The organism is Rhodococcus sp. Eu-32 (assembly GCF_003336925.1).
In the GTDB taxonomy this organism is placed as follows: domain Bacteria; phylum Actinomycetota; class Actinomycetes; order Mycobacteriales; family Mycobacteriaceae; genus Rhodococcoides; species Rhodococcoides kyotonensis_B.
In genome coordinates, this window is record NZ_QGNK01000016.1 from 1 (window position 1) to 53,316 (window position 53,316).

A 53,316-nucleotide genomic window follows, 5' to 3' on the forward strand; every position below is an offset into this window, starting at 1 on the left:
CGAAACGATCGCGGTACGCGTCGATGAACGCGATCATCTCGTCGTGGTCCGGTCGAGTTCCGAGGCGAAAAACGCGCTCGCCGATTTCAGTAGCTCGTTCGTTCGCTCGAGTTCGGCGACCCGCTTCTTCAGCCTGCGGATCTCGTTGTGCTCGTCGCTGCTGGCCCCCCGCCGTTCACCGGCATCGACCTGGGCCTTGCGTCGCCACCTGCGCAGCGTCTCTTCACCGATCTGCTGCTTCGAGGCGACCCGGCGAATCGCCTCGAACTCCGAGAGCTCGGCGTCGGATTCCAACACCGTCTCCACCATGCGCACTGCTCGCTGCCGGAACTCCGGCGGGTACTGACGTGGCATAGCTCCATCCTCCTACAAAGAACGGAACAAAACCTGGGGTACTTCAGATCGGTGCGGGGAGGGCTGCGGCTTCAGCTGGGGCTGGAGGTGGAGACGGCGGCGGGGTGGTCTGAGGCGACGTGCTCGTTGTGGTCGGCACCGCGCTTGCGGAAGTGTCTGCTGTCGGCGAGGTTTGTGAAGGGGAACAGGCGCCGAGGATGAGTGCGGCAACAACGCCGAAGACGGCGACCATGGTCTTGGTGTTCATAGGATGCTCTATTCGCAACGGGGGGCTCGAAGCCGATCCAGGTGACGAGTCGACGTTCGGGGTACTGTGGTGTCTATCGCTGAGACCCCACGGTTCGTTTCGTCGGCATGCCTGGACTTGCGGCCCTATAGTGCGTTTGTGAGAAATCCCTACCTATCCGGTGTCGGTTCATGGCGTGGGCTTGCTTTGGTGGCAGCGCTGATTCTGGTGATGGCGGTGTCGGCCGGATGTGGTTCGACGGGCGGCACTGCAGTCTCGAACTCGGAAGCTGAGACGAGGGTCGAGTCCAGTTCGACGTCGCCGGCGGCCCCCGAAGATCCGAACGCGTTGGGGTCGGAGGTCGCCTTCACAGGCGATGGTGTGTCCATCCGGGTCGCTGTCTTCGGGTTCGATCCGGTTGCGGCGACGCAAGCGCCGGCTCCGTCATCGGGAGGACATTGGGCGGCGGCCGACGTTCGTACGTGCGTGGATACCGCGTCAACGCCGGTCTTGGTGAGCTGGTCGGAGTGGTCGCTGTTCGATGAGGAGAGCGGTCGGTATCCGTCTGCGAATCTCACGTACGGCCAGTTCCCGACTCCGGAGTATCCGTTCACGTCGGAGACCGTCAACGCGGGCGACTGCGTGAGGGGTTGGGTGTTGTTCGGCGTTGCAGGTGATGCCGTGATCGATCGTGTCAGGTTCACGCCGAACGGCGAGGTGAACGCAACGTGGTCGACGGCGGGCTCTGTCGACATTCCGGACGCCGTGCAGGAGCCAGTCGTTATGCCCCAAGCAGTGCCCTCCCCAAAAGTCGAAGAGCCTGCCGAGCCGGTTTCCGTTGTGACAGTGGGCGAGCCTTGCTCGCAGACGAGCGCAGTGGGTGTGGATGAGTACACCGGTGAGAACATCGTGTGCGTCTACCTCGGCGCGGGCGGCGGTACCAAGTGGGTAGGCAGTGTGCCGATCGTTGGCGTCAATCAAGTAGGAACTGCTTGTGATTCATCCTCCGGCAATGCATCTCAGACTCCCGAAGGGCTTGCAGTCATGTGCGTCGGAGACGAATGGACGTACGGCCCATGAAGTACCACGCCTGCGTCGCAGCCTCGAATCCAGTTGCTATGTCAAGCGAAGCGTGATGTAGGAAGTTGCACCTCTTACGGGCGAAGCGGACTCTGAGAGAAGACTCGGGTCTCACTCAGCTGCCAATGCCTCATGCGGCGATCGGCGCGATGCATTCAGACAACCCACCTGTATGCAGGTCGAAAGACATTGCTTTGAATGGATTTCTAGAAGCCGCCTGGTCCGTTCGTTGGTCCGAGCAGGCCCTCGGGGAGGTCCCATTCCCAGCCGTAGTCGGAGCGAGGCAACTGGAGGAAGATGTTTTGGATGTCGGGCGCCACATCCATGGCATAGGAACCGACGTAGTTCGACGAAGGTGCGAGTTGGCCCGAGAATGCGTCGGTGTTCATTTCGTCGCAGTTCAGTCCGGCGGTCGTCACGAGGTCGGCATTGACGGTACCGTCGAGATTGGTGGCGCTCCATCTGCCGGCGGATAGCGCCCAGTCGAACAGACTGGATACGCGGCTATTTCTGGAGCCCGTTACCGCGGTCGAATATGACGGCGATGTGGTGACCGCAATGTCAAACAACAAGTAGACGCCATTATTTGGTTCGAATTCCAGAAGCCCGCACACGTATCTGACATTCTCCGATTGGTCAGCGTGAACGTGATCGCCGGCTCGCCGTTCGCGGCGTCGGCCACGCCTGCTGGCTCGCCGAAAGTTATCTCGCGCTCATCGACACGACCTCGATCACGCTTTCCACAACTTTGGGCAAAGCTTCGGGAGTCTCCGAAATGGCTTTGACAGAGACAGATTCGGTCCGACTTCGACAGGAAAGCTACGAGCGTGCCCAGACCGAAGTGGATCCTTCGCAATTGGGATGGTCGCCGGCTTAGTGCAGAGCGGTGCTCGGCGACAGCATCCGGGTGGCCCACGGGCTTGATCGACAGGAGACCCGCGGCGTAGTGGCGTCGACGGCGATGCGACGGTTCCGTAGGTCGGAGGAGAGCGCTGGAAGCGTCCCGTCACTGAAGTGCCGGCGACCTATGCCTGGTGGTTGGCAACTGTTGGTCGGGAGGCGAGTTCGGTGCGCAACGCGGTAACCTGTTCTATCAGTTCGGCGACTTGCTGTTGTGTGGCAGCCTGATTGGCTTCGTCCTGCTCTGCGACCTTCTGAACAAGCCATGATGCGAGTGTCGCGGTGACTACTCCGAGTAGGGCGATGCCCGCGACCATAGGGCCGACTGCGATGCAGCGGCCGGTCGCGGTGGTGGGGGTGTAGTCGCCGTAACCGACAGTAGTCACGGTGGGAACGGCCCACCAGAGTTCGTCGGGAAAGGTTTCGATGTTCGCGCCCGGTGTGCCGCGCTCGGCGTCGAGCATAGCCAGCGCGGCGACGAAGACGAGCAGCAGGGTGCCGCTGACGGCGTACGTCACGACGCGACCTCGCAGTGCGCCGCCGATGGAGCGTTGGAGAAGGCTCACCAGTGTGAGAAGCCGAAGCAGTCGCAGGGGCCGCAGGACCGGAAGGATGACGATCGCGAGTTCATGCAGGTGCAGTGCGAACCAGTGTGTTCGGCGTTGGGCGAGAGCAAGACGCGCGAGGTAGTCGACACCGAACAGCGTCCAGATCGCCAACACGGCGTGCTCGGTGAGTTGCGCTCCCGCACCGACCGGTTGCGAGAGCACGGTACAGGCGTAGATCGCGAGAAACGACAGCGCGGCGCCGGCGAGGGGCCATTCGGTGCTTCGCTCCCACCGTTCGTAAGTCATGAAAAGGCCCTTTACTGGTGAAACACGTTATGGCCGGGCCTAATACAGGCATCGCGCTGCACGCCGTCGCACTGGTCGTTCGATCGAATGAATATCGTTTCCCAGAGCCGCGGTCGTCGGCGTTCCTCGTTAGTCTGGCCTGTTCACAGGGAGTCCGACGAGGAGCGTGCATTCGTGAGTTCACCGATCCTGACCAAGGGCCAAAATATTCCGCTGTCGGCTGAGGTGACGGAACTCGACGTCATCGTGTCGTGGGTCGACCCGGAGCGCGATCTCGATGCGTCGGCGTTGCTCGTAAATGCGGCGAACCGAGTCCGGTCGGATGCGGATTTCGTCTTCTACAACCAACCCGAGTCAGCGGAGGCGTCCGTCCGGTATTTGGGCAGCAGCAGCACGGACGAGGGCAAGCAGGAGCGAGTGTTCGTGCACCTGGCGTCCGTGCCCGCCGAAGTCGAGAAAATCGTCATCGCGGGCAGCTCGAGCGAGCAGGAGCTCGGAGAGTTCGGCAAGCTGGCTTTCCAGGTCCGGGACCAATCAGGCTCGGTGCTCGGTGAATTCGCGACCGCAGATGCGTCGTCGGAACGGGCGTTGGTGTTTGGGGAGATCTACCGGCGAGACGGCGGATGGAAGCTACGGGCGGTCGGGCAGGGGTGGGAAGCGGGTTTGGCTGGGCTGGCGCAGGACTTCGGAGTCGATGTCGACGACAGTGACTCGAGCGAAGCGGTCGACGACGTTGTCGTAGTCGAGGTCCCCGACGCGCACGTCCAAGCCGTGACTCCGACAGGTGATGTCGTCGGTGTCGCGGTCGTCGACGTCGAACCGCCGAAAAGCGGTGTGCGGACCAAGAAACCGGTGGTGAAACGTGCTGCACTGCCGCAGTTCACTCTGGCGGGTGGTGACGGCTGGAACACCGCTCGGTTGTTCTCGGTATCGGGTGTCGGATCCGGCGAGGAGCAGGAGAAGCGCGCTACGTCGTCGCTGATTGCAACGATGCAAGCGGTCCGCCCGTTCGCCCGCGCGATTTGTTCTCGCGCCGGCGCTCCTGCAGGACCGTTCGAGGGCTACCTCGAAGTGCCTTTCGTGAAGGGCGAGGGCAAAGTCATTCCTGACGGGGTGTTTCGAGTGTCGCGGGCAGGCCACGTTTGGACGGCGTTGCTCGAAGTAAAGACCGGCACCGGGAAACTGCAGAAAGAGCAGCTCGAGAATTACCTCGATGTGGCGAGGCGGCAGAAGTATGAGGTCGTGCTCAGTCTGTCCAACGATATACCTGCGTCGACGGGTGAACTACCGGTCCAAGTCAACAAAACCTTGCTGAAGAAGGTTGCGCTGCGGCATATCTCGTGGTCCGAGGTCATTCATGAAGCGCGCATGTTGTTGTCGCACGGCGAACTCGCCGATCCGTTGCAGGTGTGGATTCTAAGCGAGTTCGTCAGATACTTGACGCACCCGAAGTCCGGTGCCACCGAGTTCGTCGACATGGGCAGGCATTGGGTTGCGGTCCGGGATTCGGTCACGGCTGGAACGTTGCGTAGTCGCGATGTAAAAGCGTTGGCGGTGGCGAACACATGGGCGTCGCTGTCGAGGCATCTTGCGTTGCGGATGACTGCGGAGTTGGGGGTGTCCGTCAAGCATCATCTGCCCAGGAAGTTCGCGACTGATCCGCAGGCACGCAACGAGTATTTGGTGGACAAACTAGCCACTGCTGGGTGTCTGTCTGCGACGTTGCGGGTTCCCGATGCGGCGGGTGATTTGACTGTGGATGCGGATCTGCGGACCAACAAGATTCAGTGCACCACCAGCATTGCGGCTCCGGAGGAGGGGACTGCGCTGCGGCGGACGAATTGGCTGCTGCGGCAGTTGAAGAACGCGCCGGCGGATATTCTCGTCGAGGCCGTCTTCAGTGATGTCGGCGAGGTCTCGTGTGAGAATCTCGCGACGGTGCGGGCGGACGCGAAGTCTTTGACCAGTGGGCGGGTCAGCACCTTGGAGCGGTTCACGCTGACGTCGTCGACCAAGATGGGCAGCAAACGCTCGGGTTCCGCGGCCGGGTTCATCGCCAGCGTCACCGAGGGTCTCGACGGCTTCTATCGGGACGTTCTTCAGCCGCTCAAGCCGTGGGTACCGTCGGCGCCCGAGGCTCCGTCGGAGGAGGACGAGCTGTAAGAGTGCCCGTCCGACGATCGGATAGCTTCGGTGACCTGCACGAAACTGGCGGTCGACGGTAGGGAGCGTCGCCAAAGTCAGCGCCATGGGTTGCTTTCGTGTAGTCGCTCAAGGTTTCTGGGTCCTTACCAACGGAATTTCGCATACTCGCACTCGGTGTTCGTCAGTGGCGCTCACGTGCAGCCCGGCACGCGGCACCCATGGAGTTACGAAACGAACTGGAGCGCAGGGGCCTTGCGTTCCGCATCGCCCGTGACACCGGACAATTTCGCGACGTTCTCGTAACCACCGGAGAAGGAGACCCACTACCGGTGTTCGTGTCGATCGCCGACGCCTTGTCGGCGGAGGACCCCCGTGCACTCAGTGACGGCCGCATCGAACGGCGTCGACGTTCCGAGACTCGACGGCTCGGGCGTCCTGCATCAGGGATCCGCACCAGCGATGCATGCTCGTGCTCATGGTGTGACGATCGAGAAAGAGGTGTCGGGTCGGGTGGTCAGGTCGGTAATTCGTTTGATGGTCGAAGTGTCGCCGTCCATGGTGGCCTCGGTGTCGTGGCCTGCGAGTAGGCCGAGTAGTTGCGGCTTCGTCAGCTTGACCGTGAGGTCGGCTGGGTCCGTTCGACGTGTCGGGTAGTGGATGAGGGCGCCGTTGTGCAGTTCCATTCGATAGATTTCATCGACGTCCGTGAAATGCCAACGGATCGAAATCGTTGTGTCCCAAGCTTTCGGGCCATCGATGCGGATGGCGATACTGTCGAACACCTGCGTGATGGTGAGAGCTCCCGCCATTCCAGCTGCGCTGACTTCCGCTGGGTGGTTCGATCCGTTCACCTCGTCCGCGCCGACGAGGAAGTTATTGCGCCAGGTTGCGCATTCGGAGCCGTATCCCAGGCGTGTCAGCACGCTCTCGAGTACCCCCTTGGCCTCAGCGTGGTCGGGCTCGGCGAACACCGCGTGGGCGGCGAGTTCGGCCGCGAAGCGAAGGTCGCCTTCATCGGCGAACTCCTTCGCTCGCGCCACCGCTACATCGATGCCTCCGAGCGCACGGACGTAGCGTGCGCCCGCCGCCTGCGGTGGGTGTTGCCATAGGTGCGCGGGGTTGCCGTCGTACCAGCCGATATAGCGCTGATAGATCGCTTTGACGTTGTGGCTGACCGATCCGTAGTACCCGTGGGTGTGCCATGCGGCGTCGAGTGCGGGCGGCATCGAGAAGTCTTCGGCTATCTCGGTTCCGACCAAACCATCGTTGAGTAGCCGCAATGTCTGATCGTGCAGGTAGGCGTACAGGTCTCGCTGCTCGGTGAGGAAAGTGACGAGCTCGGTGGTGCCCCAGGTCGGCCAGTGGTGCGAGGCGAACGCGACGTCGCAGTCGTAGGCGAACAGTTCTATTGCTTCGGCGAGGTATCTCGACCAGTTGCGTGCGTCGCGAACTTCCGCGCCTCGCAGTGTCAGCAGATTGTGCAGGTTGTGCGTGGCGTTCTCTGCAAGACACAGAGCTCGGTGGTCGGGGAAGCAGAAGTTCATCTCCGACGGCGCTTCGGTGCCGGGCGTGACCTGGAAGGTGATACGAACGCCATCGAGGGTTTCGGTTTGCCCGGTGTGCGTGATGTCCAGCGTAGGGGCGAGGAGGCCGACAGTTCCAGTCGATGTGCTGGGCCCGAGCCCAGCGCCCAGTGTTCCGGTTGCGCCCACCGGAAGTACGACTCCGGTGTGATACATCCCCCGGCGCAGCATGGCGTTCCCGGCATATACGTTTTCCGAGACTGCGTGCTCGAGAAAATGCTCTGGCGCCACGATCGGCACCGTGGTGTCGGCGTCGACGACGCCGAGCACACCACCGAAATGATCGATGTGCGAATGTGTGTAGATGACGGCGGTCACCGGGCGGTCTCCACGATGTCGGCGGTAGAGCGCGAGGCCTGCGGATGCACATTCGGCCGACACCAAGGGGTCGATGACGATGACACCGGTGTCACCTTCGACGAGGGTCATGTTGGACAGGTCGTAACCACGAATTTGGTAGATCCCGTTCGTGACCTCGAACAGTCCGTGGATGGCGGTGAGCTGCGCTTGCCGCCACAAGCTCGGATTGACGGTGTCGGGGCATTCTCCCGCCGTCGCGGTCTCGAAATTCGCAGCGTCGTAGACCAACCGGCCGTCTGGAGTGCGAACTCGAGCGGGGTCCAGAACGTCGATCAGACCACGGTTGGCGTTGGCGAAATCGGTGCGGTCGGCGAAAACGGCGGACATCGATCCTCCTCGGTGGACACAGGATTGCGAAGGTGTCGACCAACGGGCATCGATAACCCAATCCGGGTTGGCGGACGAGATGCTGCATGCCGTCGCGAATCGGTGACCGCGATCTGTTCTGACTGACAGCATGCACCCACACAGAGATGACGACCTCGCCCGTTACGGGTGAGTGTTGCGTGCTCGAGGTCTGCGGGCGGATAGGCGGCCCCGTTGCGAATCCAGGGAAGACGTTCCCCAGTGGATTTCGATTTACGGGCTACCGCGGCCGGCGTCGAAATGGCCGGATCGGTGTCACCGGATCGGCTGGGTGGTGGTCTTTCTTGGCCCGGTAGAGCGCGTCGTCCGCGCTCGACAGCAATTCCTCGACTGCGCATCCGGCGTGGTTCTGTGCGATACCGATGGAGATGGAGACGCCGATCTCGCCGCTGGCGGTGAAAATCGGCGCCGCTGAGGACCGGTGCATCCGGTCGGCCACATCGGTTGCAGCAGTGGCACTTCCGAGTTCCGTGCGCGGGAACAAGGCGACGACGAATTCGTCGCCACCGATGCGGCCGATCACCATCGACGAATCGCATTCCGCGGACAGACGTTGCGCGTTCGTGCGGAGCACGAGATCGCCGGTGATGTGCCCGTACGTGTCGTTGATGGTCTTGAAGTCGTCGACGTCGATGAACAACAACGCATCCGGGACCGACAGCTCGTCGGAGATTCGGGCGATCCGCTCGAACAGGGCGGCCCGATTCAGGACACCGGTGAGGTCGTCGAGCCGGGATCGGATGAGCAGTTCTCGGTAGGCCTCGATCGTGCTCGAATGCGCCCGCGTTTCCTCGGTTACATCGCGATAGCTGATGGCAACGACGTCGTCGACGCAGGTGGCGGTCACTTCCATCGTGGTGCCGGGAAGGTAGATCGACTCGGTGCGCAGCGTCACCTCCCCTTCGGTGCGGAGGACTTCTCGGTGCAGGTAATCGAGATAGGTGTCCTTCAACGCCGGTAGTACGTGGTGGATGTGGTGGCCAAGGACGTGGCTTCGGCGAACGCCCAGGTGCTTCTCGCTCTGCGCGTTGATGTAGCGGACGGTCATGTCACGGCCCAGAATGACGAACCCGAGCGTGACGTTGTCGAGCACGTGGGTGAGCAACGCTTCGCGACCCAACTCCGGGTCCAATTCCAGAACGACTCCGGTGAGCACGTCCGGGCCGCCCCAGGAGCCGGGTTCGATGGCGACGCTACGCGTGAGGATGTAGCGAATCTCGCCGTTGGGGCGGCGAATGCGGTAGACGCATTCGGCGCCGATGGAGGCCAACGCGTCCCGGTACAGGTCGGCGACGACGTCGTGATCGTCCGGGTGGACGCGCTCGGACCAGATCTCGAACGGTGGCCGGTCCCCGGTGTCGTCGAACAGCGCGGCGGCCCTGGCGTCCCAGGTCATTGTCCGGGTACCGACATGGAATCGGGTGATGCCGATCGTCGGACCGTCGGGGTCGATTTGCGACACACCCGGGGCGGCCGGTGTGATCTCGTCCATCGCTGTACCTCGTACCCATCACCCCGACCGGTAAGAATCCTCAGTGTGCACGTCGACACCGGTTCCGGGGTCGTTACAGGCGTCCTGACCGAAAAATATCCGGCTTGCCCGGCGTTTGGACCGGATCGGACGTCGTGTGTGGGATCGGCACGTCACATCCACGGCATGTCGGGGTCGAGCGGGTGGGAGATCACGCCGTCGTCGGGCTCGAGGGGATAGGCCGCGGCGTGGACGGGAGTGCTGGCGGGTCCCATGAGATCGACGCCGCCGGGCTGGGTGAGTGACGTGCCCGGCTCGTACAGTTCGATCTGTTCGGGTACGTCCCCGTCCGGGGCGTCGCAGGCCACCATGGGCCATGCATTCGCGCAACCGATGCGGTCGCGGACCTGCACCGTCTCCGGGATCTGCGGCGCGCCAGCATGCGCAGGTGTTGCTGCGGCAGTGGAACTTTGCGCGAATGCGACACCGAACCCGAGGGCGACGCCGATAGCGGTTGCGGCTGCGGTGCGGGTGGTGATCGTGGACATTGCGGGACTCCTGTAATCGGGGTGTGTTTCGGACGAGCTCTACTTTTGCCGGAAAGTCCGTGCCCGATAACACCCCCAAGGTGGACGTTCGTCGACCCGTGTGGGGGCGTCGAAGTAACCCTGGGTGCGGTTCCATGCCGCACACGTGCGTTCAGGGGCTGTACTCGAACGACACGCAGACGACAGGTGTCGAATCGGCCACGTCGAATCCGTGTGCGCGCGCGAAGTATCGACGGTGACTCTCTCGCCACTGCTCGATGTCCGCGTCGCCTTCGCCCTCGGATTGTGCGAACTCCCACGTGACTGCACCGAAGGTGGTCACCACGACTGCAGTGATCGTCAAGTAACCGATACCGCGACCACTGCTGTCGACGAGGACCATGCGTTCGCCGACATGTTCCAGTTCTTCGCCCTCGGCGTCGTACTCGGACCGCAGCCCCGCCGTGCCGCGTTTGAGTCCCTGCCGGATCAGCGACGTGAGCCCGTCGCGACTCGCACCCGGTGTTCCGATCTCCATGACGCGGAGACCGTCGATCCTCGGAAACATCTTGCTCCTTGCTCTGCGCGACAGTCGGGCTCGACCGACTGGACCATCGTGCAACAGTAGACGGACGTACGCAGTCATAATCGATGTGTGACTGCCGACCTTCCGAACTTCCGATTCAACCCTCGCGCATACGAACTCGGCTACTTCGTGAACGAATCGGGGAAGTGCGATGCGTGCGGCCGGGAACGCGAACTGAAGTACCGTGGCTCGTTCTACTGCGTCGACGAGGTCGACTACCTGTGCCCGTGGTGCGTCGCCGATGGAACCGCCGCGCGCACGTTCGGAGGTGAGTTCAACGACTGGATCGGGATCGAGGGGGTTCCGTCGTCGCCCGACGAACCGATCACCATCGACGTCGACGAATCGCGTGAAGTCTCCGAGCGGACACCGTCGTACCCGACGTGGCAGCAGGAGCAATGGAAGTCCCATTGTGGGCGTCCATGCGCGTTCGTGGGCGATGTCTGCGCTGACGACCTTCAGAACTACCTGCACGAACACGATTTCGCAGCTGACGTGAACGGCGGCACCGGCTACGACACGACGGTCGTCCGCTCCTTCCTCGAACGAGAGGGCGACCTGGCGGGGTACCTGTTCCGGTGCCTGTCTTGCGGTGCGCACCGCCTGCACGTCGACGCGAGCTGACCCGCGGTTTGCCTGTCGACCGATCGGGCACCCGAACAACATGACTGCATACACCGGATTCGACACCATGCCCATCGCCGGGACGTGGCGGGCGGGCAGCTACGGCGAGGTCTCCGACGACGTGAACCCCTATTCCGACGAGACCTTGACTTCCCTCCCGCTCGCGAACGCGGACGACGTCGACGACGCGTTTCGCGCTGCTGCCCGCGCCCAACGTGACTGGGCTGCCACGCTGCCGACCGAGCGGGCCGAGGTCTTCTTCCGTGCCGCCCAGGTGATGGATGCGCGCAAGGACGAGATCGTCGACTGGCTGGTCCGTGAAGCAGGAGGCATCAGGCCGCGGGCGGAGTGGGAATGGCTCGCCGTCCGCGCGGTGATGCTCGAAGCCGCGAGCTATCCGACGCGTTCCGCCGGACGCATTCTGCCCGCCGCGTTGATCGACGGAAAGGAAAACCGAGTCTACCGACAGCCGCTGGGCGTGGTCACCGTCATCAGCCCGTGGAACTTCCCGATGCAGCTGTCGAACCGTTCGGTCGCGCCTGCGCTCGCGCTCGGAAATGCCGTCGTCCTCAAACCCGCCAGCGATACCCCGGTGACCGGTGGGCTTCTCCTGGCCAAGATCCTGGAGGAGGCAGGACTTCCGAGCGGCGTGCTGTCGGTCGTCGTCGGAAAGAGCAGCGAGATCGGCGACGCCGTAGCGCAACATCCGACCACTCGACTCGTGTCGTTCACCGGGTCGACGCCGGTGGGCAAGGGGATTGCCGAGTCTGCCCCGCTGACGAAGATGTCTCTCGAACTCGGTGGCAACGGGCCACTTCTCGTCCTGGGCGACGCGGACCTCGAGGCGGCGGTGGACGCGGCGGTCTTCGGTTCCTTCTTTCATCAGGGCCAGGTGTGTATGGCGACGAACCGCATCATCGCGGTCGACAGCGTGCACGACGAGGTCGTGGACCGTCTGACCGATCGAGTGCGCGCGCTGACCGTCGGCGATCCGTCCGACCCGTCGACGCAGATCGGGCCGATCATCAACGATTCGCAGGTCGACTCGATACTGGACAAGATCTCGCGCGCCGAAGCCGATGGTGCGGAAGTGCGCGTGCGCGGCGAACGATCCGGACCGGCCCAGCGGGTTCTCGGGCCCCACCTCGTGCTCGGCACGAACGAGGTGGCGACCGCTGCGGAGGAGGTCTTCGGTCCGGTCGCGACCGTCATCCGCGCCCGAGACGAGGAGGACGCCGTCGCACTCGCCAACGACACCGAGTACGGACTGTCCAGCGCGGTATTCACCCGCGACGTGGACCGAGGGGTGCGCGTCGCGGCCCGGATCGACGCCGGAATGACACACGTCAACGACACCACGATCAACGACGAACCCAACACGGCCTTCGGCGGTGAAAAGAACTCAGGCATAGGCCGATTCGGTGGCGATTGGGCGATCGACGAATTCACCACCGACCACTGGATCGGGGTACAACACTCCCGACGGCAGTACGCGATCTGACGCGGGGTCAGAACTTGTCGCCGGTACGCCAGGCCATCTCCTGCAATGTCCAGGTGTTGTCGTCCGGGTCGGCGAATGCCGCATACTTCACTCCGCCACCGACGTCCTGGATCTCCTCGACGTGGACGCCTCGCTCGATCAATTCCGCTCGCGACGACTCGATGTCCTCGACGACGAGATGGAGCCCCTTCGTCGAGCCGGGTGGCATGTCGTACGCGGGCAGGCCGGTACCGATGCTTATGGAACAGGCCGAACCAGGCGGCGTCAGCTGCACGACTCGTACGCCCGGGGCGGGGCGTACATCGACGTCGGCGACGAAGCCCACCTGCTCGGTGTAGAACTCCTTCGCGAGGTCGACGTCCTTCACGGCAAGGGGGATCAGTTCGAGTTTCATGTCCATCTTCTGTCCTTGGCACTCTCTAGGGTCGGGGGACTTCAGCTTCCCATCGCCGGCGGCGTTCGTCGTCCGATTGCTCCCACCAGGGCGTTCCTCGTTCGCCGAGAGCAACTTTCGCGGCCTGCACTCCGGCTCGTGATTCGGGGGCTCCGTCCGTGCGCTTCACTTCGCGGCGCCACGCCATCAGGATCGATCTGAGTTCAGCGCCTCGGTCTTCGGGAATCGCGGGATCGGTTGCACGCCAACGTCGGCCCTTGACGATGATGTACCGCCCGTCCTCGGTGTGTTCGATCTCCTGGGACATGAAGACCAGTTAACCACCTGTCCACGACATCCCTCAGTCGTCCGACACCCAGTCCGCCATGACGTCGGCAAGGGCGTGGGCGCCGATGTTGCAGTCCTCGGGCGTCGCGTATTCGTCGGGAGAGTGTGATACTCCGGTCGGGTTGCGCACGAACAACATTGCCGTCGGCACCTTCGCCGACAGAATGCCGGCGTCGTGTCCAGCCTGGGTCGGCAGAACAGGAATGTCGCCGAGGTGCGCGAGAGCTCGCTTCAGCTTCTCGCGCGGTTCGGACGGGAACTCGACGATCGGAGTGATGGATTCGGCGAAGACGTCGAGTCCGATGCCATCGGACTCCGCGTGGCTGCGCGCCTCGGCTTCGATTTGCGCGACGAGCTTCGTCAGGGTCTCCTCGTCGGCGGCACGCGCGTCGAGCCACGCTTTGATCTCCGACGGAATAGCGTTGGCGCCGTTGGGTAGTACGCGTACCTTGCCGAATGTCGCGACGGCCTCGTGCGCTGTGGCGGCCGTGCGAGCGGTGTGGACGGAAGAGGCGAACGCCAGCATCGGATCGCGGCGATCGACGAGCCTGGTCGCCCCGGCGTGATTCGCCTCACCGGTGAACGTGAACTCCCATCGCCCGTGTGGCCAGATCGACGACGCGACCGCGATGGGCTTGTCGACCAGATCGAGGGCGCGTCCCTGCTCGACGTGCAGTTCGACGTAGACGCCGACGCGGTCGACCAGAGTCGGGTCCGCGCCGATGTGGTCGGGAGTGCGGCCTGCCCTGGCCAGTGCCTCGGCGAGGGTGATGCCGTCGGCGTCACGCAGACCGAGAGCTCGCTCGGCGGACAGGGCGCCCGTCGTCAATTGGCTTCCGACACAGGCCACGCCGAAGCGAGCGCCTTCCTCGTCGGAGAACGCGGTGACCGCGACGGGGACCGTCGGCTCGCTGCCGCGCTCGCGGAGAATGTCCACGGCAGCGAACGCAGAGACGACGCCGAGCGGACCGTCGAACGCGCCGCCGTCGGGAACCGAGTCGAGATGAGACCCGGTGACGAACGCGCCGCTCGGTTCGCCGACCCATCCCACAGGCAACCACCATGCCCAGAGGTTTCCGTTGCGATCCTCTTCGACATCCATACTCCTGCGCGACGCCTCCCCACGAAACCACTCGCGGAGCGTCAGATCGGCGTCGCCCCAGGCAAATCGGCGGTAGCCGCGGGTGTCGGCATGCTGGCCGACGTCGAGAATGGAATTCCAGAGGGAATTGAAGGAAGTCATTGTCGGGAGGGTCCTCTCGGGTCTTCGTGTCATGCGGACCGGGGCCGCAGCCACCGGTGTCGGTTGCGTTCGGAGGGGGACAGGCCACCCCAAATTCCGTGAGGCTCGTTGGCGGCGATGGCGTAGTCGCGGCAACGGTCGATCACCGGGCAGGCGAGGCACACGGCTTTGGCGCGTCGGTCGTCGTCGGCGTCGAAGAAATCCTCGACATCATGAGAACGGCACCGAGCGTGGAGCTGCCATTCCCATTCCGCGCTGATCGGCGCAGGGAGCACGACGGGTCTTTCGTGTCGCACGGTTGTCTTCCTACTCGACGTGGTTGTCCGGATATGCGGTGACTGCAAGAAATCGAATGGGGAGCGCGTCGAGACTCTTCGGCCCGTGCAGCCCTTCGCCGTCGAGTAGCAGCGAATCACCCTGGCGGAGGCGGTAGTCCGAGCCGTCGTGGGTGTAGACCATCTCGCCCTGCAGCATGAACAGCAGTTCGGTGCCCGGGTGTTGGAACCGTGGCGAGATGGTCGATTCTTCTTCCAACGTGACCACGACCGCTTCGAGTCGTCGGTGTTGTCCGCGCAGCGCACCCAGCATTTCGTAGTGGTGCCCGGCCCGGGTTCCACGCCCGACGATGTGCGCGCCGTTCCCGGCTGGGGTGTACACGGACTCACGTTGTGTGGTGGCTCCGCGAAACAACGTGGTGACCGGAACATCGAGGCCCGTCGACAGTCTCGACAGTGTGGAGAGGCTGCACGACGCCTGAGCGTTCTCGATCTTCGACAACATCGCCTTGGACATGCCCACTCGGTTGGCCAGTTCGCTCAACGACAAGCCCGCGCTGATGCGTAGATTGCGGACCTGACCACCAATGACGGTCTCGAGGGAATCGTCTGCAACATCGCACGGATCGACCTCGCGACCGGTGACGTCGTGCACCGTGTTGTCCGCTGCAGCATTGGTCATCGAATTCTCCAGGTCAGGACCCGCGCGTGATGAGTTACATCGTGATGTAACTCAACACGCACGGGCGGGGTAGCCGTATCAGTAGCGGCCGGGGATCCAGTTGGTGCCGGCAAGGGGTACTCGCGCCATCGCCGACGCCTCGACGGTCAGTGCGACGAGGTCCTCGGGCTCGAGGTTGCGCAGGTGGGACTTGCCGCACGCGCGAGCAAGGGTCTGCGCTTCCATCGTCAGCACGCGGAGGTAGTTCGCGAGCCGTCGGCCGCCCTCGACGGGATCGAGGTTTTTCGACAGCTCGGGATCCTGTGTCGTGATGCCCGCGGGGTCGCGGCCTGCCTGGAAATCGTCGTAGAAGCCGGCGGCGCTACCGAGCTCCTCGTACTGCTTGGCGTAGCGAGGGCTGTTGTCTCCCAACGCGATCAAGGCTGCGGTGCCGATGGCGACCGCGTCGGCTCCGAGTGCCATCGCCTTGGCCACGTCCGCGCCGCTGCGGATTCCGCCGGAGACGATGAGCTGCACCTTGCGGTGCACGCCCATCTCCTGCAGCGCCTGGACTGCCTGCGGGATGGCGGCCAGTGTCGGGATGCCGACGTGCTCGATGAACACGTCCTGGGTAGCTGCGGTGCCGCCCTGCATGCCGTCGACGACGACGACATCGGCGCCTGCCTTCACGGCGAGCTTGACGTCGTAGTACGTGCGGGTCGCACCGACCTTGATGTAGATCGGCTTCTCCCAGTTGGTGATTTCACGCAATTCGATGATCTTGATCGCGAGGTCGTCCGGGCCGGTCCAGTCGGGGTGGCGGCACGCCGAACGCTGGTCGACGCCCATCGGCAGCGTGCGCATACCTGCGACGCGTTCGGTGATCTTTTGGCCCAACAGCATTCCGCCACCGCCGGGCTTCGCGCCCTGACCGAGAACGATCTCGATGGCGTCGGCCTTGCGTAGGTCGTCAGGGTTCATGCCGTAGCGCGACGGCAGGTACTGGTAGACGAGGTTCTTGGACTGGCCGCGTTCCTCGGGCGTCATGCCGCCGTCACCGGTCGTCGTGGACGTACCGACTTCACTGGCGCCGCGGCCGAGAGCTTCCTTCGCCTGGCCGGACAGGGCACCGAAGCTCATGCCGGCGATCGTGATCGGAATGTCGAGGTGCAGAGGGAACTTCGCGTGCGTGTCGCCGAGAACGACGTCGGTGTCGCACTTCTCGCGGTACCCCTCGAGTGGGTAGCGCGACATCGATGCGCCGAGGAACAGTAGATCGTCGAAATGTGGGAGCTTGCGCTTGGCGCCCCACCCGCGGATGTCGTAGATGCCTGTCTCTGCTGCACGCTGAATCTCCGAGATGACACCGCGGTCGAAGGTCGCCGACTCGCGCAGCTGGGTGTTCGGTGTTGTCATGATCAGCTCCTAGTACGCGCTGGCGTTGTCGACGTGGAAGTTGTACAGCTGGCGGGCCGAGCCGTAGCGGGTGAATTCAGCGGGATCGTGATCGAGGCCTGCGGCGTCCAGCAGTCCTTTCAACTCGGCGAGATGCTCGTCGCGCATGTCCTTCTTGATGCAGTCGGCGCCGAGCGAGGCGACGGTACCGCGCACGTAGATGCGTGCCTCGTAGATCGAATCGCCCAATGCTTCACCGGCGTCGCCGCAGACGACGAGACGTCCTGCCTGGCCCATGAACGCGCTCATGTGGCCGATGTTGCCGCCGACGACGATGTCGACGCCCTTCATCGAAATGCCACATCGTGCAGCAGCGTTGCCGTCGATGACGAGCAGTCCGCCGTGGGCAGTCGCACCGGCGGACTGCGACGCGTCGCCCTTGATGTGGACGCGTCCGGACATCATGTTCTCGGCGACGCCGACACCCGCGTTGCCGGTGACCGTGACCGTCGCCTTCTGGTTCATGCCGGCGCAGTAGTAGCCGACGTGGCCGTCGATGGTGACGTCGATGTCCGTGTCCAGCCCACATGCGAGCGCGTGGGCGCCCTGAGGCTGGGTGACGGTAACCGACTTCGGTGCTTCGGGTGAGGTGAGTAGTTCGTTGACTGCGCGGGTGCCTGCGGTCTGTGCATCCACGGTCGTAGTTGCGATTTCCTGGGTGGCAATCACTGACGGTGCCATACGTACACCTCTTCCGGTTCGGGCTCGAAGATTCGGGCGTTCTCGATGCCTGGCAGGTGAGCCAGTGCGCGGTACTCGGAGGCCATGGCCACCCAGCGGTCGGTCTCGGCGATGATCGCCGGCTTGCAGGAGATCGAGTCGCGGACGACAGCGAAAGAATCGCTGTTGGAGACGAGCAGCGTGTAGAAGCCGTCGAACGTCTCGTTGAGCATGAGCAGTGCCTTTTCGAGATCGACGCCCTCGGACAGCTGCTTGGCGACGAACCGCGCACCGACTTCGGTGTCGTTCTCGCTGTCGAAGGTGACGCCGGCGCGCTCGAGTTCGTGCTTGATGGACATGTGGTTGGAGAACGAACCGTTGTGTACCAGGCACTGATCCGGTCCAACGGCGAACGGGTGTGATCCTTCTGCGGTGACGGCGGATTCTGTCGCCATGCGGGTGTGTGCGACGCCCTGCCATCCGCTTGCCTGGGGCAGTCCGAACCTGTTCGCGAGTTCGGTGGGGTTGCCCATGCCCTTGAGCACGGTGAGGTCGTCGCCGAATCCGATGATGCGCGCCTCGGGCACGGTCGCGCGAACCGCTGCGGTGATCGCGTCAGCGGACGCGGCCGCGTGCAGCACGATGGTGGGAGCGAGGTCGTGACCGGTGACGGACACTCCGACGATCTCGGTGACCGTGGCCGCGAGTTCCGTTGCGGCGATGGGGGAATCGAGCAACGAGACGGTCGATTCTCCTGCAGGCGACCACGTGGGGTCACCGTAGACGGCCATACCTGCGGAGTCGGGGCCGCGGTCGCACATCGACGCGAGCATGTCGGTCAGCAGCGCGCCGAGCTGTGGGTAGAGCGTGGCGTCACGAAGGTGAAGCCCGACGATTCCACACATGAAGGTTCCTTTCGGCGAATCGGTGTCAGAAAGCGGTGAGGTAGTGGTCGATTTCCCAGTCGGAGACCGTGTTGTGCCAGGCGAAGAACTCTTCGCGCTTGGTCTTGGCGAAGTACTCGGCGACGCCTGTGCCCGCGACGTCGAGGGCGGCGATCAGTACGTCGTCGGCTTCGAGCGCGTCCATCGCGTGCAGCAGCGTCATCGGCAGCATGTCGCTCGGTGAATCACCGCTGCCGGGCATGCCCGGGTGCAGGTTTCGACGCACTCCGTCGAGGCCGGCTGCGATGGCACCCGCCGCCGCGAGGTAGGGGTTGGCCGAACCGTCGCCACCGCGTAGCTCGACGCGGTTCTTGTCCGGCACCCGCAGGTAGTGGGTGCGGTCGTTGCCGCCGTACGTCGCGAAGCGGGGAGACCAGGTGGCACCACTCGACGTGGCCGTCGCGCCGGTTCGCTTGTACGAGTTGACGGTCGGCGCGATCAGCCCTTGTAGCGCGCACGCGTGTTCCAGGATGCCGGCGACGAAAGAGTAGGCCGTAGAGGACAACCCGAGGCCCTGCTCGTCGTCGGGGTCGGGAAAGACGGCGCCCGCCTCGTTCCACAGCGACAGGTGCATGTGCAGCCCTGAGCCGGTACGCGTCGTGAACGGTTTGGGCATGAACGTTGCTTGCATGCCGCGCTTCTCGGCGATGACCGACAGCAGGTACCGCAGAGTGATGACGCGGTCGGCGGTGGTCATCGCGTCGGCGTAGTCGAAGTTCTGCTCGAACTGGCCGTTACCGTCCTCGTGGTCGTTCGCGTAGTTGCCCCAGCCGAGCGTGTTCATGGCCTCGGAGACCTCGGTGAGGTGGTCGTACATGCGGGTGACGTCGCGGGCGTCGTAGCACGGGTTTGCGCTGGTGTCGCCGCGATCTGCGGTGACGAGTTCGCCGTCGATCCGGTTGACGAGAAAGTACTCGATCTCGGCGCCGACGTTGACAGTCATTCCCAGCTCGGCGGCCTTGCGCAGCTGTTCTTTGAGGATGACGCGCGGTGCGTACGGCCACGGCTTTCCGTCGACGTGCGGATCGCAGTGCACGATGGCCAGACCCGGCTTGATGAACGGGATCGGCGTGAACGAGCTGACATCGGCGATCGCGACGAGGTCGGAGTCCCTGGGCTCCTGGCCCATATGACCCGCTGCGTAGCCGGCGAACCCGACGCCGTCGTCCTCGAGCTGTTTGACGGCCTGGACGGGAACGAGTTTCGCGCACGGCTTTCCGGAGAGCGTGACGAACAACGCGAGGATGAACGTCGTGCCGCTGGCGTGTGCGACCTCGGACAGCGTCGGTTCCCTCTGCTCGGTCAGTGGTGCGGCTTCGGCGGTGTCGACAGCCATGGGGTTGTCCTTTTCGAGTCGAGTATCGGTAAGGGTCATCGCATTTCACCTGCTCCCTCGTACGGGTTGAGGCTGAAGAGCAGATCTCCCTCGGCGAAGCGCGAGTACCGGAAGTCCGCGGGATTCACATTGGGAAGGGACGTCTCGCCGTCGACGAGCAGATCGGCGACGAGCTTTCCGACAGCGGGCGATATCTTGAAGCCGTGCCCGGAGAATCCGGTGGCCAGGAACAGGCCGTCGACGGGGGAGGGGCCGATGATCGGGTTGTAATCCGGGGTGACGTCGTAGGCGCCGACGTACGAGCTGGTGATGCGCGGGTCCGGCATGTCGGGCAGCCGGTGACCGAGTTTCATGATGTTCTTCTCGATCGCGGCGTCGTCGGCGCGATTGACGTACTTGTCGGGGTCGATGTACTCCGGGGCCTGATGATCGGAGTTGCCCACCAGAAGCTCTCCGTTGGGCTCCCGGCAGATGTACTGCAGTCCTGCCAGGTCGGACAGCACCGGTACCTCGGGAGTGGGAACACCCTGGTCGATCAGAACCAGCTGTGCGCGTTGCGCTTTCACATCGAGATCGACGCCCACTCCCGCGGCGAGTGCAGGTGCCCACGGTCCGGTCGCGAGGATGACGTGATCGGCGTGGAGTTCCGAGCCGTCCTTCAGCGTCACGCCGTACACGCCGGATTCGTTCTGGAGGAGCTTCACTACGGGGGTGCTCTGACGGATCTTGACGCCCATCTTGCGCGCAGTGGCGGCGAACGCCATGCCCGCCATGTACGCCTCGCCGCGACCACCGAGCGGTTCGTAGGCGAAGAGCGCGAAGTCGTCGAGGTGGAGACCCGGCCACAGTTCGGCCATCTCGTCGTGCGAGATGAATTCGGTCGCGATCCCGAGAGACTGCATCATCGCGATGTTGGCTTCGAGTGGCTTGACGTTGTTCTCACCGACGCCGACGACGTACCCGCACTGACGGAACGCCATGTCGTCACCGAAGATTTCGGTTGCACGAGTGAAGATGTCGACGCCGTACCACGACATGGCAGCGAGCGACGGCGTGCCGTAGTGGCAACGGACGACGCCGCTCGACTTGCCCGTCATTCCCGAGCACAACGTGTCGCGCTCGAGCACGAGGACATCGGTTTCGCCGCGATCGGCCAGTGAGTATGCGATGGCCAATCCTTCGAGGCCACCGCCGATGATCAAGAACTTTGTCGTGTCGCTCAACGTGAAAGATCCTTTTCCCTGGCAGGTGGTGTGTACGAGTTCTGGGTGATGCAAGTTCAGTAGCGTTTCCGTTCATGAATCGCTGTTGCTCAATATGAAACAGCCCGAGTATGACATCCGCGTTACGGCCCGGTCAGCGGAAAGTGACGGATTTTCACGTCGTGAAATAGAAGTACTCGTTTCGGCGGTACTCGATGTTTCATGATCCTCGATGCCTGCAGACTGTCGAGTTGATCGATGTCGTGGGTCGCTACCTCTGCTACGAACGAATATCTCCGAGCAGTCAGGGTTGGAGTAGACGGTCGTCGATGAACCCTTCGGTGCCCGGGTACTGCTCGAAGCATGTCGCCGTCGACGACGGTGGATCGGGCGTTGGGCTCACACCTGTATTCCTGTGGGCCACTGCCGATGATCGACGCGGTCGCCGAACTTGCTTACGCTGCAGGTGGCCCGTAGAGCGTGTGCATTCCGACGCGTTCGGTGCGTGGCCGCTCGACGCGGGACAGCCGTATGCGGCGAAGTTGGGGCGATCCGGGATGATCGTGCCGGTTCCGTCGGGAGTGACGCTGCTGGAAGCGTTGCTGGACAAAGGAATCGACGTTCCCAACCTGTGCAGGCAAGGAGTGTGCGGGGAATGCAAGCTGACCGTGCGCGGCGGTGCGATCGAACATCAGGACCTGTATCTGTCCGACGCGGACGAAGCGGACGGAAGCGCCATGATGCCGTGTGTCTCGCGGGGCTCGGGCGACCTAGTACCTCGACGGAAATGTATCCCGAATGGGCCGAGCGGGTGTACACCGTGCTCGAAGACCTGCCGTTCGGCATGGCCGACTACAAGGAAGTCAGCCGCACCCGTGAACCGGCTATGCGGTGGTTGCGTGAGTACGGTGGGGTGACTTTCTGATCTCGGCGACGAGAATAGTTGCGGTTCCGGTGATCTCGATGCTGTCCTCGCGGACGAGCAGGCAGTCGCCGGGGCAGATGTCGGTGTGCCCTGATCTTGCCCGGCCGCTGTGGAGGTAGATGGCTGTGACCGAGTCGGGAGCCGTCGTGAAGGAACTTTCTTGTAGGACGACGACCTGCACGGCTGCCGTGCTGGTCACGTCGTCGACCATGATGTTGAGAGCGCTCGTGGGACCGTCCGGAATGCACGTCGGGGTCAGTGCGCCGTCGAAGGCGTACGGCGTCAGCGGCGCGATCTGGGACTGGCTGCCGTCGACATCGAACGTGACGCCGTGATCGCCGACGACGGTGAAGATACGGGCACGACCTGCGAACGCCGAGAACAGGCTCGGCGCCTCGCCGAGATCAGCGACGCTGACCCGCCACGAGTCGTCGGCAGCTAGTTCGGCGGTGATTCCGGCGCCGTTCTTCCACGGGACGCGTGTCCGGTCTTCGTCTCGAATCAGCGTGACTGGTGGTGGCATTGCGACTCTCCTTGCGGCAGCTGAACATTCGAAAGACCAGTGGGGCAGGAATTTACACATCGTTCACCACGAAGCGAGCGCTGGTAACCGGACACTTGGTTTACTAATGGTGTACCACGGCTACCCTCGCGAATTCTACTCCGGGGTGGCATTCCTACATTCTTCGGTCACTAACTAGGTGGATCACACATGAACGAAGCTATCGCCGCCGCGGACACGGCGTGGATCCTCGCCGCCTTCGCGGCTGTCTCGCTGATGGTGCCCGGCCTGGCGCTGTTCTATGGGGGCATGGTCAGTGTTCGGAGCACGCTCAACATGGCCATGATGACGTTCGGCGCATTCGCCGTCGTCGGCATTCTCTGGATCATCTTCGGCTACTCGACGGTGCTCGGGAACTCGGTCGGTGGTGCCGGAATTCTCGGTAATCCGCTCGAATTCTTCGGCTCCAGTGCACTTCTCGACGCGCCCGCCGAACCGGGACTGCCGCCCGCGCTGGTGTCGGGCTTCCAGCTGCTGTTCGCGGGAATCACCGTTGCACTGATCTCGGGAGCAGTCGCCGATCGTATGAAGTTCGGTGCATGGATGGTATTCGCCGGAGTGTGGGCGACGTTGGTCTACTTCCCGGTCGCGCACTGGGTCTTCGCGTTCGACTCGGAGGACGGGTCGGTCGTCGGTGGATGGATCGCCAATACGCTCGGCGCGGTCGACTTCGCCGGTGGTACCGCAGTGCACATCAACGCCGGTATCGCGGCCCTCGCACTCGTGATCGTGCTCGGTCGTCGGACCGCCTTCGGCAATGCGCCTCGCCCGCACAGCCTTCCGCTGACGATGCTCGGTTCCGGCATCCTGTTCTTCGGATGGTTCGGATTCAACGGCGGCTCGGCACTCGCCGCGGGCAACAGCGCGGCAGTCGTCGTGCTGAACACCGTCGCCGCTGCGTGTGCCGGAATCGTCGCGTGGCTCGTCATCGAACGGATCCGTGAGGGTCACGCGACGTCGCTCGGCGCGTCCTCCGGGCTGATCTCCGCTCTCGTCGCGATCACTCCTGCCTGTGGTGCAGTGTCACCCATCGGAGCCCTGATCGTCGGTGGCCTCGCAGGTGCCGTGTGCTGCGTGGCGGTGTCGCTCAAGTACCGCCTAGGATACGACGACGCACTCGACGTCGTCGGCGTCCACCTCGTCGGTGGCCTTCTCGGAACCGTTCTCGTCGGCTTCCTCGCAACCGAAGGCGCACCGAACGGAGCGGTCGGACTGCTCTACGGCGGAGGCGTCGACCTGCTGTGGCGTCAGGTCGTCGCTGCCGTCGCGGTCCTCGCCTACAGCTTCGCCGTCACCTGGATCATCGCGAAGGTCATGCAGAAGACCATGGGCATTCGCGTCGAAGCCGACGTCGAGCAGGAAGGCCTCGACGTGTCGATGCACGGAGAAACCGCCTACGTCCTCGACGCACCCGGTCCCATCACCCGAGTCGTCAAGCCGGAGGACGCGGTACAGGCAGCAGAATCCATCACGACCATGTCAGCACGCGAGGCAACTGCGTCCTGACCGTCACCACGCCTGCGGCGGGACTTCCTTCGGGGGTCCCGCCGTTGGTGCTGTCGGCGGAATGTCCGGGAGCGAGGGTGACATTCGGTCACTCTGAGTGAGCGGGGGAGGCCTTCGGTGCGTCGTCAGTCTTCCTCGTGATGATCCGGGTACGCCGTGATGGCGAGAAATTTGATCGGCAGACGCACCAGATCGTGCGGCCCGTGAAGGCCCTCGCCGTCGAGAAGTAGCGAATCACCCGGGCGCAGAGTGTATTCCGACTCGCCGTGCCCGTAGACCATGACACCTTCGAGCATGTAGATGATCTCGGTGCCCGCGTGTTGGAAGAGCGGAAACACCTCGCTGGAATCGGTCAACGTGACGAGCACGGGTTCGAGACGCTTGTGCTGACCACGTAACGCGCCGAGCAGTTCGTAGTGATGTCCTACCCTTGTGCCGCGCCCGACGATGACAGCACCGTGTCCTGCCTCGGTGTACACCGCCTCGCGCGCTGAATCTGCGCCGCGGAACAGCGACGTCACGGGCACGTCCAAGCCTGACGCCAGACGCGCGAGCGTGTTCAAGCTGCACGACGTCTGAGCATTCTCGATCTTCGAAAGCATCGCTTTGGAGATGCCGACCTTCACCGCCATGTCGCCGACCGACAGGCCAGTCGAACGACGCAGTGCACGAACCTGTTTCGCGATGACCTTCTCGAGATCCGGCCCGGTCGGGGTGTCTCCGGGGACTTCGCGTTCGACGGGAGCTGGGTCGCCCGTGTCTCGGTGCGTGTCGGCCGAATCAGTGGCGGTCATCGTTCGATCGTAGCCCAGCGTCCACTGAAAGTAGACGCCGGGTTTCATGTTTATTCGAACATGCGTTCGACAAATGGTGGTTTTCGGGTTAGAGTGGGTGCATGCTTTCGGGGGAGAGTGTCGCCGGTCTTGCCGACGATGTGGGGGTTGCGAGCGCACGGGGTGTGCTGCCGATTTCCGACGCGTCGCTCCTGTCTGCGGTCGAATCCATGGAGGGGGCGTGGGATTCGATCGCGGCAGTGGACTCGAGCATGCTCGTCGACGCCGACCGCCGTTCCCTTCTGGTGCGGATGGAGAAGCTTTCTCGGGCCATGTACGGCACCTCGCATACGTGGCTGACCGAACTGATCGAGAGCGACGGTCTGGCGGTACTTCCTGACCGGACCAATCCCTCGCGACTGGCCAGCCTGCTGCTCATCGATCCGAGTGTGGCGGGCAAGCGCATCAAGATTGCGGCGAAAATCGCTGATGGTCGTGCGTTGACGGGTGAGCGGTTGGAGCCGCAGTATCCCTCGACCGCCGAGGCGCATCGGGGTGGGGACATCGATGCTGCGCATGTGACGGTGATCGACGAGTTCTTCAAGGATTTGCCCGCCGCGGTCGATCACGATTCGAAGGTGCAGTCGGAAATTCTGTTGTCGGATCTGGCGAAGCAGGTGACGCCGGAGCAGCTTCGCGTTGCTGCGGCGCGTTTGCACGCGTTGTTGGATCCGGATGGGGAATTGACGGACGAGAAGGATGTGGTCGCGAAGTGCTTTTTCCGGTTGGGGCGGCAGGGTAAGGATGGGTTGAGTAAGGGCAGTTTCGTCATCGATGCGGAGTTCCGTGCCTATCTGGAGGCGATTCTGGCCAAGTACGCGAAGGCGGGGAACTGCAATCCGGATGAGCCGACACCTGTGCTGGACGAGGATGGCGCAGGCGGGGACGGGGATGGGGCGGACTCCGCGGCAGACTCTGGGGCGGATTCGGAGCCGACACTGTTCGACCGTGACGAGGATCCGGGCAGCCCCAGTGGCGAGGCTCCGGACAGCCCCAGTGGCGAGGCTCCGGACAGCCCCAGTGACGAGTCCGGCCCTGCCGGCAGTGATTCTCCTTCCGGCAGTGAATCTCTTTCCGACAGTGACGTTTCTGCCGGCAGTGATTCTTCTGGCGGCAGTGCATCTTCTGTAGACGATTCCGGCCTCGCAGGCGGGCTAGGTTCGGATTCTGACTGCGACCCCGCAGGCGACTCTGGCCCTGCCGACGAGCCCGGTTCTGCAGACGGTGCTGATTCAGCCCGTGATTCTGGCACTGCCCGTGATTCTGTGAATTCCGAGGATGAGAAGCGTCGGGCCGGGCGGGATACGCGCAACCAGGGACAGCGCAACCACGATGCGGTGAAGGCGGTACTGCGCCAGATGTTGGCGTCGGGAAACCTCGGCCGGCATCGCGGGTTGCCTGTGACGGCGGTTATCACGATGACGGCGAAGGACTTGGAAACCGCGTCGGGGCATGCGGTCACGGGCACGGGTTCGCTGGTGACGATGCGCGACGCCATTCGTATGGCCTCACACGCCCACCACTACCTGGCGATTTTCGACAACGATGGACGGGCCTTGTATCTGGGGCGATCGAAGCGTCTGGCGTCGGCGGATCAACGGATCGTACTGATGGCCCGCGATCGGGGATGCACATTCCCGATGTGCACCCGTCCTGCGACCTGGTGTCAAGTGCACCACCTGAACGAGTGGGCGACAGGAGGTGAGACCGACATCGACTCGCTGACCTTCGGCTGCGATCTGCACCATCCGCTCGTCGGTGACGGTCCGAACGACTGGGCGACCACGACGACAGGCCCCGATCATCCGCAGCCGGGTCGAACTCAGTGGCACCCACCGGCATCGGTCGACCCGGATCGCCGCGGTCTGGTGAATCATTACCACCATCCGCTGGAGTATCTGTACACCGAGTCGGAGGATCCAGAACCCTGAGAAATCGAGTAGTACGAGAGCGAGACCGTAAGCGGCACAAGACAACTAGTGCCGCCTACAGTCATGCCGTCAGTCATGCCGTCGCACAACTGCGACGTCAGACAGCCACAGCCGCCGTCTCGAGCCCGAGGCGATCGGCGATGCGCGCAGCAATGTCGGTTGCCTCGTCGACGGAGCGCGTCGAATAGTGGAGGTCGACGAACGCACCGTCAACGCCGTCCGCGGCCAATGCTTCGACGGTCGAGGCGACGCTGTCGATGCTCTGCCCCTCGGCGATGTTGATGCGGGTCTCGCGATGCAGCGCATCGGGGTCGCGTCCGGCGTCGACGGCAGCCGACCGCGCGATCGACCACAGGTACGCGGCGTACTCCGCGGGCATGTCCGACGAGTTCACCCATCCCTGTGCGCGCCGACCGATGCGACGCATCGACGCCTCCGAGAATCCAGCCAGCAGAACAGGTGGGCCACCGACCTGCGCGGGCCGAAGGTCTACGGCGGACAACGGAATGTCGAACAACGGACCGTGGTGCTCGACGGGATTTTCCGTCCACAACGTACGAAGCACGTCGAGTGTCTCGTCGAATCGCTCGGATTTGCCGGTCCACGAAACACCGACGGCGTGGTACTCGTCGCGCATCCACCCCAGACCGAGTCCGAGGACCAGGCGGCCGTTCGAGATCAGATCCAGGCTCGTCACTGCGCGCGCCAGCAAAAGAGGGGTGTGCCAGATCGCGTTCACGGTGCTCGTACCCAATCGGACGGTGCTCGTCGCGACAGCAGCAGCCGTCAACGTGATCAGCGGGTCCAAAGCAGCGGTGAATTCCGGCGGATACGGATGTTCCGGGGTGCCGCCGAGCGGATAGAGGTCCGTGGGTTGCAACGGCGTCAGGACTCGGTCGCCGACCCACAGTGACCGGTACCCGAGTCGTTCAGCGGTGGACGCGAATTCGGCGACGCGGGCGCCGTCGCTCTGCGATCCGAGCTGGGGTAGACAGATACCGATGTCCATGGTGGACCTTTCTCTCGCGTACGTCGTGTCACGAAAGACGGTGCCGGCTAGTACTTGCCGTCCGGTTGGAGTCGGCTTAAGAAGGTCCGAAATTCACGTCGGTGGGGACGATGTCCACTGTTCGGCCAGGCGCCTTCTGGTTGCGCCGGTACAGATTGGAGTACGCGATGACCGACGCGGGGGAGGCCGCACCCCACTCCTTCGGATCCCCCGACTCCGCGCTCGTCGACAGGTTTCGTCCCCGACTCAGTAGACGTCGCGCACGTAGCGTTTCTCCGCCGACAGCGCCTTCACGTAGGCATCCGCACTGGCCGGGGCCAATCTCCCGTGCTGCGCGACGATGCCTTTCAACGCGCCGTCGACGTCCTTGGCCATTCTCGACGCGTCGCCGCACACGTAGAAGTTCGCGCCCTGCTGCATCCAGCGCCACAACTCGGCGCCGTGCTCGGCCATGCGGTCCTGCACGTAGATCTTGGACCTCTGATCGCGGGAGAATGCCAGATCGAGGCGGGTGAGAAAGCCGTCGTCGACCATGGCCGTCAGTTCGTCGCGGTAGTAGAAATCGGTCGCGGCGTGCTGCTCACCGAAGAACAACCAGTTCGGGCCGGTGTGTCCGAGAGCGCGACGCTCGTGGAGAAACGCACGGAACGGCGCGACGCCCGTGCCGGGGCCGATCATGATCATGGGTGCCGTCGGGTCCTCCGGCGGTTTGAAGTGCGTCGACTTCTGTACGAAGATGCCCACGTCCTCGTCCTCGGCGTGGTCGGCGAGGTACGTCGAGCAGACTCCGCGCCGCGGCACGCCATGCACGTTGTAGCGGACCGTCGACACCGTCAGCTGCACCTCGTCGGGATCGACCTTCGGGCTCGACGAGATCGAATACAACCGCGGCTGAAGCGGACTCAGCACCTCCAACCACTCGTCGATACCTGCTCGGACGGGCAGGTGGGTGAGTACATCCACCGACTGACGACCCCAGGTCCAATCGGACAGCGCACTCTTGTTCTCGGGCAACAGCAACCGTTCCAGGTCGGCGTCCCTGGTTCGAGAATGCACGAACTTCAGCAGGGCGGGAGTAGCTTTCGCGATCTCGAGGCGGTGACGCAGCGCGGTCCGCAGCGGCATCGAGTCGTGTCCGGCCAGGTCGACGACGGTCTCACCGTCCAGTTTCGTCAGATCCAGCCACTCGTTCACCAGGGCGTCGCTGTTGCGGGGCCACACGCCGAGCGCATCACCCGCCTCGTAGCTCAACGTGCCCTCGGGAAGGTGAAATCCGAACTGGCGCACATCTTTCGCGGAACCTGGGGCGCTTATCCGTGTGTTGCGGACCAGTGCGGTCGGTAGCGGTGACTTCTTTCCGTACGTAGCAACGCCTTTAGGGACGCTCGGCGCGGCGACCACGGCGGAATCGGCGCCGGCCCGAGCATCGGACGAGCCCAGCTTCGCGAGGACGCGGTCCAGCCAGACCGAGGCCGCCTCGTCGTAGTCCGGCTCGCAATCCACCCGGCCGACCAGGCGCTCCGCTCCGAGGTCGACGAACCGGCTTTCGAGTCGCCGGGCGTTGCCGCAGAAGTCGTCGTAGTTCGAGTCGCCGAACCCGAGGACGGCGAACCGAATTCCCGACAGGTCGGGCGCCTCGTCACCGGCCAACCCGTCCAGGAACGCAGCGCCGTTGTCCGGTGCGTCGCCGTCGCCGGTGGTGCTGCTGACGAGCAGAACGTCGCGGTACTCTTTCAGGTCGGACGCTGGAAAATCCTCCATGACACAGCTTTTCACGGTGAACCCGGCGGATTCGAGCGTAGCTGCGCAGGACGATGCGAACTCTTCGGCATTCCCGGTCTGCGACGCCCACAGCACCAGAACCGGAACAATCTCGGTGAATTCGGCGGTCTCGGTGGTCTCGGCAACAGCAGGGCCGGGGGAGGAAACGTCGGCCCGAGAGTAGACGCCGGCCAGCAGCCCGCTCAACCACGCGTGCGTCTCCGGCGACAGGGGAGAAGCCGTCGGCAACGTCGGGACTCCGGCCGCCGACCCGTCGGAGCGTAAGCCCGCCAACAACCCTGCGACATACCGTTGTTCGATCAGGGGCAACGGCAGGGCCGGCCCCGAATGGTCGCCGACAAGCTGTGCGAGGGCATCGATCGGAGACATCGTTCCCCCTGTGTTCTCGGTGGGCATTGCGTTCGACCCCTGGCGTACAGCAACTTTCGTCAGTGTCACCGCGCACACCTTGAATTCAGGCTGCTGCGAGTACGGGTCGACGGCGTCGTTGGTGACGGCGTTGATCGCCAGGTACTCGCCGAACGAGTCGTTCCAATGGAACGGTGCGAAACAGTCGCCCGGGCGGACCCGGTCGCTGACGCTCGCAGGCAGCACGGCCCGACCACGACGTGACGCCACCTCGATGCGGTCGCCCGTCACGCACCCGATGCGTTCCGCGTCTAGCGGATGAATCTCGACGAACGGCTTGGGATTCAGCTTGGTGAGCTTCGCGACCTTGCCCGTCTTCGTCATCGTGTGCCATTGATGTTGAAGCCGACCGGTATTGAGCAGGAACGGGTAGTCGTCGTCGGGCATCTCGGCGGGTGTCATCGACGGTCGCGCGAAGAACTGTGCGCGCCCGGTCGGCGTCGGGAAGGACAAGCGGGGCACGCTGCCGTCGTCGAGGGTCCGCAGCGTCTGGCTGACGCCATCGTTCAGATAGCGGATGGGGTGGCGGTCGCGGTCGTCGTCGGGCGGGCACGGCCACTGCAGCGGCGTCCGCGCGAGACGTTCGTAGGTCACGCCCCGAAGGTCGTACCCGGTCTTGGGATTCGAGAAGCGTTTGATTTCTTCGAAGACGTCCTCGGCGCTCGCGTAGTCGAACGCGTCGGCGTATCCGAGTTCCGACGCCATCATCGCGATGATCTTCCAGTCGGGCATCGCCTGTCCCGGCGCATCCGTTGCTTTGCGGAAGAGCGTCATGTTCCGTTCGGAGTTGATCATCACGCCGTCGGACTCGGTCCACAACGCTGCAGGCAGGACCACGTCGGCGTATCCGCCGGTTTCGGTGTCGTCGAATGCATCCTGCGTCACGACGAGTTCCGCACGTTCGAGGCCGGCGATGACGGTTTTGCGATTCGCCACGGACGCAACGGGATTGGTGCAGATGATCCAGCATGCCTTGATGTCGCCGCCGGCCATCTTGGCGAACATGTCGACGGTGCCGCCACCGACGTCGGTGCGCAGCGTGCCCGGCGGGAGGTTCCACTGTGCCTCGGTGAAGGCGCGGTCGTCGTCGACGAGGACGCTGCGCTGGCCCGGAAGTCCGGGGCCCATGTAGCCCATCTCGCGGCCACCCATGGCGTTCGGCTGGCCGGTGAGCGAGAACGGTCCGCTGCCCGTCCGGCAGATCGCGCCGGTCGCAAGATGCAGGTTGATCAGTGCGTTCGTGTTCCACGTGCCGTGGGTGGACTGGTTCAGGCCCATCGTCCAGCAGCTCATCCAGTTGTCGGCCTCGCCGATCCATCGTGCGGCGATCCGCAGATCGTCTTCGGCGATTCCTGTCCTGGCACTGACCGCAGCCGGCGTGTAGTCGGCGAGGAAATCCTCCATGCCGTCCCAGCCGTCGGTGAACTCCGCGATGAATTCCGGATCGGTGTGTCCTCCGGCGACGAGGAGGTGCAGCAGACCGTTGAGCAGGTCGAGATCGGTGCCAGGCGCGATCGGCAGATGCAGGTGAGCTTTGTCGGCGGTCGCGTTTCGACGCGGGTCGACGACGATCAGTTTGGCGCCTTGCTTGACGCGATCCATCATGCGCAGGAACAGGATGGGATGGCAGTCGGCCATGTTCGCACCCGAGACGAAGAAGACGTCCGCGTGGTCGAAATCCTCGTACGACCCGGGCGGCCCGTCGGACCCCAGCGACTGCTTGTAGCCGGTCCCTGCACTGGCCATGCAGAGCCGCGAATTGGACTCGATCTGGTTGGTGCCGATGAAGCCCTTGGTCAGCTTGTTCGTCAGATACTGAGCCTCGATGGACATCTGTCCGGACACGTACATCGCGAACGAGTCGGGTCCGTGCTCGTCGATCAGCGCACGCAGCTTCTGTGCCGTCGTCTTGATGGTGTCGACGACGTCGGCGTCGATGGGGTCGTCGCCGCGGTCGAGTCGCACGCGCGCTGTGGTAAGGCGTCCCGGGGCTGCCAGCATGTCCGCGGTGGTCGAGCCCTTGGTGCACAGGCGTCCGAAGTTCGCGGGATGTGACGTATCGCCGACCGACTTGTCGATCACGCGGAGCTCGGAATCGGAGGGTCGACCGATCTGCAGCGTGATTCCGCATCCCACGCCGCAATACGCGCACACCGTCTTCACCGTGTCCACGCCGGGCTCGACCACTCCGGTTGCCACGTCTGTCTCCGTCACGCCCTCCACGATGCAAATCGGACGATTCGCATCCATGACACGACCGTTAGCCGCGCGTGACGTTGTCCTCACCGTCGGTGGCCGGCGCCGGTGATATTCGCGCTTCCGGCCGATTCGTCGTCTTGGACGCGCGGCTGGACTCACCCCGAAGGATGGGACGAATCGGACAAAATGGCTGGTCAGGGGCGTGTAGCGGTTTGACGTGGTGAGAGTACTCGTGCGAGAGTAGTCGGGTGTCTTCCATTCGGCTGTTCATACTCGGCTCGCTCGCGCAGCGTGGCGAGATGCATGGGCACCAGCTGAGGTTGCTCGCCGAGGAAGAGCACGTACACCTCTGGACCGACATTTCCGTGGGTGGCCTCTACGGCGCGCTCAAGCGACTGCACGCCGAAGGGCTCATCGCGGATATCCGAACCGAGCAGGCGGGAAACTTCCCGGCCCGAGTCGTCTACGGAATCACCGGCACCGGGCGCTCCGCACTCGAGCAGTTGCGCAGCGACGCCCTGAGTCACTTCGCGCTTCGTCCCGATCCATTCGATCTGGGGCTGACCAGGCTGGATCCCGCTCGTCTCGACGTTCTACCCGACGTGATCGCCGCGCGGGTGGCGCTGCTGAAGCAACATCTGGTCGACGCCGAAACCGCGAACGCGGGAGCGCAGCCGTATCTGTCCGTCGCGGAGAAATTCGCCCTCGCCCACCGCGAAGCACGCTTACGTGCCGAGATCGACTGGCACGAGAACCTCGTCGCGGCGCTTCCCGACATCGTCGCCGACGAACGAACCCGAGAAATTTTACCCCTACCGAACACCAAGGACGGTTGTACGACATGACCGAAACCAACTCTCGCGCTTCGGCGCCTTCGGTGGAAGTCCCACGCCGGGCATGGCAGGCGCTCATAGTCCTGCTGCTCGGAATGTTCATGGCGCTGCTCGACACGACGATCGTCAACGTTGCCCTGCCGACGATCGAAACCAGCCTCGACGCGTCGGAAGCGACGTTGTCGTGGATCATCTCTGGCTACGCGCTCGCGTTCGGATTGGCGCTGATTCCGGCGGGCAAGGTCGGTGACCGAATCGGCCACAAGTGGGTGTTCTTCACGGGGCTCGCACTGTTCACCCTTGCAAGCCTCGCGTGCGGTCTCGCGCAGAACGACATCCAGTTGGTGCTCGCTCGCGTCGTCCAGGGACTCGCAGGCGGCATCTTCGTGCCCGCGGTCACGGCGTTCATCCAGCTCCTGTTCCCGGGGCCGGTGCGCGGCAAGGCGTTCGCGATCATGGGCGCGGTCATCGGTGTATCAACCGCACTCGGCCCCATCGTGGGTGGTCTCATCATCGAGGCGTTCGGCGAGGCCGACGGCTGGCGCGGCGTGTTCTTCGTCAACCTTCCGATCGGAGTCGTCGCGCTGATCGCTGCGGCCCTTCTGCTTCCCCAGCGTGTGGACTCGGGTCAGCCGCGGCAGTCCGGCATCGACTGGGTCGGTCTGGCGCTCATCACCGCAGGTCTCGTCGCACTGCTCGTCCCGCTGATCGAGGGACAGGATCAGGGGTGGCCGACCTGGACGTACGTCTCGCTGGTCGGGGGCGTAGTGCTCATCGCGGTGTTCGGCGCGTGGGAAGTGTCCTATACCAAGCGTGGTCTGAACCCGCTGGTTCCGCCGAAGCTGTTCACGCACCCCGCCTTCACCGGTGGCACGATCCTGGCACTCGTCTACTTCGCCGCATTCACCAGCATCTTCTTCACGCTGTCGCTGCTGTGGCAGACCGGACTCGGCAACTCCGCCCTGGCATCGGGCATCGTGACGGTCCCGTTCGCGATCGGCAGCATCATCGCGTCCTCGCAGAGCAACAAGCTCACGCAGCGTCTCGGGCGCGGGGTGCTGCTGCTCGGGACGTCGTTCGTCGCGGTCGCCTTGATCTGGCTGTGGATCCTGCTCGCCACCGTGGACGCCGCGGATCTGAGCGGGTGGATGCTGTTGCCGCCGTTGCTGATCGGTGGGCTGGGCAACGGAGCCTTCATCGCGCCCAACGCGCAGTTCATCGTCGCGACGGTCGATCCGCAGGATGCGGGCGCGGGAAGCGGCGTCATCCAGACGATGCAGCGGGTCGGCAGTGCCGCGGGTATCGCGGTGATCGGCAGCGTTCTGTTCGGGTCGTTGCACATCACCGGACCCGACACCGTCGCCAGCGGCTTCATGCACGCCGCGGCGGTGGCGATGGGCGTCAGCGCGGCGTTCGGAGTGCTCGCACTGCTCCTGGTCTTCGCGCTGCCCAAGCGTGTCGATTCGCAACGGGCTCCTGCACGCGGATAGAAGCTGTCAGGCGTCGAGATCGCGCGTGTGAGCCGCCACCACGGATTGGGCGAGCGCCGCGATCTTGACGTTCATGTCCTGCGACGTCTTACGTAGCATCTCGAACGCCTGGTCGTCGGTCACGTTGTGCGACGCCATCAGCAGACCGATCGCCTTGCCGATTTCGCGGTTGCTCTCGAGACCGACACGGAGGGTGTCCGCTTCTTCGCCGTTCATGATGGCGGAGACGGTGACGGCCGCGAACGCCGTCAGGACGATGGCGTCGTCGGCCACGGCGCTGTCGAACCGATTCGGTGTGTCGGAGAACAGATTCAGCGCCCCGACCTTCTTGTTGTCCAGCATCAACCGGAAGCCCATCGCGCCGCGAACCGGTGTGCGAGTGACGACGCCACGGCCCAGCGCGGGCCAGGCGGACGGCGTCAGGAAGTCCGGTTCGATCTGAGCGGTTTCGGAGGAGAGCGCGTCGAGGCACGGGCCTTCGCCGGTCGCCCGCTCGATGTCGTCGACGGTGCGTGCAATCTGGTCGGACGCGGCGACCGTCACCGGCGTACCGCGTCGAACGAGCATCAGGCTCGCGTGGTCGCACCCGGGAACGAGCAGCGTGGCTGCAACGCAAATAGCCGTATAGATTTCGTCGGCGTTCGTCCCGCGATAGACGATGTCGGCCAAAGCGCTGAACACCGTACGAGGATCCGCAGGGGAACTCTCGTTCGACATCGTGTCCTCCCTGAACACTCCAGGTCGACCACGCGCGTCGCGGGGTCATACCTCGCGGCAACGATACCCAACGGTAGCCGGACGGCTGAAATCCTGGCCTGGTCAGGCACATGCCGGCGCAGGTGCATCCTCCGCAAACGGCTTACCCGGCGGTTCGATATACGCGGCATAGAGAACGACCGGCTCGTCGCCCAGATTGGTGCCCTCGTGCACGTGATCGCCGCCCACCTCCTCGGCGATGGTCTGTCCGGCTGGTGTGGTCACGCGCGAACAGTCGTGCAGGGTGCGCGTCAGGACCCCGGTTTCGACGTATGCGTAGACCGGGCCGTCGTGGAAATGCCACCCGGTGGTGCCGCCGGGAGCGATGGTGATCTTCCTGACCGTGACGTCGGTGCCTGCGATCTCCGCGCTGCCGGGCAGGAGCGGGAACGAGACGTGGGCGAGAGTGTCGGCGGTCACGCCCGACGGCGGCGTGGCGCCCGCGACGGCGGGGGAGAAAGTGGCCGCTGCCAGGCAGGACACGACGACGACCGGGCGGAAGTACTTCGGCATGGCCCACTCTCCTCCGGGGTTCAGCCCATTCAGAGTAGGGCCGTGTCCTCTCGTGCGGGTGGGTAACGGCGATCACCGGTCCTCGATCAGTACCCTGCAGTCGTGGGAGAGACTCCGGAAGCGCAGGGCTTCGATGCACAGGGTTTCGACAAGCACGTGTTCGAGTACGGCGTCGACGGGCCGAAGGTCATTCTCGCCGGCATCGATGGCTCCGACTCGGCCTGGCGGGCTGCTGCCTACGCGGCCGGGCTCGCCAGGCGCCAGGGTTCGCTGCTCGTGCTCGTCTACGTGCAACCGATCGCGACCGCGGCGTGGGGTCAGGCTGGGATCTCACTCGTCGAGACCGGAGAGCAGATCGCCGCCGAGCTGCTGGCCTACATCGAGAAGGAAGCCCAGCACGTCGACTCGATCCGGTGGGAATTCCGTACGGCACAGGGAGATCCGTTCAACGGGCTCGTCGCCGTCGCGGACGAACTGCGCGCCGACGCCATCGTCGTCGGCGCGTCCGAGCGGGCGGGGCACAGGATGTTCGGGTCCGTCGCGGTGCGCCTGGTCAAAGCCGGACGCTGGCCGGTGACGGTGGTTCCCTGACCGACGTCGGGCGAGGAAAATGTGGGGCGGGCGGGGCTCGAACCCGCGACCAATGGATTATGAGATCGAACCAGGGTGCAGGTCAAGCGCTGAAATGCGCTGCTAGCTGGCGATTTCCGATCCCTCCGATTCCGCGCTGACCCCGATAATTCCGTGCAGAGTGGGCAAAAAGTGGGCAGGAAATCAGGCGTCCTTGACCACGCGCAGCGGCACGACGTCCGCCGACTGCGGCCCTTCGATCCTGTCCGCGACGTCATTCAGATCATCCTCGAACAAGCCCGCATAGAGATCGAGCGTCATCGCCGCCGACGCGTGTCCGAGCATCCGTTGGACGGCTTTCACGTTCGCGCCCACCGAGATCGCTATCGACGCCGCAGTGTGCCGAAGATCGTGAGGCGTGATCCGTGGCAGCTTGGCATCGACGACGGCCCGGTCGAACCAATCACGTCGGGCGTTCTTGTTCCGCAGCACTCCACCCGACTTCGTCGAGAACAGCAGATCGTCGGGCCCCTTGCCCTCGATGCTGGCGGTGATGCGCTCGGCGAGCCACGTCGGCACCGGAACTGTCCGCGAGGCGTGCGTCTTCGGTGTGCCCCACGTGAGGTTGCCGTTGATCTCCGTCACCGACTCGGCGACCGTCAACCGGCGTCGGCCCGCGTCCCAACGGCGAACCTTCATCGCCGCCATCTCGCCCCAGCGCAGGCCCGTGAACCCGAGCGTGAGAACGACCAGCTCGCCGGGACCGGACTTCTCGGCCAGTCCGAACAGTTGCTCTCGCGTGAGGAAGGTCGGCTCGTCGTGCCGGGTTCTCGGCAAATTCAGGCCAACCGCCGGATTCGCCGGTATCCGCCGATCCCGTACTGCGACGTCGAGGATCATCGACATCGCGTGATGCGCCTTCTTTACCGTCGATGGCGCCCGGTCCCGAGAGAGTTCGTTGATCCACGCCTGCAGCGCAGGCGCAGTCACCTTGGCGACGTTGACGTGATCCCAGCGGGGGATGACCTGTTGCTCGAGCGTCTGCCGGTATCGCTCCAGCGACGACGGCTTCACGTCGATCTTGCTGGCGAACCATTCCTCGGCAAGTTGGCCCACCGTGATGAGTCCGGCTGCTGGCGCGACGTAGCGGCCTTCGAGTTTGTCGACCTCGACGATGTTCGCGAACGTCTCGGCGGCCGCCTTCGTAACGAAACCGCGCTTGTCCGTCTGCCGACCTTCGGGCGTGCGGTACCGGACGCGATACCTGGTGCCCTTCGCCGTGTCGTACGGCTTGACTGTCGCCATCATCCGGCCCTTCGTAGTTTCGCTCGACTGTCGCGAATGCGACGCAGGCGCTTCACGAGCACCGGTTCCGCTGCGAGTGCGTCCGCCTCGTCGAGGAGAGCGGTGAGGATTTGGTAGTAGCGTACCGCCGACATGCCGAATTGCTCGCGGATGTCATTCTCTTTGCCGGATTGCGTTGCGTAGAAGCGCTTCTCGAAGTCGAGGATCGCGCGCTGCTGATCGTTCATGCGCCCCACTCACTTCCCTCGGGGTCGGCGGCGTGGATCTCGCGCTCCCATTTCTCGTCGAGAATCTGATTCTGCGTCGGGCCCGGCCTGCATGCCCACACCTCGAGCACCTGGCAGGTCTTTGGGTCCGTCCATTCAGTCCACATCAGGGCTGCCTCCGTTTCAGTTCGTCGTCGATGTAGCGGCGCTCGTCGGCCGTCAGACCTTGGATGCGTGCGATGACCATGTGGACGTCGCACCACAGCTCGCCCGCGGTCTCCTGGCCGACGTCTAAACGCGTCCAGATCAGCGCGTCGAGTAGCGCCTCGATGGGGATCAGTCGTCGCGACGCGATCTCGTCGACGATCCGTTCCTCCGCTGAGAAGCGGTCGTGCGGGTTGCACTCGGTGCCGCGCTCGCGGTGCACCAGCTCGTGGGTCAGGACCGACCTACGGCCGGCCTGGTCAAGGCCTCGATGGAGGTATATCCCGTCATCCGTCCAGACGCCTTTCAGGTCGCCCGGAAGGTAGTACCGACAGGTCACCGACACGTCGGGATGTGTGTCCCTCAGCGTTCGCCACGGATGCCATCGAGTCATGCCGAAGAGTCTGTGGGAGGGGTCCGACAAACTACACGGCTGTAGTTTCTTGACCTGCGATGCAGCACGCAGGATTCATTCAATCGACCTACTGGTCGTCGGGATCTTGCGACTCGTCCTCGGGGCGGGGCGGCTCCGGATAGAGGCTCGCCTCGCTGTCGGGGAATCGCGAAGCCGCCAGTGCTTTGCGCGGGTCGAACGGCGGCATCCCGTCAGGCCAGTCGCCTTGATTCTCGTCAGTCCCGTCTGTGGGCTTGACGAGCTTCATGGGGGGTTTGCGGACTTCCGCGCCGCCGCCTGGGCCGCGCTGCTCCGTGCTGCCCGCTTCCGTCCGCGGTTCCTGCTCTTCGTCATCATGATCATCCTTCGTGTCAGCGAAATGCCGGTCGGCGATTGCTGCGATCTCGAACGACGCCTGGGAGCGGGTATACATCGCCACTAGCTCGCGGCTGACGCTTTCGATGGACTCTCGGGCCGAGGCTGGAAGGTCGCCGGCCAAGGGGAGGGTCAAAGCGTGAGGGTCGTTGCCGACCCCAACAGACAGCCCGAGTGCACGGGCAGCCGCCATCACGACGTCGGTCACAGAGACGCCCAATCCCAGCGCCAGTCCACGGATCGTGGGCGGGTCAGGGAAGTTGCGCTGCTGCTTGGTTGCGAGCTGGTGAAGACGCTTCGCCGTCGGCGTGCCGCCGCAGTCCTGAGACAGCCGCTCGTAGGAGCGGGTGCCCTTCCGGTCCGCGATCAGCTCGCTCAGGGTTCGTTCTTCGATCACGGGAGCAACCGTCGCTTGTCGCTGGATGATCTGTCCACCTGGCGATCTTAGGCAGTGCGTAACCCAGATGACCAGTTGCGCGTAGCGGTTACGCCTAACTACTGATCAGAGAATTTTCCGGCATATGCCCACACCAGCGCCGCGACAGCAAGATAGGGCTTGACGTGTTGCCTAGCAATGGGTAATGATTCACCGCGTCATGCTTGACAGAACGCCTAACGAGGGGTGAGGATATGCAGGTCACAACGACACAGCGCCGTCGAATCAAACGAAGGAGGTGGCCAGTGGGAATGCGAATGAAGCTCGTCGCACGTGACGCGTTGCTCGATCGGATGATCCGCAAGGATTTCTCCAATCGACGTCTGGCGAAGTACGCCGAATGCGCACCCGGCACGATCGACAATCTGCTCAGCGGGCGCACACAGGCGGTCAACAAGCCGCGAACGGCAGAGCTCATCTGCGAGGCGTTGGACGTGCCACTCGACGTCTTTTTCGTGCCCGAAATTTCAAACAATGAGCGGCACTCCGCCGCTCGTCGCAAGGTGCCGGCTTGATGGCTGTCATCCGCGACGACTCCGTACGGAACCACTTCGTCTATCGGGCTTTCGACGCAGAGGGTCGGTTGCTCTACATCGGCTGCACTCAGAACCTCAAAGCTCGCTGGCAGCAGCATCGATTCGCGAACTTGCACTGGGTTGTTCAAACGCATCGGCTCAAGACGGTCGGACCGCTCTGTTATCGAACGGCCAGGGCCGTTGAGAAGGCGGCGATCGCGTCCGAGAGTCCTCGCTATGGGTGGACGCCAGAACGCGGACAGCGGCTTGCCCGCAAAAGGGCATGGGTTGAGCAACGGCGACGCGAGTTGATGTCAGGGAAACGGCCGTGGGAAATGGAATTCGACGACTATTCCGCAATCTGCGACAAGGCCGAGGACGAGGCCAACGGGCGTTTTCCGAATCTATGGAACTCGGACAACCACCCAACAAATGGAGTTCCCGAGCGCTATCAGCCGTACCTCCCATACGGCGACTTGGCGCTCATCAACTGAGAAAGCCGCCACCTGAGGCAACAGGTGACGGCTCACGACACAGATTGGAGATCAAATGTCTGACCTGACTCTACCAATGGAGTCGACGTTCGACGCGCTGCAGCGCTCGGACGGCACTTGGTCGGCGCGCGACCTGATGGCCCACCTCGGTTACGACCGATGGGAGAACTTCGAGTCTGCAATCGACCGCGCCCGATTGACAGCAGAGAACCAGGGGCACCGCTTCAACGATCTTTTTCGTGGCGTCACGGAAAAGTCCGGCGGCCGACCACGATTCGACTACCGGATGACTCGGTTTGCCTGCTACCTCGTCGCGATGAATGGCGATCCGCGCAAGCCGGAGATCGCAGCGGCTCAGTCGTACTTCGCGATCAAGACGCGCGAGGCCGAGACCGCGACACCGGCGCTCACGCCTGCCGAGCAGATGGCGCGCGGACTGATGGCGGCGCAAGAGCTGCTCGCTGCGAAGGACGACCGCATCGCCGAGCTCGAGCCGAAGGCGGAGGCGTATGACGAGTTCCTCGACTCCGACGGCTACTACTCGATGCAGGCCGCCGCAGCAGTTCTCGGCTATGGCCAGAACATCCTGTTCCGGGAGTGCAGACGTGCAGGCATCCTGCAGGGCAACAACCTTCCGTACCGGCGCTACATCCATCACTTCGACATCAAGATGGGCACCCGCCTCAATCGAGCGGGCGAGACTGTGCCGACGTTCACGACGAAGGTTCGCCCGTCTGGGCTCGACTTTCTCCGCAAGAAGCTCGCGGCTGCCGAGGTGAACGCATGAGTGTCGAATCCCCTTGGCTCACCGTCGACGAGGCTCGCGCCTATGCCCGTTGCGGGAAGCGCCAGATGTACCACGCACTCCACACCGGCGAACTTGTCGGTACGCAGCGCAAGCGCCCGCAGGGGACGTGGCGGATTCACCGCGACGATCTCGATTCATGGATGCGGGGGGCCAGCCCCGAGCGGACCGCCACGAAGTTGAAGCGAGTCACGCCGGAACCGCGCCGACTCAGGAGGACCGCATGACCACCATCGATCTCGACCCAACTCCTGTGCGCACTCTCGATCCCGACAAGATGTCGTTCGAGGAGATCGAGGCTGCGCTCGACTCGCTCCCTGTCCGCGCGGTCGTCTCGTGTGACGCCGTCGACGAGCCGGGTGTGTTCATCAAGCCGGACCCCGCCGAGTGGCCGACGTTGCCGGCCGGGAGCTGGATGGGTGCGGGCAGCTTGAAGCCGTACACGTCTCGGCTGGTTGCGCGGTACTGCGGGAAGCTGACGGTGCTGCGATGAAGCAGCTCAACCTCCCCTCCGCAATCCTGCTGTCCCTTGCGATCTCGGCTGTCCTGTTTGTCGCGGCGATCGGGCTGTTCATCGGTCTCGGCGAGTTGGCGAGGTGGTGGCTGTGACCGCCATCGACGTCGCCACCGATCTCGCGCCCGGCGTTCGTGTACGTCGCTGGCCGTGGACTCGCGGCACGGTGACGCGTCCGCACGAGTTCTGGGGCTGGTTCGTCAAGTGGGACGGCGACCACCAGGAGTCGGGCCCCTATCACGACGACGACCTGCAGCCCATCCGAAGCCACCCCGCTGACACACGCACATCGCGTGCTGGCGCGGGGTCCACGGCGCCGAGTAGTGCATCGCCACTGCTCGGCGCCCCAAACGAAACGAGAAGCGAATGAGCGACATTCTCATCACCAAGATCCGCACCGGCGGCAACCAGATGATCCGCGCGGACGTCAAGGGTCGAACAGGGCACGACACGTTCATCAACGTGTCCGCTCCCGGTGTGGACGAAGCGATCCAGGTTGCCCGTGACTACGAGACGAAGTACGGGGCCATCGCTGACGAGCTTGAGCAGGTCCGCGCGCAGGGGGTGGACTGGTGATCGCAACCATTCCCAGCCTGCCGGGTGCACCGTCCGTCGTCGAGCTGAGCCGGATGACGGGGCCACGGGAGTCGATGTTCGGCGGCGAGTTCGAGTGCTCGCTGTCCACCGGCGAGACCGTGTTCGTGTTCGCCGACGAGATCGAGGTGCAGCCATGAACGGTCACCTCACCGTCGACCGCGGACGCATCGTCGAACCGCGTCACCTCACCCTCGTCGTGTCGAACGACTGGCCCGACGAAGCCGACACCGATGTCCATTACGCCGACGACGGCAACCCCATCGCCGCCGCAGCATGGAGCGCCGTCACGACGCTCGCGCTCATCGGCTTCATCGGCGGCCTGATCTGGGCGGTGATGTGATGCCGCACTTCGACCACGCCGACGGACTGACCGACCCCGTCCGAACTTGGGACGACACAGACGAAACCGACCGCGCCTACGAGCGCTGGATCGACGAAAAGCTAGGAATCACACCATGATCGAACTCCCACCAGCCCCAGCGTGGCTCGACGACGCGGCCTGCCGCCAAACCGACGCCGAAGCGTTCTTCCCGGAAGGCCACTCCGCCGGACACGACGCGGCCTACGCGAAACGCGTCTGCGGAGGCTGCCCCCTCCACGCCATCATCGGATGCGCCAAGAGTGCGGTCGAAGCGAACAAGGACTTTCACATCGTCGGCGTCTGGGCTGGCCGTTTCCTGCCGTACAACAGTCGATCTCGTGACGGCGCACTGCGCGACATTCACGCCATCGCCGGGGTGCCGTACGAGCCGAGCACGCGTCGTACTGACACGAACTGGCCGAGGCCGTGCGTCAAGTGCCGCCGACAGATGCGTCAGCGCAACACTTCCGCCGAGCATCATCCCGGCACTGTGAAGCATCGGTCCGACGATTACTGCGACACCTGCTACAAGGCCCGCGCCACCGGCAACGAGGCGGGCACGTTCATCAAGGCGGTGTCGGCATGACGCGCCGCATCGACGAACACGTCCACCACGACACCAGCGAAGAGCAGTACGACAGCCGGCACCGGCAACGCCCGAAGTCGCTGGCCGAGTGGGACGTCGAGTGGGCGCGGCAGGAACGCATCGAGCGGACCGTCGCCAAGCGTGCCCGGAATCGGGTAGCGGTATGACGCTCACCGCAACCGATCTGTTCGCCGGCGCGGGCGGCTCGTCGGAAGGTCTCGCGCAGGCAGGATACGACGTCCGCATCTGCGCGAATCACTGGCAGACCGCGGTAGATACCCACCAGGCGAATCACCCCGACACTGAGCATCGCGTCGCGAACCTATCCGAGACCGACTTCCGGTCGTTCCCTCGCACGGACATCGCATGGATCTCGCCGTCGTGCGTCTGGCACGCCCGATCGGGCGGACGGAAACGACCATCCGCCGAGATCGAACGGCAGCGGGCCGATGCCGGGGCGATCGATCGGGCGACGGCGTTCGCTGTCATTGCGGCCACGGAGGTGCACGGCTACGAGGCGGTCATCGTCGAGAACGTGCACGAGTTCGCCGCGTGGTCGCTGTACCCGTGGTGGCTACAGGGCATGGAGCAGCTCGGCTACCAGGCGCAGGCACTCTCGCTGAATGCGGTCGACTTCGGACTGCCGCAGCACCGCGAGCGGCTGTTCATCGTGTTCTCGCGCGGCGGCGACGTCGACCTGCGCATGCCGACGATCGCTCGCGTGCATGCTGATTCGATCCTCGACAGCAATCTCGGCAAGCCAGTCACGCGGCGGCTGTACGTCACGCCGCAGATCGAGCAGATCGAAGGCCGCGGTGTCACGCATCTGGTGACGTACCGACGGAACGCGAAAGCGCGCCGCGCCGACCGGCATCCGCTCGCAACGATCACCGCCGGTGGCAATCATCACGGCATCGCGACGCTCACCGAGGAGGGTCCACGGTTCCGCATGCTCACCAACCGCGAATGCGCACGAGCTCAGGGATTCCCGGACTCATACCAGTTCGCGGGCGGGCCGTCCGACGTCAAGAAGCAGATCGGCAACGCGGTCCCCGTCAACGTCGCGCGCTGGCTCGGCGAACGCGTGGCCGCGCACATCACTCAGCAGGAAGTCGCAGCATGACCAAACTCGAACCAGGTTCGCCAGAGTGGACGCGCACGATCACGGCGTCGAAGATCCCGGGCATTCTCGGGATCTCGCGGTGGACGTCACAGTACGCGCTGTGGCATCAGATGGCCGGCAACGTCGTCGAGCACGTCTCGGAGGCGAAGCAGGAGAACTACGACTACGGGCACGCGGTCGAGCTGGCTGCCGCCGAGTTTTGGAAATACCGGAACCCCGGCTGGCGAGTCTCACGCGGCGAGGTGCAATTCACCCGCGACGAACTGCCGTTTCCGAACGCGGCAACGATCGACCGACGCGGCTCCCGGGGTCGCGCTCGCCGCATCGTCGAAGTAAAGACCGCTCGCAGTCTCGAGGAGTGGGGCGACGACGGATCGGGCAACGCCCCGGCCGACTATGTCGCGCAGGTGATCTGGCAGCAGTTCATCACCGGCTGGCACGTCCCCGCCGACATCGTGCTGTGGCCGCAGTACGGGATGCCGCGCATCTACACGATCGAATACGACTCGCGCATCGCGGATGTCGTCGTCGAAAAGGCGCACGCCTGGCATCGATCGCTCGTCGACGGTATCGAACCGGACCTCGACGACACCGTCGCGACGTACGAGACCGTGAAGCAACTGCATCCCGACATCGACGGCAGCACAGTCGAAATCGACGCCGATCTCGCGCTGCAGTACCTCGGCTGGAACCAGGAACTCAAGCAGGCCACGAAGACGATGACCGGCCTCAAGTCCCGGCTCCTCGACGCCATGGGCGACGCCCAATACGCCACCTGCAACGGCGAAAAGATCGCCGACCGCCGGCCCACACGCGGCGACTCAGTCGCCCTCTACGCCAACACCAAACTCGACCTCGCAACACTCAAAGGAGTACAAGCAGCATGACCAGCAACGAAATCGCCACCATCGTCGACGACGAGGCCAAGTCGCTCGAGATCTCGCGCGCGGCCGGACTGTCCAAGCTCCACGAGCACACCCGCGCCAAGGCCGAAGCGTTCGAGTATGCCGAGTTCGTCACCTCGACGGGCATGTGCCCGGATATCTTCCGCGGCAAGCCGAAGGACGCGACCGTCGCGATCCTCCGCGGCGCGATGCTCGGCTTCGACCCCGACGCCTCGCTCGAAGCGCTGTTCGTGATCCACGGCAAGGTCGGCATGTATGCCCGCGCCAAGTATGCCGTCGCCATGTCGCGCGGCGCGACCATGTACGAGGTCGAAGCCTCCGATGCGTCGGTGACGTGGGCGGGCACGAAACCCGGCGACGACCAGGTGCAGTCGGTGACGTGGACGATCGAGCGCGCACAGAAGGCGAAGTACACGAGCAATCAGAAGTACCAGACCAATCCGCAGCAGATGCTCCGCGCGAAGTGCCAGTCCGAACTCGCCGACCTTCTCACCCCGGGCGCACTGCTCGGTCTCATCGACGAGGTCGACCGTGACGTGCGGCCGCCGGTGAAGGTGAAGTCCGAGCGAATCCGAACGGGCACATCCGGCCTCGGCGACGCCCTCGGTATCAACACCGACGACGTCCCGGATGTCTCCGGCCACGCGTCCGTCGAGATGGCGACGAAGGACCAGCTCGCGACGATCCACGCGTCATTCCAGAGCAAGGAAGAGGGCCTCGCCTACCTGACCGACGTCGTCGGCCGCGAGATCGCTTCGACGCAGGATCTCACCCGCGACGAAGCCGCGAAGGTCGTCGACGAGCTCGCCAAGGTGAACGAGCCAGGCAACGGCGGTGAGCCAGCATGAGCCTCGTCGACGACCAGCTCGTCCTGTCCGAGAAGCGCGCCACCCTCGCATCGGAGGCGCTGTATGACCGCGCCAGTGGCACGCATGCCATGGTCGAAGCTGCTCTTGCGCAACGCGACGCCACCCACGCGCTCGCCCTCGTGGGGCAGGACATCGCGACAGCTCTGACTGCGATGACCGCCGCAATGGCGCCGCGCAACGCCCCCGCCATCAGCGTCAGCAAGCTCGCCGGCGCGATCCGTGACGGCTACCGGGCCGCGCCATCGCCCGTCGACCACGAGGAATACATCGCACGGTTCGTGCTGGGCACGCTGGGAATCGAGGCAGTCGCATGACCAACTGCCCGTTCTGCAAGCGGATCGACGCCTATGACTACGAGGAGTCCTACAACCAGTTCGTCGTGCGATTCGAGCCGCTGAACCCGGTGACGCCGGGGCACATGCTGTTCGTGCCGACTGAGCACTGCGAGCATCGGACGTCGCTCGGCACTGAGGAGATCCGTGCTGCGGTGAGTTACGCACACAGCTACGCGCGCCATCGCGACGACGATTTCAACATCATCACATCGTCGGGCAGCAGTGCCACACAGACCATCCCGCACATCCACGTGCACTACGTACCGAGGCGGCCGGACGACGGACTGGCGCTGCCATGGACCCCGAAAGTGAGCCTGCCATGAAAGTCACCCTGTACTCGCAGAAGAACTGCATGCCGTGCGCGGGCACGAAACGCGCACTGATCGATGTCGCATCCGCGCCTGACGCCGCTGATCCGATTCTCGAGCTCGGCTACCGTTACCGGCCCGACAAGATCGAAGCCCTCGCATACCTCGTCGCGGACGGGAGAGGCGCATGAGCGACACCCTGTTCGAACCCGAGTGGGAGTCGGTGCGCGCCGAGGATCTCGTCATCAGTCTGCACCGTGGCCGCGTGATGGTGGTGCGCGGTGAGCGGACGACGTTCACCGGAACCTTCGTCGGCACAGACGAGCTCGGCCTGTACATCGACATCTACGGACGGTCCACTGACGGCAGATCGTCGAAGTACATCAAGTTTCGTCCAGGTGACACCGTCCAGGTCATGACGAAGGGGAGTGGCTCATGATCACCGTCATCACCTGCTCGGTCGCAGATTGCGGCAGACCGAAGCGGACCAAGGGTTGGTGCCAGAAGCACTACATGAGATACGTCCGAACCGGCAGTCCAAACATCGTCCGAAAGATTCCGAGGCATCTCTCGGCGATCTGCTCAGTTGATACCTGCGACCGACCGACCCGGGCGCGTGGATGGTGCCACGTTCACTGGCGGCGATGGAAGTGCAGTGGCGACCCTAACGCGGGCCAGCTACATCGAGACGAAATTTCCGAAACCGATCGCTTCGATCGCTATGTCGACCGCTTGGCCTCGGGTGGATGCTGGGAATGGACCGGAGTGCTCACGCGGTCCAGCAGTGGCGGTGGCTACGGGAAGTTTCGATCAAGCGGCAAAAGTGTTTTGGCGCATAGGTATTCCTACCTCAGACACGTTGGCCCGATACCCGATGACCTCCAACTGGATCATCTCTGCCGAAATCGGAAATGCGTCAATCCTGACCATCTCGAGCCAGTAACCCCTATGGAGAACATCCTGCGAGGAGAGAGCTTTAGCGCCATGAACGCCAAGAAAACGCATTGCATTCATGGCCACGAGTTCAGTGCGGCGAACACGAGAATTTACTACCACGCCGGGCGGCCGCATCGAGCCTGTCGGCATTGCGCCCGGAATAGAACACAGACTGCGAAGGCGGGAAAAGCATGACCGTGACCGTCATTACTTGCAGAGGCATTTCGGAAAAGGTGGGCCAGAACATGCTCACCGACGTCGTCAAGCGCCTGGACCCGAGCAAGTTCCGTGTCCGCGAACTCGACTACTCGGCTTCGTACGGCCAAGTCGGCGGCAACGAGGCGTTCGGAATCTCGCAGGCGTCGGGCCGAAACATGCTCCTGTCGATGATCGACCAAGACCCGAACCCTGTCGTCCTGCTGGGCTTCTCGGCCGGGGCGAAACTTGCTGGGGATGTCGCTGCTGAGATCGCTGGCGGCCGCCACCCGCGCCTGCTCGTCCTCGGCTGCGGCCTGATCGCCGACCCCGCTCGCCATGGCGGCCAGATCGTCGGCCAGGACCGCGGCGGCTACGGCATCACCGGAAATCGCTGGATCGGAACCGCCAAATTCCCGGTGTGGCAGTTCTCGGCGCCAGGCGACCCGATCTCGGAACTCCCAGCAGGAAATCCGCTCCGCACGTTCGCCGACCTCACCGAATACTGGGGTCCGGATCAGGCGCGCTGGATGCAGGAACTCGCCGACCGTGCAGCACGGCGGCAGTGGCAGCGCTGGTGGTCGATCGAGAACTGGCGCACCTGGTCGGGCGCCCTCGACTGGACCGGTAATTACCTGTACCGGCAACGCCACATCCGCTACGCCGTCGAAAACATGGCCGGCGAAAACATCACCTACACAGCGCGACTCGCGCAACTGGTTGGGGGTCTGGCATGACCGCTGATGTGTCACCCGAAGCCATCATCGCGGAGCACCGACCGTGCCCGTGGGTTCACAAGGATGTGCCCTGCGCATACCCTGCGGGCCACGAAGGACGGCATAGCGGTCGCGAGCATGACCATCACGTTCGCATCACCGAGAGCGGGATCGAGTTCTTCTGCACAGGCGACCGGATCTCGAGATGCCACCAGTATCCAGACTGTGACTGCGAGGCATGGGACAACGATCACGAAGCCGAGTATGGGCATCCATTCGTCGCGCACGACGAGTGCTGGATGCAGGCATGGTTCGACAACGACTGCGTATGCCCGAGCCACGACTGCCTGGACGAACACGAAGGCGAATACAAGCCAGGAATGTGGGGACCGGTGACGGCTTCGTTTAACGAGGACTACGTCGAGTGGGAGTTCATCGATCCGACGAGAGGGGCTGCGTCATGACCGAAGTCGAGATCATCGCGGAGGTGGCCCGTGGTCTCGCGGACGCGGCTGACGACGGATGCTTCGACAACCCGCCGTGCTGCGACGAACCGCCGTGCAGTGACTCGTGCAGTACCGATCTCGACGAGTGGCATTCCGGCGAGGAAGACCGCGAGTGGTGGACGAAGCTCGCACGCGCCGGGGTGTCTCGGTTGCGGGACGCCGGACACCCCATCGTGCCCAGCGTCGAACCCACGCCCGATCCTGACTGCGGTCAGGTGTGGCTCGCGGGCACACGATCCGATGGATTCCACCTCACCACCGAACCGGGCCGTATCTGGGACTTCGGCGGCAACGAGTACACCGTCGACGAAGCCCGCTCCTACGCCGCCGCGATGTTGTCTGCCGCCGCTGCTGCTTCGCCTACCGCGCAGGAGGAATCGTGAGTTACTCACTGGACGTATCGGGAGCGATCCCGTTCGAGTCGAGCATCGAGGTCACGGACGCGCAGCTCGACGTGATGAAAGCGCACGGCGTCGACGTCCTCGAAGAGTCCAACGTCGAACGGTTCTACCGGAAGCACGTCGGCGAACGAGTCGACGGCGTGTACTTCCTGTCGCTGGCGGACATCGCCGACGAATGGAACACCCGGCACGAAGTCGAAATCGATGAGTTCTGGGTCAACGGCGAACCGCCCGAACGGTTCTGGCCGGACGAGGAGGACAAGCTTCCCCTCCCCGCCCCTTCCGTGCAGGACGGTGAGTGATGGCCCGCAATAAGTACGCCTACCTGTGCACGGCGTGCGAGCATCTCGCGTCACGGCACTTTCTGAACCACGACGCCGTGACGGTGCACGGTCCGTACACGTGCTCGCACCGCGACTGCGACTGTGTCATCACACAGTCCACCCCGACGCGCGGCATCGACAAACGCGTCTACGACAAGCTGTTTGCGCCCACGCTCGACGAATACGACATCCCAACCAAGGACGGTGAGTGATGGCTGCAAGGTGCCCGAACTGTTCGACTACCGCGCCGTGCATGTGCGGATTCGTAATGGGCGCACCTGCGGCGCAAAAGCACATCTGCGGGTGCGGCACACATTTCGACGAGGACCGGTGGACGTCAGTCACCGACTCGCAGTGCGACTTCCACGCCACCCACTACCCGGATCCCGCGCCTGTTTCCGCACAGGAGAACACCAATGACTGACAACGCAATCGGGACCGTCCTCGACATGGGCGCACCCGAACCAGCAGACAACGTCATCGCCGTTGAGTCGATCGAGTTCGACGACATCGACGAGTACGACAGCGGCGTGGCGCTCACGTTCGGCCGCACACGCAACAGCAATGAGTGGAAGGGCTACCTGTTCGGCGGAAAGGTCTACTACCGCTGGGATGAACTGGTGCGCCGATTCGGACCCGTCCGCATCTCCGCTCTCGCTGCTGTGCCTGCTGCTGGGGAGGAGAGCTGATGCTGCCAGTTGGAACCATCGTCCACTTCATTCCAATCGAGGGCGTCTGCGCACTGCCGCTAGCAGCAATCATCGTTGGAAACTCGGACATCACTGCGTCTGCCATTACTGACAAAGTGGCGTTGTGTGTGTTGCAACTCGACGGTTTATATTTTGCAGAGAATGTGCCGCATTCGGTCGACCCCCTTCCAGGGCATTGGACCGAAATCTCGCAGTTCAAATCTGTCGATATGACGTCCAGTAATTCTGCTACTGGGGAGGTGACGACATGAGCGACATCAATGCACTCTGCTCATGCGGTCACGAGATGTTCATGCACTGCTTCAACCACGGACCGTGCACTGACATGGTGGACGACGCGTGGTCGCCTGACTGCAAGTGCGGCAACTTCTGGCCGGCCGAACCCGAGGGTGGTGTGTGAGCGTGGAAACCGACCTCACCGCACTACTGCGAGAACACCGAATGTGCTCCGTCTCAATCTGGGTCGAAGGACCCGAGCGCCACTACTGCTCATGCCGCAAGTGGAGTTCGACCGCCAATGCACACCTGCACGGCCACGACGAGTTCGTTGTCCACCTGGCTTCTGTGGTGTCGGCGGCATACACCCTCACACCGAAAGCCGATCCGACGTGACCCTCTATGTCCTCGCGGGCCTGGCGATCGCATTCGCGGTCGTCGGCCTCGCCCGCGCACTACGCGAACCCGACGTCGTTCGCGCGCAGCAGTATCCGCTCGGGAGCGCCGAGCGCAGGAGTTTGGAAGGAGGAGTACATGGCACGTGAATTCGGGAAGCTCTGGTTCGTGATGTTCCAGGACGACGACTTCTGCGCACAGCCATTGCTCGACAAGATGGTTTACGTTGCCCTACTGGGTCTGCCATCGGTCAACTATGCGGGTCTCACACCGCTGTCGATGAAGCGGTTGAAGAAGGCGTGCGCGCCGGCGACCGAGCTCGAGATCAAGGCCGCGCTGGTCCGTCTCGAACGCAAACGCTACGTCTTCACCGACAGCGAATCCGAGGAGCAATTGATCCGCACATTCATCCGAAACGACGAGGTTTGGAAGCAGCCGAACATGATGATTTCAGCCCTCAGATCGGCCGGTTTGGTCGAGTCCAGGAAGCTCGCGAGCGTGCTTTCCGAGGAGCTCGACCGGGTCGACATGCCGACGAGCGCCAAGCCGTTGCAGCAAAAGAAGCTCGACGACGCTCATTCGTTCGCCGAATCGCGTCTGAACTCGCTGGTCAAAGGGGTCGGGAAAGACTTCCCGGAACCCTTCGCCGAAGACTTCCCGAAAGGGTTACCGGAAGTCTTTGCGCGACCTGGGGAAATGGAAGTCTTCCCGGAAGTCTTAGCGAAAGACTTACCGGAAGACACAGTTGTAGTTGCCGTTGCAGTTGAAAGCTCTTCCCTCGAAAAACGAAGTTTTAAAGAGGGGGCTTACGTAAATCCGGAAGGTTGCTTGCGCGAGGCGTCGCGCCAAGAGATCCCCCCATCGAAATTCTGCGAGAAACACCCAGCCGGAACAACCGACCCATGCCGACCATGCGGCGCGGCGAGGGCCGCACACGCCGAATTCATGGCGGACAAGCTTCGCACCACCCAGCTCGCGCAATCCCGGGAAACGCGGGAGCGCATGGAACTCCGGCTCATCGCGATCGCCGAATGCGACCTCTGCGACGAGAGCGGTTACGTCGGCATGACCCCGTGCGATCACAACCCACACCAAGCTGAAACCAACCGGGCCGGCATCGAACGGGCACGCGCAGCACTGGCGAAAGCGAGCGGCGAATGATCTTCACGATCGAGCTCCCGTGGACGACCCCGCCGCTGTCGATGAACGACCGAGGCGCATCCGTCCAAGCCGCACGAGCAAAAGCCGCTCAGATCGCTCAGATTCGCTCAGATGTCTACGTCCTAGCCCGGAGTGTCAAGTTGCCCCGAAACGCGGGCCACGCGGTCGTACAGCTCCACTATCGGCCCGGAACGAACGCACGCCGCGACACCGACAATCTCGTCGCGACCCTCAAACCGATCTGCGACGGACTCGCAGCCGACACGACACACCGAACCGGATACGGACTCGTACCCGACGACACCCCGCAGTTCATGTCCAAGCCCGAGCCGATCATCCACCAGCACCGCAAAGGTCACGCGCGCATGTGGCTCGAAATCACCGTTCTCGACGAGCCGAAGGAGCTACCCGCGTGAACGAGAATCCGATCGACAACGAGAGTCAGTTCATCGTTCCGGTCGATAGCCCGCTGGGTCAGTGGTTACTCAATGGCCACGGGACGTATCACGTGACCGATGGACCACTGATCGTCGGCGAGGAGAAGGCGCTACGCGGCCTGCCGTTCGCGCATTCCACCGACGAGCCCGAACCGCAGACGACGCAGCAGCGTGCACTGCCGAAACCGTCGACGACACCGCCGATGTGGGCCAACGACCCCGCCAGATCGCGGCGGCCGAAACGACGCAAGAACCAACCGACCAGGCAGGGGATCGCATGAAGACCTGGAGCGAAATGACCTACCGCGAACAGCGTGAATCTCTCGGGCTCTGGCAGCCGTCGCTCGGCTTCCTCATCGAGAGAATGGGTCACGATCTGGCGAGGACATACGGGCCGATGTTCGAGCGCGTCGGACTCCTGTTCCGCGACAACATGCCTGACATCCAGGCGGCGTACGCGCTGGCAGGTGCCAAGTGAGCCGCACTGTGAGCGTCGAGATCCCCGGCCCGCCCGCACCTCCGCCCGGATGGAAGACGCACTCGGTCGCCGAATACGTCGACCTCATCGCGAAGGCCTTCGACGAAGCGCGAGACCT

At 63.8% G+C, this 53,316-nt stretch carries 68 protein-coding genes and 2 pseudogenes (1 of these 70 only partly in view); 42 read left to right on the plus strand and 28 right to left on the minus strand.

The genetic code is table 11. The features are described 5' to 3' along the window. Positions 1-33 precede the first annotated feature (33 nt). A complete protein-coding gene (locus DK926_RS18565; RefSeq protein WP_114331629.1) occupies positions 34-354 on the minus strand; it encodes a transposase in 321 nt (106 codons plus the stop codon). A gap of 316 nt (positions 355-670) precedes the next feature. On the opposite strand from DK926_RS18565, the gene DK926_RS27075 reads away from it, so the two are divergent. Beyond that, the gene (locus tag DK926_RS27075) at positions 671-1,660 is read left to right on the plus strand and encodes a hypothetical protein (RefSeq protein ID WP_243636892.1); all 990 of its coding nucleotides are present in this window, start codon (positions 671-673) and stop codon (positions 1,658-1,660) included. 206 nt (positions 1,661-1,866) lie between these two features. Here the strand turns inward: DK926_RS27075 and DK926_RS26470 are convergent, their stop codons facing one another. Together DK926_RS26470 and DK926_RS18580 are read right to left on the minus strand one after the other, a co-directional pair. Continuing rightward, positions 1,867-2,274, minus strand: a complete 408-nt coding sequence (locus tag DK926_RS26470; protein WP_125833414.1) for a hypothetical protein — start codon at positions 2,272-2,274, stop codon at positions 1,867-1,869. Between the two features lie 411 nt (positions 2,275-2,685). Continuing rightward, positions 2,686-3,414: a potassium channel family protein gene (locus DK926_RS18580; RefSeq protein WP_114331631.1), complete on the minus strand. Its 729-nt coding sequence runs from the start codon at positions 3,412-3,414 to the stop codon at positions 2,686-2,688. Positions 3,415-3,588: 174 nt separating this feature from the next. On the opposite strand from DK926_RS18580, the gene DK926_RS18585 reads away from it, so the two are divergent. Beyond that, a complete protein-coding gene (locus DK926_RS18585) occupies positions 3,589-5,577 on the plus strand; it encodes a TerD family protein (RefSeq protein WP_114331632.1) in 1,989 nt (662 codons plus the stop codon). 455 nt (positions 5,578-6,032) lie between these two features. On the opposite strand, the gene DK926_RS18590 is transcribed toward DK926_RS18585, so the two are convergent. The 4 genes from DK926_RS18590 to DK926_RS18605 form a co-directional block, all read right to left on the minus strand. After that, on the minus strand, positions 6,033-7,829 hold the full coding sequence (locus tag DK926_RS18590) for an alkyl sulfatase dimerization domain-containing protein (protein ID WP_114331633.1): 1,797 nt from the start codon (positions 7,827-7,829) through the stop codon (positions 6,033-6,035). A gap of 259 nt (positions 7,830-8,088) precedes the next feature. Further along, positions 8,089-9,360: a sensor domain-containing diguanylate cyclase gene (locus DK926_RS18595; protein WP_114331634.1), complete on the minus strand. Its 1,272-nt coding sequence runs from the start codon at positions 9,358-9,360 to the stop codon at positions 8,089-8,091. Positions 9,361-9,512: 152 nt separating this feature from the next. Continuing rightward, positions 9,513-9,887 carry a hypothetical protein gene (locus DK926_RS18600; protein WP_114331635.1) on the minus strand — a complete coding sequence of 125 codons (375 nt, stop codon included), beginning with the start codon at positions 9,885-9,887 and terminating at the stop codon, positions 9,513-9,515. Positions 9,888-10,038: 151 nt separating this feature from the next. Continuing rightward, on the minus strand, positions 10,039-10,434 hold the full coding sequence (locus tag DK926_RS18605) for an ASCH domain-containing protein (protein WP_114331748.1): 396 nt from the start codon (positions 10,432-10,434) through the stop codon (positions 10,039-10,041). 87 nt (positions 10,435-10,521) lie between these two features. Between DK926_RS18605 and DK926_RS18610 the strand changes: the two genes are divergently transcribed. Together DK926_RS18610 and DK926_RS18615 are read left to right on the plus strand one after the other, a co-directional pair. Next, complete coding sequence (locus tag DK926_RS18610; RefSeq protein ID WP_114331636.1) at positions 10,522-11,076, plus strand: CbrC family protein; 555 nt, start codon at positions 10,522-10,524, stop codon at positions 11,074-11,076. Positions 11,077-11,116: 40 nt separating this feature from the next. Then, the gene (locus DK926_RS18615; RefSeq protein WP_114331637.1) at positions 11,117-12,577 is read left to right on the plus strand and encodes an aldehyde dehydrogenase family protein; all 1,461 of its coding nucleotides are present in this window, start codon (positions 11,117-11,119) and stop codon (positions 12,575-12,577) included. A gap of 7 nt (positions 12,578-12,584) precedes the next feature. Here DK926_RS18615 and DK926_RS18620 read toward each other — a convergent pair whose 3' ends face one another. From DK926_RS18620 to DK926_RS18665, 10 genes are all read right to left on the minus strand, one after another. Beyond that, positions 12,585-12,977, minus strand: a complete 393-nt coding sequence (locus tag DK926_RS18620; RefSeq protein WP_114331638.1) for a VOC family protein — start codon at positions 12,975-12,977, stop codon at positions 12,585-12,587. A 19-nt stretch (positions 12,978-12,996) separates the two neighbouring features. Then, on the minus strand, positions 12,997-13,278 hold the full coding sequence (locus tag DK926_RS18625) for a hypothetical protein (RefSeq protein ID WP_114331639.1): 282 nt from the start codon (positions 13,276-13,278) through the stop codon (positions 12,997-12,999). A 33-nt stretch (positions 13,279-13,311) separates the two neighbouring features. Then, complete coding sequence (locus DK926_RS18630; protein ID WP_114331640.1) at positions 13,312-14,541, minus strand: allantoate amidohydrolase; 1,230 nt, start codon at positions 14,539-14,541, stop codon at positions 13,312-13,314. Between the two features lie 29 nt (positions 14,542-14,570). Continuing rightward, a complete protein-coding gene (locus DK926_RS18635) occupies positions 14,571-14,837 on the minus strand; it encodes a WhiB family transcriptional regulator (RefSeq protein WP_114331641.1) in 267 nt (88 codons plus the stop codon). Between the two features lie 10 nt (positions 14,838-14,847). Then, a complete protein-coding gene (locus tag DK926_RS18640) occupies positions 14,848-15,498 on the minus strand; it encodes an XRE family transcriptional regulator (protein ID WP_114331642.1) in 651 nt (216 codons plus the stop codon). 78 nt (positions 15,499-15,576) lie between these two features. Further along, positions 15,577-16,893 (minus strand): FMN-binding glutamate synthase family protein, encoded by a 1,317-nt coding sequence (locus DK926_RS18645; protein WP_114331643.1) that lies wholly within the window; start codon positions 16,891-16,893, stop codon positions 15,577-15,579. A gap of 9 nt (positions 16,894-16,902) precedes the next feature. Continuing rightward, a complete protein-coding gene (locus DK926_RS18650; RefSeq protein WP_114331644.1) occupies positions 16,903-17,613 on the minus strand; it encodes a protein glxC in 711 nt (236 codons plus the stop codon). Continuing rightward, a complete protein-coding gene (locus tag DK926_RS18655; protein WP_114331645.1) occupies positions 17,598-18,497 on the minus strand; it encodes a glutamine amidotransferase family protein in 900 nt (299 codons plus the stop codon). The genes DK926_RS18650 and DK926_RS18655 overlap by 16 nt, the downstream gene beginning before the upstream one ends. 25 nt (positions 18,498-18,522) lie before the next feature. Further along, on the minus strand, positions 18,523-19,872 hold the full coding sequence (gene glnT, locus DK926_RS18660; RefSeq protein ID WP_114331646.1) for a type III glutamate--ammonia ligase: 1,350 nt from the start codon (positions 19,870-19,872) through the stop codon (positions 18,523-18,525). A 35-nt stretch (positions 19,873-19,907) separates the two neighbouring features. After that, positions 19,908-21,095 (minus strand): FAD-dependent oxidoreductase, encoded by a 1,188-nt coding sequence (locus DK926_RS18665; RefSeq protein ID WP_114331647.1) that lies wholly within the window; start codon positions 21,093-21,095, stop codon positions 19,908-19,910. Positions 21,096-21,631: 536 nt separating this feature from the next. Between DK926_RS18665 and DK926_RS27080 the strand changes: the two are divergent. Together DK926_RS27080 and DK926_RS27085 are read left to right on the plus strand one after the other, a co-directional pair. Continuing rightward, a pseudogene (locus DK926_RS27080) lies at positions 21,632-21,772 on the plus strand (2Fe-2S iron-sulfur cluster binding domain-containing protein); the annotation flags it as partial. 95 nt (positions 21,773-21,867) lie between these two features. Then, positions 21,868-21,999: pseudogene (locus tag DK926_RS27085) on the plus strand (DUF3445 domain-containing protein); the annotation flags it as partial. Here DK926_RS27085 and DK926_RS18680 read toward each other — a convergent pair. Next, entirely contained in the window at positions 21,959-22,522 is a 564-nt protein-coding gene (locus DK926_RS18680; protein WP_165839605.1) for a HutD family protein, read from the minus strand. The pseudogene DK926_RS27085 and the gene DK926_RS18680 sit on opposite strands and share 41 nt — an antisense overlap. 189 nt (positions 22,523-22,711) lie before the next feature. Here DK926_RS18680 and DK926_RS18685 point away from each other — a divergent pair, with 189 nt between their 5' ends. Further along, a complete protein-coding gene (locus DK926_RS18685; RefSeq protein WP_114331649.1) occupies positions 22,712-24,067 on the plus strand; it encodes an ammonium transporter in 1,356 nt (451 codons plus the stop codon). A gap of 125 nt (positions 24,068-24,192) precedes the next feature. On the opposite strand, the gene DK926_RS18690 is transcribed toward DK926_RS18685, so the two are convergent. Beyond that, entirely contained in the window at positions 24,193-24,861 is a 669-nt protein-coding gene (locus tag DK926_RS18690; protein WP_114331749.1) for an XRE family transcriptional regulator, read from the minus strand. A gap of 251 nt (positions 24,862-25,112) precedes the next feature. Here DK926_RS18690 and DK926_RS18695 point away from each other — a divergent pair, with 251 nt between their 5' ends. Further along, positions 25,113-26,831, plus strand: a complete 1,719-nt coding sequence (locus DK926_RS18695) for a DUF222 domain-containing protein (RefSeq protein ID WP_243636893.1) — start codon at positions 25,113-25,115, stop codon at positions 26,829-26,831. Positions 26,832-26,928: 97 nt separating this feature from the next. On the opposite strand, the gene DK926_RS18700 is transcribed toward DK926_RS18695, so the two are convergent. Together DK926_RS18700 and DK926_RS18705 are read right to left on the minus strand one after the other, a co-directional pair. Then, positions 26,929-27,840 carry a TIGR03619 family F420-dependent LLM class oxidoreductase gene (locus tag DK926_RS18700; protein WP_114331651.1) on the minus strand — a complete coding sequence of 304 codons (912 nt, stop codon included), beginning with the start codon at positions 27,838-27,840 and terminating at the stop codon, positions 26,929-26,931. Positions 27,841-28,086: 246 nt separating this feature from the next. Continuing rightward, positions 28,087-32,229, minus strand: a complete 4,143-nt coding sequence (locus DK926_RS18705; RefSeq protein ID WP_114331750.1) for a bifunctional nitrate reductase/sulfite reductase flavoprotein subunit alpha — start codon at positions 32,227-32,229, stop codon at positions 28,087-28,089. A 248-nt stretch (positions 32,230-32,477) separates the two neighbouring features. On the opposite strand from DK926_RS18705, the gene DK926_RS18710 reads away from it, so the two are divergent. Continuing rightward, positions 32,478-33,074 (plus strand): PadR family transcriptional regulator, encoded by a 597-nt coding sequence (locus DK926_RS18710; protein ID WP_243636894.1) that lies wholly within the window; start codon positions 32,478-32,480, stop codon positions 33,072-33,074. Next, positions 33,071-34,552 (plus strand): MFS transporter, encoded by a 1,482-nt coding sequence (locus DK926_RS18715; protein ID WP_114331652.1) that lies wholly within the window; start codon positions 33,071-33,073, stop codon positions 34,550-34,552. Before DK926_RS18710 ends, DK926_RS18715 begins: the two co-directional genes overlap by 4 nt. Positions 34,553-34,558: 6 nt before the next feature. On the opposite strand, the gene DK926_RS18720 is transcribed toward DK926_RS18715, so the two are convergent. Continuing rightward, entirely contained in the window at positions 34,559-35,269 is a 711-nt protein-coding gene (locus DK926_RS18720) for a GAF and ANTAR domain-containing protein (protein ID WP_114331751.1), read from the minus strand. Between the two features lie 102 nt (positions 35,270-35,371). Next, entirely contained in the window at positions 35,372-35,821 is a 450-nt protein-coding gene (locus DK926_RS18725) for a cupin domain-containing protein (protein ID WP_114331653.1), read from the minus strand. A gap of 102 nt (positions 35,822-35,923) precedes the next feature. On the opposite strand from DK926_RS18725, the gene DK926_RS18730 reads away from it, so the two are divergent. Then, positions 35,924-36,412: a universal stress protein gene (locus DK926_RS18730; protein ID WP_243636895.1), complete on the plus strand. Its 489-nt coding sequence runs from the start codon at positions 35,924-35,926 to the stop codon at positions 36,410-36,412. Between the two features lie 183 nt (positions 36,413-36,595). Here the strand turns inward: DK926_RS18730 and DK926_RS18735 are convergent, their stop codons facing one another. The 5 genes from DK926_RS18735 to DK926_RS18750 all read right to left on the minus strand — a co-directional run bounded on the left by DK926_RS18735 (position 36,596) and on the right by DK926_RS18750 (position 39,272). Then, positions 36,596-37,699: a site-specific integrase gene (locus tag DK926_RS18735; protein WP_114331654.1), complete on the minus strand. Its 1,104-nt coding sequence runs from the start codon at positions 37,697-37,699 to the stop codon at positions 36,596-36,598. Then, positions 37,696-37,923: a DUF3263 domain-containing protein gene (locus DK926_RS18740; RefSeq protein ID WP_114331655.1), complete on the minus strand. Its 228-nt coding sequence runs from the start codon at positions 37,921-37,923 to the stop codon at positions 37,696-37,698. Before DK926_RS18740 ends, DK926_RS18735 begins: the two co-directional genes overlap by 4 nt. Continuing rightward, positions 37,920-38,069 carry a hypothetical protein gene (locus DK926_RS26685; RefSeq protein WP_165839606.1) on the minus strand — a complete coding sequence of 50 codons (150 nt, stop codon included), beginning with the start codon at positions 38,067-38,069 and terminating at the stop codon, positions 37,920-37,922. Before DK926_RS26685 ends, DK926_RS18740 begins: the two co-directional genes overlap by 4 nt. Further along, positions 38,069-38,500 (minus strand): hypothetical protein, encoded by a 432-nt coding sequence (locus tag DK926_RS18745; RefSeq protein WP_114331656.1) that lies wholly within the window; start codon positions 38,498-38,500, stop codon positions 38,069-38,071. Before DK926_RS18745 ends, DK926_RS26685 begins: the two co-directional genes overlap by 1 nt. An 88-nt stretch (positions 38,501-38,588) precedes the next feature. Further along, positions 38,589-39,272, minus strand: a complete 684-nt coding sequence (locus tag DK926_RS18750; protein ID WP_114331657.1) for a hypothetical protein — start codon at positions 39,270-39,272, stop codon at positions 38,589-38,591. Positions 39,273-39,556: 284 nt separating this feature from the next. On the opposite strand from DK926_RS18750, the gene DK926_RS18755 reads away from it, so the two are divergent. The 31 genes from DK926_RS18755 to DK926_RS18895 form a co-directional block, all read left to right on the plus strand. Next, positions 39,557-39,826, plus strand: a complete 270-nt coding sequence (locus DK926_RS18755) for a helix-turn-helix domain-containing protein (protein WP_125833415.1) — start codon at positions 39,557-39,559, stop codon at positions 39,824-39,826. After that, a complete protein-coding gene (locus tag DK926_RS18760; RefSeq protein ID WP_114331659.1) occupies positions 39,826-40,320 on the plus strand; it encodes a GIY-YIG nuclease family protein in 495 nt (164 codons plus the stop codon). Before DK926_RS18755 ends, DK926_RS18760 begins: the two co-directional genes overlap by 1 nt. Before the next feature lie 55 nt (positions 40,321-40,375). Beyond that, positions 40,376-41,107 (plus strand): phage antirepressor KilAC domain-containing protein, encoded by a 732-nt coding sequence (locus tag DK926_RS18765; RefSeq protein ID WP_125833416.1) that lies wholly within the window; start codon positions 40,376-40,378, stop codon positions 41,105-41,107. Further along, complete coding sequence (locus DK926_RS18770; protein ID WP_114331661.1) at positions 41,104-41,352, plus strand: helix-turn-helix domain-containing protein; 249 nt, start codon at positions 41,104-41,106, stop codon at positions 41,350-41,352. Before DK926_RS18765 ends, DK926_RS18770 begins: the two co-directional genes overlap by 4 nt. After that, complete coding sequence (locus DK926_RS18775) at positions 41,349-41,618, plus strand: hypothetical protein (RefSeq protein ID WP_114331662.1); 270 nt, start codon at positions 41,349-41,351, stop codon at positions 41,616-41,618. Before DK926_RS18770 ends, DK926_RS18775 begins: the two co-directional genes overlap by 4 nt. A gap of 112 nt (positions 41,619-41,730) precedes the next feature. Then, positions 41,731-42,009: a hypothetical protein gene (locus DK926_RS18780; RefSeq protein WP_114331663.1), complete on the plus strand. Its 279-nt coding sequence runs from the start codon at positions 41,731-41,733 to the stop codon at positions 42,007-42,009. Next, entirely contained in the window at positions 42,006-42,215 is a 210-nt protein-coding gene (locus DK926_RS18785; RefSeq protein ID WP_114331664.1) for a hypothetical protein, read from the plus strand. The genes DK926_RS18780 and DK926_RS18785 overlap by 4 nt, the downstream gene beginning before the upstream one ends. Further along, positions 42,212-42,373 (plus strand): hypothetical protein, encoded by a 162-nt coding sequence (locus DK926_RS26690; protein ID WP_165839607.1) that lies wholly within the window; start codon positions 42,212-42,214, stop codon positions 42,371-42,373. The genes DK926_RS18785 and DK926_RS26690 overlap by 4 nt, the downstream gene beginning before the upstream one ends. Then, complete coding sequence (locus DK926_RS18790) at positions 42,370-42,576, plus strand: hypothetical protein (protein ID WP_114331665.1); 207 nt, start codon at positions 42,370-42,372, stop codon at positions 42,574-42,576. The genes DK926_RS26690 and DK926_RS18790 overlap by 4 nt, the downstream gene beginning before the upstream one ends. A gap of 115 nt (positions 42,577-42,691) precedes the next feature. Further along, positions 42,692-43,183 (plus strand): WhiB family transcriptional regulator, encoded by a 492-nt coding sequence (locus DK926_RS18795; RefSeq protein ID WP_114331666.1) that lies wholly within the window; start codon positions 42,692-42,694, stop codon positions 43,181-43,183. After that, a complete protein-coding gene (locus DK926_RS26695; protein ID WP_165839608.1) occupies positions 43,180-43,350 on the plus strand; it encodes a hypothetical protein in 171 nt (56 codons plus the stop codon). Before DK926_RS18795 ends, DK926_RS26695 begins: the two co-directional genes overlap by 4 nt. Further along, entirely contained in the window at positions 43,347-44,306 is a 960-nt protein-coding gene (locus DK926_RS18800; protein WP_114331667.1) for a DNA cytosine methyltransferase, read from the plus strand. The genes DK926_RS26695 and DK926_RS18800 overlap by 4 nt, the downstream gene beginning before the upstream one ends. Next, positions 44,303-45,193: a YqaJ viral recombinase family protein gene (locus DK926_RS18805; RefSeq protein ID WP_114331668.1), complete on the plus strand. Its 891-nt coding sequence runs from the start codon at positions 44,303-44,305 to the stop codon at positions 45,191-45,193. Before DK926_RS18800 ends, DK926_RS18805 begins: the two co-directional genes overlap by 4 nt. After that, a complete protein-coding gene (locus DK926_RS18810) occupies positions 45,190-46,059 on the plus strand; it encodes a hypothetical protein (protein WP_114331669.1) in 870 nt (289 codons plus the stop codon). Before DK926_RS18805 ends, DK926_RS18810 begins: the two co-directional genes overlap by 4 nt. Continuing rightward, the gene (locus DK926_RS18815) at positions 46,056-46,394 is read left to right on the plus strand and encodes a hypothetical protein (protein ID WP_114331670.1); all 339 of its coding nucleotides are present in this window, start codon (positions 46,056-46,058) and stop codon (positions 46,392-46,394) included. The genes DK926_RS18810 and DK926_RS18815 overlap by 4 nt, the downstream gene beginning before the upstream one ends. After that, on the plus strand, positions 46,391-46,738 hold the full coding sequence (locus DK926_RS18820) for an HIT domain-containing protein (protein WP_114331671.1): 348 nt from the start codon (positions 46,391-46,393) through the stop codon (positions 46,736-46,738). The genes DK926_RS18815 and DK926_RS18820 overlap by 4 nt, the downstream gene beginning before the upstream one ends. Then, entirely contained in the window at positions 46,735-46,914 is a 180-nt protein-coding gene (locus DK926_RS18825; RefSeq protein ID WP_114331672.1) for a hypothetical protein, read from the plus strand. The genes DK926_RS18820 and DK926_RS18825 overlap by 4 nt, the downstream gene beginning before the upstream one ends. Next, positions 46,911-47,162, plus strand: coding sequence for a hypothetical protein (locus DK926_RS18830; protein ID WP_114331673.1), 252 nt, complete (start codon positions 46,911-46,913; stop codon positions 47,160-47,162). The genes DK926_RS18825 and DK926_RS18830 overlap by 4 nt, the downstream gene beginning before the upstream one ends. A gap of 688 nt (positions 47,163-47,850) precedes the next feature. Then, a complete protein-coding gene (locus tag DK926_RS18840) occupies positions 47,851-48,591 on the plus strand; it encodes an alpha/beta fold hydrolase (RefSeq protein ID WP_114331675.1) in 741 nt (246 codons plus the stop codon). After that, positions 48,588-49,034, plus strand: coding sequence for a hypothetical protein (locus DK926_RS18845; RefSeq protein WP_243636896.1), 447 nt, complete (start codon positions 48,588-48,590; stop codon positions 49,032-49,034). The genes DK926_RS18840 and DK926_RS18845 overlap by 4 nt, the downstream gene beginning before the upstream one ends. Further along, on the plus strand, positions 49,031-49,459 hold the full coding sequence (locus DK926_RS18850) for a hypothetical protein (protein ID WP_114331676.1): 429 nt from the start codon (positions 49,031-49,033) through the stop codon (positions 49,457-49,459). Before DK926_RS18845 ends, DK926_RS18850 begins: the two co-directional genes overlap by 4 nt. Then, positions 49,456-49,779 (plus strand): hypothetical protein, encoded by a 324-nt coding sequence (locus DK926_RS18855; RefSeq protein ID WP_114331677.1) that lies wholly within the window; start codon positions 49,456-49,458, stop codon positions 49,777-49,779. Before DK926_RS18850 ends, DK926_RS18855 begins: the two co-directional genes overlap by 4 nt. Further along, complete coding sequence (locus DK926_RS18860; protein WP_114331678.1) at positions 49,779-50,012, plus strand: hypothetical protein; 234 nt, start codon at positions 49,779-49,781, stop codon at positions 50,010-50,012. Before DK926_RS18855 ends, DK926_RS18860 begins: the two co-directional genes overlap by 1 nt. A 204-nt stretch (positions 50,013-50,216) precedes the next feature. Then, positions 50,217-50,489 carry a hypothetical protein gene (locus DK926_RS18865; RefSeq protein WP_114331679.1) on the plus strand — a complete coding sequence of 91 codons (273 nt, stop codon included), beginning with the start codon at positions 50,217-50,219 and terminating at the stop codon, positions 50,487-50,489. Continuing rightward, on the plus strand, positions 50,489-50,761 hold the full coding sequence (locus DK926_RS26475) for a hypothetical protein (protein WP_125833417.1): 273 nt from the start codon (positions 50,489-50,491) through the stop codon (positions 50,759-50,761). Before DK926_RS18865 ends, DK926_RS26475 begins: the two co-directional genes overlap by 1 nt. Before the next feature lie 357 nt (positions 50,762-51,118). Next, a complete protein-coding gene (locus DK926_RS26700) occupies positions 51,119-51,271 on the plus strand; it encodes a hypothetical protein (protein WP_165839609.1) in 153 nt (50 codons plus the stop codon). Then, positions 51,261-52,283 carry a hypothetical protein gene (locus DK926_RS18875; RefSeq protein WP_114331681.1) on the plus strand — a complete coding sequence of 341 codons (1,023 nt, stop codon included), beginning with the start codon at positions 51,261-51,263 and terminating at the stop codon, positions 52,281-52,283. Before DK926_RS26700 ends, DK926_RS18875 begins: the two co-directional genes overlap by 11 nt. Continuing rightward, positions 52,280-52,699 (plus strand): hypothetical protein, encoded by a 420-nt coding sequence (locus DK926_RS18880; protein ID WP_114331682.1) that lies wholly within the window; start codon positions 52,280-52,282, stop codon positions 52,697-52,699. The genes DK926_RS18875 and DK926_RS18880 overlap by 4 nt, the downstream gene beginning before the upstream one ends. Then, the gene (locus tag DK926_RS18885) at positions 52,696-53,001 is read left to right on the plus strand and encodes a hypothetical protein (protein WP_114331683.1); all 306 of its coding nucleotides are present in this window, start codon (positions 52,696-52,698) and stop codon (positions 52,999-53,001) included. Before DK926_RS18880 ends, DK926_RS18885 begins: the two co-directional genes overlap by 4 nt. Beyond that, positions 52,998-53,198 carry a hypothetical protein gene (locus DK926_RS18890; RefSeq protein ID WP_114331684.1) on the plus strand — a complete coding sequence of 67 codons (201 nt, stop codon included), beginning with the start codon at positions 52,998-53,000 and terminating at the stop codon, positions 53,196-53,198. The genes DK926_RS18885 and DK926_RS18890 overlap by 4 nt, the downstream gene beginning before the upstream one ends. Before the next feature lie 8 nt (positions 53,199-53,206). After that, positions 53,207-53,316, plus strand: the 5' end (the start) of a protein-coding gene (locus DK926_RS18895) for a hypothetical protein (protein ID WP_125833418.1). Its footprint extends 124 nt past the window's final position; the window shows 110 of its 234 coding nt (coding positions 1-110); its start codon is at positions 53,207-53,209; its stop codon lies beyond the right edge, outside the window.

What these genes read in the sequence shown, in the direction of transcription:
- DK926_RS18875 (WP_114331681.1), top strand. Translation starts at nt 51,261, where the DNA reads ATGGCACGTGAATTCGGGAAGCTCTGGTTCGTGATGTTCCAGGACGAC.
- DK926_RS18620 (WP_114331638.1), bottom strand. Translation starts at nt 12,977, where the DNA reads ATGGACATGAAACTCGAACTGATCCCCCTTGCCGTGAAGGACGTCGAC.
- DK926_RS18770 (WP_114331661.1), top strand. Translation starts at nt 41,104, where the DNA reads ATGAGTGTCGAATCCCCTTGGCTCACCGTCGACGAGGCTCGCGCCTAT.
- DK926_RS18630 (WP_114331640.1), bottom strand. Translation starts at nt 14,541, where the DNA reads ATGACTTCCTTCAATTCCCTCTGGAATTCCATTCTCGACGTCGGCCAG.
- DK926_RS18820 (WP_114331671.1), top strand. Translation starts at nt 46,391, where the DNA reads ATGACCAACTGCCCGTTCTGCAAGCGGATCGACGCCTATGACTACGAG.
- DK926_RS26695 (WP_165839608.1), top strand. Translation starts at nt 43,180, where the DNA reads ATGACGCGCCGCATCGACGAACACGTCCACCACGACACCAGCGAAGAG.
- DK926_RS18640 (WP_114331642.1), bottom strand. Translation starts at nt 15,498, where the DNA reads ATGACCAATGCTGCAGCGGACAACACGGTGCACGACGTCACCGGTCGC.
- DK926_RS18655 (WP_114331645.1), bottom strand. Translation starts at nt 18,497, where the DNA reads ATGTGTGGAATCGTCGGGCTTCACCTTCGTGACGCCACGCTCTACCCA.
- DK926_RS18685 (WP_114331649.1), top strand. Translation starts at nt 22,712, where the DNA reads ATGAACGAAGCTATCGCCGCCGCGGACACGGCGTGGATCCTCGCCGCC.
- DK926_RS18880 (WP_114331682.1), top strand. Translation starts at nt 52,280, where the DNA reads ATGATCTTCACGATCGAGCTCCCGTGGACGACCCCGCCGCTGTCGATG.
- DK926_RS18680 (WP_165839605.1), bottom strand. Translation starts at nt 22,522, where the DNA reads ATGCCACCACCAGTCACGCTGATTCGAGACGAAGACCGGACACGCGTC.
- DK926_RS18815 (WP_114331670.1), top strand. Translation starts at nt 46,056, where the DNA reads ATGAGCCTCGTCGACGACCAGCTCGTCCTGTCCGAGAAGCGCGCCACC.
- DK926_RS18700 (WP_114331651.1), bottom strand. Translation starts at nt 27,840, where the DNA reads ATGGACATCGGTATCTGTCTACCCCAGCTCGGATCGCAGAGCGACGGC.
- DK926_RS18865 (WP_114331679.1), top strand. Translation starts at nt 50,217, where the DNA reads ATGACTGACAACGCAATCGGGACCGTCCTCGACATGGGCGCACCCGAA.
- DK926_RS26685 (WP_165839606.1), bottom strand. Translation starts at nt 38,069, where the DNA reads ATGTGGACTGAATGGACGGACCCAAAGACCTGCCAGGTGCTCGAGGTG.
- DK926_RS18590 (WP_114331633.1), bottom strand. Translation starts at nt 7,829, where the DNA reads ATGTCCGCCGTTTTCGCCGACCGCACCGATTTCGCCAACGCCAACCGT.
- DK926_RS18825 (WP_114331672.1), top strand. Translation starts at nt 46,735, where the DNA reads ATGAAAGTCACCCTGTACTCGCAGAAGAACTGCATGCCGTGCGCGGGC.
- DK926_RS26475 (WP_125833417.1), top strand. Translation starts at nt 50,489, where the DNA reads ATGCTGCCAGTTGGAACCATCGTCCACTTCATTCCAATCGAGGGCGTC.
- DK926_RS18850 (WP_114331676.1), top strand. Translation starts at nt 49,031, where the DNA reads ATGACCGAAGTCGAGATCATCGCGGAGGTGGCCCGTGGTCTCGCGGAC.
- DK926_RS18690 (WP_114331749.1), bottom strand. Translation starts at nt 24,861, where the DNA reads ATGACCGCCACTGATTCGGCCGACACGCACCGAGACACGGGCGACCCA.
- DK926_RS18890 (WP_114331684.1), top strand. Translation starts at nt 52,998, where the DNA reads ATGAAGACCTGGAGCGAAATGACCTACCGCGAACAGCGTGAATCTCTC.
- DK926_RS18840 (WP_114331675.1), top strand. Translation starts at nt 47,851, where the DNA reads ATGACCGTGACCGTCATTACTTGCAGAGGCATTTCGGAAAAGGTGGGC.
- DK926_RS18805 (WP_114331668.1), top strand. Translation starts at nt 44,303, where the DNA reads ATGACCAAACTCGAACCAGGTTCGCCAGAGTGGACGCGCACGATCACG.
- DK926_RS18600 (WP_114331635.1), bottom strand. Translation starts at nt 9,887, where the DNA reads ATGTCCACGATCACCACCCGCACCGCAGCCGCAACCGCTATCGGCGTC.
- DK926_RS18790 (WP_114331665.1), top strand. Translation starts at nt 42,370, where the DNA reads ATGAACGGTCACCTCACCGTCGACCGCGGACGCATCGTCGAACCGCGT.
- DK926_RS18830 (WP_114331673.1), top strand. Translation starts at nt 46,911, where the DNA reads ATGAGCGACACCCTGTTCGAACCCGAGTGGGAGTCGGTGCGCGCCGAG.
- DK926_RS18715 (WP_114331652.1), top strand. Translation starts at nt 33,071, where the DNA reads ATGACCGAAACCAACTCTCGCGCTTCGGCGCCTTCGGTGGAAGTCCCA.
- DK926_RS18625 (WP_114331639.1), bottom strand. Translation starts at nt 13,278, where the DNA reads ATGTCCCAGGAGATCGAACACACCGAGGACGGGCGGTACATCATCGTC.
- DK926_RS18795 (WP_114331666.1), top strand. Translation starts at nt 42,692, where the DNA reads ATGATCGAACTCCCACCAGCCCCAGCGTGGCTCGACGACGCGGCCTGC.
- DK926_RS18720 (WP_114331751.1), bottom strand. Translation starts at nt 35,269, where the DNA reads ATGTCGAACGAGAGTTCCCCTGCGGATCCTCGTACGGTGTTCAGCGCT.
- DK926_RS18800 (WP_114331667.1), top strand. Translation starts at nt 43,347, where the DNA reads ATGACGCTCACCGCAACCGATCTGTTCGCCGGCGCGGGCGGCTCGTCG.
- DK926_RS18760 (WP_114331659.1), top strand. Translation starts at nt 39,826, where the DNA reads ATGGCTGTCATCCGCGACGACTCCGTACGGAACCACTTCGTCTATCGG.
- DK926_RS18735 (WP_114331654.1), bottom strand. Translation starts at nt 37,699, where the DNA reads ATGATGGCGACAGTCAAGCCGTACGACACGGCGAAGGGCACCAGGTAT.
- glnT (WP_114331646.1), bottom strand. Translation starts at nt 19,872, where the DNA reads ATGGCTGTCGACACCGCCGAAGCCGCACCACTGACCGAGCAGAGGGAA.
- DK926_RS18650 (WP_114331644.1), bottom strand. Translation starts at nt 17,613, where the DNA reads ATGGCACCGTCAGTGATTGCCACCCAGGAAATCGCAACTACGACCGTG.
- DK926_RS18725 (WP_114331653.1), bottom strand. Translation starts at nt 35,821, where the DNA reads ATGCCGAAGTACTTCCGCCCGGTCGTCGTCGTGTCCTGCCTGGCAGCG.
- DK926_RS18775 (WP_114331662.1), top strand. Translation starts at nt 41,349, where the DNA reads ATGACCACCATCGATCTCGACCCAACTCCTGTGCGCACTCTCGATCCC.
- DK926_RS18785 (WP_114331664.1), top strand. Translation starts at nt 42,006, where the DNA reads ATGAGCGACATTCTCATCACCAAGATCCGCACCGGCGGCAACCAGATG.
- DK926_RS18845 (WP_243636896.1), top strand. Translation starts at nt 48,588, where the DNA reads ATGACCGCTGATGTGTCACCCGAAGCCATCATCGCGGAGCACCGACCG.
- DK926_RS18595 (WP_114331634.1), bottom strand. Translation starts at nt 9,360, where the DNA reads ATGGACGAGATCACACCGGCCGCCCCGGGTGTGTCGCAAATCGACCCC.
- DK926_RS18565 (WP_114331629.1), bottom strand. Translation starts at nt 354, where the DNA reads ATGCCACGTCAGTACCCGCCGGAGTTCCGGCAGCGAGCAGTGCGCATG.
- DK926_RS18765 (WP_125833416.1), top strand. Translation starts at nt 40,376, where the DNA reads ATGTCTGACCTGACTCTACCAATGGAGTCGACGTTCGACGCGCTGCAG.
- DK926_RS18740 (WP_114331655.1), bottom strand. Translation starts at nt 37,923, where the DNA reads ATGAACGATCAGCAGCGCGCGATCCTCGACTTCGAGAAGCGCTTCTAC.
- DK926_RS18605 (WP_114331748.1), bottom strand. Translation starts at nt 10,434, where the DNA reads ATGTTTCCGAGGATCGACGGTCTCCGCGTCATGGAGATCGGAACACCG.
- DK926_RS18860 (WP_114331678.1), top strand. Translation starts at nt 49,779, where the DNA reads ATGGCCCGCAATAAGTACGCCTACCTGTGCACGGCGTGCGAGCATCTC.
- DK926_RS18810 (WP_114331669.1), top strand. Translation starts at nt 45,190, where the DNA reads ATGACCAGCAACGAAATCGCCACCATCGTCGACGACGAGGCCAAGTCG.
- DK926_RS18580 (WP_114331631.1), bottom strand. Translation starts at nt 3,414, where the DNA reads ATGACTTACGAACGGTGGGAGCGAAGCACCGAATGGCCCCTCGCCGGC.
- DK926_RS18645 (WP_114331643.1), bottom strand. Translation starts at nt 16,893, where the DNA reads ATGACAACACCGAACACCCAGCTGCGCGAGTCGGCGACCTTCGACCGC.
- DK926_RS18695 (WP_243636893.1), top strand. Translation starts at nt 25,113, where the DNA reads ATGCTCGTCGACGCCGACCGCCGTTCCCTTCTGGTGCGGATGGAGAAG.
- DK926_RS18615 (WP_114331637.1), top strand. Translation starts at nt 11,117, where the DNA reads ATGACTGCATACACCGGATTCGACACCATGCCCATCGCCGGGACGTGG.
- DK926_RS18745 (WP_114331656.1), bottom strand. Translation starts at nt 38,500, where the DNA reads ATGACTCGATGGCATCCGTGGCGAACGCTGAGGGACACACATCCCGAC.